55 protein-coding genes (2 of these 55 only partly in view) are annotated in these 56,585 nt (G+C 64.6%); 47 read left to right on the top strand and 8 right to left on the bottom strand.

The annotated features are described in order from the left end of the window. The 23 genes from C7A17_RS25750 to C7A17_RS25645 form a co-directional block, all read left to right on the top strand. Nucleotides 1-704: the 3' end of a TonB-dependent receptor family protein gene (locus C7A17_RS25750; protein WP_106742227.1), read on the top strand. Its footprint begins 1,357 nt before the window's first position; only the last 704 of its 2,061 coding nucleotides appear in the window; its start codon lies beyond the left edge, outside the window; the stop codon is at nt 702-704. A gap of 58 nt (nt 705-762) precedes the next feature. Continuing rightward, a complete protein-coding gene (locus C7A17_RS25745; protein ID WP_106742224.1) occupies nt 763-2,520 on the top strand; it encodes an ABC transporter substrate-binding protein in 1,758 nt (585 codons plus the stop codon). Next, on the top strand, nt 2,517-3,449 hold the full coding sequence (locus C7A17_RS25740; RefSeq protein ID WP_106742221.1) for an ABC transporter permease: 933 nt from the start codon (nt 2,517-2,519) through the stop codon (nt 3,447-3,449). Before C7A17_RS25745 ends, C7A17_RS25740 begins: the two co-directional genes overlap by 4 nt. Nucleotides 3,450-3,451: 2 nt before the next feature. Continuing rightward, nucleotides 3,452-4,846 carry an acyl-CoA dehydrogenase family protein gene (locus C7A17_RS25735; RefSeq protein WP_106742218.1) on the top strand — a complete coding sequence of 465 codons (1,395 nt, stop codon included), beginning with the start codon at nt 3,452-3,454 and terminating at the stop codon, nt 4,844-4,846. After that, nucleotides 4,843-6,189 (top strand): LLM class flavin-dependent oxidoreductase, encoded by a 1,347-nt coding sequence (locus C7A17_RS25730; protein WP_106742216.1) that lies wholly within the window; start codon nt 4,843-4,845, stop codon nt 6,187-6,189. The genes C7A17_RS25735 and C7A17_RS25730 overlap by 4 nt, the downstream gene beginning before the upstream one ends. A gap of 70 nt (nt 6,190-6,259) precedes the next feature. Next, on the top strand, nt 6,260-7,315 hold the full coding sequence (locus tag C7A17_RS25725; protein ID WP_106742214.1) for an NADP(H)-dependent aldo-keto reductase: 1,056 nt from the start codon (nt 6,260-6,262) through the stop codon (nt 7,313-7,315). Nucleotides 7,316-7,334: 19 nt separating this feature from the next. Next, entirely contained in the window at nt 7,335-8,219 is an 885-nt protein-coding gene (locus tag C7A17_RS25720; protein WP_106742211.1) for an ABC transporter permease, read from the top strand. Next, nucleotides 8,216-9,874 carry a dipeptide ABC transporter ATP-binding protein gene (locus C7A17_RS25715; protein ID WP_106742208.1) on the top strand — a complete coding sequence of 553 codons (1,659 nt, stop codon included), beginning with the start codon at nt 8,216-8,218 and terminating at the stop codon, nt 9,872-9,874. The genes C7A17_RS25720 and C7A17_RS25715 overlap by 4 nt, the downstream gene beginning before the upstream one ends. Nucleotides 9,875-10,003: 129 nt before the next feature. Next, on the top strand, nt 10,004-11,206 hold the full coding sequence (locus C7A17_RS25710; protein ID WP_106742206.1) for an acyl-CoA dehydrogenase family protein: 1,203 nt from the start codon (nt 10,004-10,006) through the stop codon (nt 11,204-11,206). A 97-nt stretch (nt 11,207-11,303) separates the two neighbouring features. Continuing rightward, nucleotides 11,304-12,635, top strand: coding sequence for an MFS transporter (locus C7A17_RS25705; RefSeq protein ID WP_106743188.1), 1,332 nt, complete (start codon nt 11,304-11,306; stop codon nt 12,633-12,635). A 297-nt stretch (nt 12,636-12,932) separates the two neighbouring features. Further along, nucleotides 12,933-13,478, top strand: coding sequence for a GNAT family N-acetyltransferase (locus tag C7A17_RS25700; protein WP_234035858.1), 546 nt, complete (start codon nt 12,933-12,935; stop codon nt 13,476-13,478). 35 nt (nt 13,479-13,513) lie between these two features. Then, nucleotides 13,514-15,346: an ABC transporter ATP-binding protein gene (locus C7A17_RS25695; RefSeq protein WP_106742203.1), complete on the top strand. Its 1,833-nt coding sequence runs from the start codon at nt 13,514-13,516 to the stop codon at nt 15,344-15,346. Nucleotides 15,347-15,378: 32 nt separating this feature from the next. Beyond that, nucleotides 15,379-16,386, top strand: a complete 1,008-nt coding sequence (locus C7A17_RS25690; protein ID WP_106742200.1) for an aldo/keto reductase — start codon at nt 15,379-15,381, stop codon at nt 16,384-16,386. A 5-nt stretch (nt 16,387-16,391) separates the two neighbouring features. Further along, complete coding sequence (locus tag C7A17_RS25685; protein ID WP_199796376.1) at nt 16,392-16,847, top strand: AAA family ATPase; 456 nt, start codon at nt 16,392-16,394, stop codon at nt 16,845-16,847. Between the two features lie 325 nt (nt 16,848-17,172). Then, entirely contained in the window at nt 17,173-18,093 is a 921-nt protein-coding gene (locus C7A17_RS25680; protein ID WP_106742195.1) for an ABC transporter substrate-binding protein, read from the top strand. Then, nucleotides 18,090-19,241: a phosphotransferase enzyme family protein gene (locus C7A17_RS25675; RefSeq protein WP_106742193.1), complete on the top strand. Its 1,152-nt coding sequence runs from the start codon at nt 18,090-18,092 to the stop codon at nt 19,239-19,241. The genes C7A17_RS25680 and C7A17_RS25675 overlap by 4 nt, the downstream gene beginning before the upstream one ends. Before the next feature lie 8 nt (nt 19,242-19,249). Beyond that, nucleotides 19,250-20,125, top strand: a complete 876-nt coding sequence (locus tag C7A17_RS25670) for a sulfurtransferase (RefSeq protein ID WP_106742191.1) — start codon at nt 19,250-19,252, stop codon at nt 20,123-20,125. 103 nt (nt 20,126-20,228) lie between these two features. Continuing rightward, nucleotides 20,229-22,376 carry a TonB-dependent siderophore receptor gene (locus tag C7A17_RS25665; RefSeq protein WP_106742188.1) on the top strand — a complete coding sequence of 716 codons (2,148 nt, stop codon included), beginning with the start codon at nt 20,229-20,231 and terminating at the stop codon, nt 22,374-22,376. A gap of 10 nt (nt 22,377-22,386) precedes the next feature. Further along, nucleotides 22,387-23,214 (top strand): 5'-nucleotidase, lipoprotein e(P4) family, encoded by an 828-nt coding sequence (locus C7A17_RS25660; RefSeq protein ID WP_106742186.1) that lies wholly within the window; start codon nt 22,387-22,389, stop codon nt 23,212-23,214. Nucleotides 23,215-23,260: 46 nt separating this feature from the next. Then, entirely contained in the window at nt 23,261-23,854 is a 594-nt protein-coding gene (pnuC, locus tag C7A17_RS25655) for a nicotinamide riboside transporter PnuC (RefSeq protein WP_106742184.1), read from the top strand. Beyond that, complete coding sequence (locus C7A17_RS27230; RefSeq protein ID WP_267895734.1) at nt 23,851-23,976, top strand: hypothetical protein; 126 nt, start codon at nt 23,851-23,853, stop codon at nt 23,974-23,976. Before pnuC ends, C7A17_RS27230 begins: the two co-directional genes overlap by 4 nt. Beyond that, entirely contained in the window at nt 23,976-24,770 is a 795-nt protein-coding gene (locus tag C7A17_RS25650) for a UTRA domain-containing protein (RefSeq protein WP_106742182.1), read from the top strand. The genes C7A17_RS27230 and C7A17_RS25650 overlap by 1 nt, the downstream gene beginning before the upstream one ends. Continuing rightward, nucleotides 24,757-25,371, top strand: coding sequence for an HAD family hydrolase (locus C7A17_RS25645; protein ID WP_106742179.1), 615 nt, complete (start codon nt 24,757-24,759; stop codon nt 25,369-25,371). The genes C7A17_RS25650 and C7A17_RS25645 overlap by 14 nt, the downstream gene beginning before the upstream one ends. Here C7A17_RS25645 and C7A17_RS25640 read toward each other — a convergent pair whose 3' ends face one another. The 6 genes from C7A17_RS25640 to msuE all read right to left on the bottom strand — a co-directional run bounded on the left by C7A17_RS25640 (nt 25,372) and on the right by msuE (nt 31,158). Further along, on the bottom strand, nt 25,372-26,115 hold the full coding sequence (locus C7A17_RS25640; protein ID WP_106742177.1) for a sulfite exporter TauE/SafE family protein: 744 nt from the start codon (nt 26,113-26,115) through the stop codon (nt 25,372-25,374). 68 nt (nt 26,116-26,183) lie between these two features. Further along, nucleotides 26,184-27,032, bottom strand: coding sequence for an amidohydrolase family protein (locus C7A17_RS25635; protein ID WP_106742174.1), 849 nt, complete (start codon nt 27,030-27,032; stop codon nt 26,184-26,186). Beyond that, complete coding sequence (ssuD, locus tag C7A17_RS25630; RefSeq protein WP_106742171.1) at nt 27,029-28,159, bottom strand: FMNH2-dependent alkanesulfonate monooxygenase; 1,131 nt, start codon at nt 28,157-28,159, stop codon at nt 27,029-27,031. The genes C7A17_RS25635 and ssuD overlap by 4 nt, the downstream gene beginning before the upstream one ends. A 76-nt stretch (nt 28,160-28,235) precedes the next feature. Beyond that, nucleotides 28,236-29,339 (bottom strand): sigma-54 interaction domain-containing protein, encoded by a 1,104-nt coding sequence (locus tag C7A17_RS25625; protein WP_106742168.1) that lies wholly within the window; start codon nt 29,337-29,339, stop codon nt 28,236-28,238. A gap of 8 nt (nt 29,340-29,347) precedes the next feature. Then, nucleotides 29,348-30,535, bottom strand: a complete 1,188-nt coding sequence (locus C7A17_RS25620; protein ID WP_106742165.1) for an acyl-CoA dehydrogenase family protein — start codon at nt 30,533-30,535, stop codon at nt 29,348-29,350. A gap of 59 nt (nt 30,536-30,594) precedes the next feature. Next, nucleotides 30,595-31,158: an FMN reductase gene (gene msuE / locus C7A17_RS25615; protein ID WP_106742162.1), complete on the bottom strand. Its 564-nt coding sequence runs from the start codon at nt 31,156-31,158 to the stop codon at nt 30,595-30,597. A 494-nt stretch (nt 31,159-31,652) separates the two neighbouring features. On the opposite strand from msuE, the gene C7A17_RS25610 reads away from it, so the two are divergent. The 15 genes from C7A17_RS25610 (at nt 31,653) to C7A17_RS26865 (ending at nt 46,619) form a co-directional block, all read left to right on the top strand. Next, a complete protein-coding gene (locus C7A17_RS25610) occupies nt 31,653-32,402 on the top strand; it encodes a GntR family transcriptional regulator (protein WP_106742159.1) in 750 nt (249 codons plus the stop codon). Then, the gene (locus C7A17_RS25605; protein ID WP_106742157.1) at nt 32,399-34,126 is read left to right on the top strand and encodes a fumarate reductase/succinate dehydrogenase flavoprotein subunit; all 1,728 of its coding nucleotides are present in this window, start codon (nt 32,399-32,401) and stop codon (nt 34,124-34,126) included. Before C7A17_RS25610 ends, C7A17_RS25605 begins: the two co-directional genes overlap by 4 nt. An 86-nt stretch (nt 34,127-34,212) precedes the next feature. Beyond that, the gene (locus C7A17_RS25600; protein ID WP_106742154.1) at nt 34,213-34,458 is read left to right on the top strand and encodes a 4Fe-4S dicluster domain-containing protein; all 246 of its coding nucleotides are present in this window, start codon (nt 34,213-34,215) and stop codon (nt 34,456-34,458) included. A 237-nt stretch (nt 34,459-34,695) separates the two neighbouring features. After that, nucleotides 34,696-36,102 (top strand): ABC transporter substrate-binding protein, encoded by a 1,407-nt coding sequence (locus tag C7A17_RS25595; RefSeq protein ID WP_106742152.1) that lies wholly within the window; start codon nt 34,696-34,698, stop codon nt 36,100-36,102. Between the two features lie 132 nt (nt 36,103-36,234). Continuing rightward, nucleotides 36,235-37,017 carry an ABC transporter permease gene (locus C7A17_RS25590; RefSeq protein ID WP_106742149.1) on the top strand — a complete coding sequence of 261 codons (783 nt, stop codon included), beginning with the start codon at nt 36,235-36,237 and terminating at the stop codon, nt 37,015-37,017. Next, nucleotides 37,014-37,871 carry an ABC transporter ATP-binding protein gene (locus tag C7A17_RS25585; RefSeq protein ID WP_106742147.1) on the top strand — a complete coding sequence of 286 codons (858 nt, stop codon included), beginning with the start codon at nt 37,014-37,016 and terminating at the stop codon, nt 37,869-37,871. Before C7A17_RS25590 ends, C7A17_RS25585 begins: the two co-directional genes overlap by 4 nt. Then, nucleotides 37,868-38,851, top strand: coding sequence for a HEAT repeat domain-containing protein (locus C7A17_RS25580; protein ID WP_106742144.1), 984 nt, complete (start codon nt 37,868-37,870; stop codon nt 38,849-38,851). The genes C7A17_RS25585 and C7A17_RS25580 overlap by 4 nt, the downstream gene beginning before the upstream one ends. Beyond that, the gene (locus tag C7A17_RS25575; RefSeq protein ID WP_106742142.1) at nt 38,848-39,117 is read left to right on the top strand and encodes a DUF971 domain-containing protein; all 270 of its coding nucleotides are present in this window, start codon (nt 38,848-38,850) and stop codon (nt 39,115-39,117) included. Before C7A17_RS25580 ends, C7A17_RS25575 begins: the two co-directional genes overlap by 4 nt. A 270-nt stretch (nt 39,118-39,387) precedes the next feature. Further along, entirely contained in the window at nt 39,388-39,909 is a 522-nt protein-coding gene (locus tag C7A17_RS25570; RefSeq protein ID WP_106742139.1) for a rhodanese-like domain-containing protein, read from the top strand. A 75-nt stretch (nt 39,910-39,984) separates the two neighbouring features. Then, the gene (gene epsC / locus C7A17_RS25565) at nt 39,985-40,962 is read left to right on the top strand and encodes a serine O-acetyltransferase EpsC (protein ID WP_106742137.1); all 978 of its coding nucleotides are present in this window, start codon (nt 39,985-39,987) and stop codon (nt 40,960-40,962) included. 104 nt (nt 40,963-41,066) lie between these two features. Next, on the top strand, nt 41,067-41,999 hold the full coding sequence (locus C7A17_RS25560; RefSeq protein WP_106742135.1) for a family 2A encapsulin nanocompartment shell protein: 933 nt from the start codon (nt 41,067-41,069) through the stop codon (nt 41,997-41,999). After that, nucleotides 41,974-43,749 carry a family 2A encapsulin nanocompartment cargo protein cysteine desulfurase gene (locus C7A17_RS25555; RefSeq protein ID WP_106742132.1) on the top strand — a complete coding sequence of 592 codons (1,776 nt, stop codon included), beginning with the start codon at nt 41,974-41,976 and terminating at the stop codon, nt 43,747-43,749. The genes C7A17_RS25560 and C7A17_RS25555 overlap by 26 nt, the downstream gene beginning before the upstream one ends. A gap of 507 nt (nt 43,750-44,256) precedes the next feature. After that, nucleotides 44,257-45,198: a bifunctional helix-turn-helix transcriptional regulator/GNAT family N-acetyltransferase gene (locus tag C7A17_RS25550; protein ID WP_106742130.1), complete on the top strand. Its 942-nt coding sequence runs from the start codon at nt 44,257-44,259 to the stop codon at nt 45,196-45,198. Between the two features lie 633 nt (nt 45,199-45,831). Beyond that, entirely contained in the window at nt 45,832-46,413 is a 582-nt protein-coding gene (locus C7A17_RS26870) for a hypothetical protein (protein WP_158704709.1), read from the top strand. Then, a complete protein-coding gene (locus C7A17_RS26865) occupies nt 46,398-46,619 on the top strand; it encodes a hypothetical protein (RefSeq protein WP_158704708.1) in 222 nt (73 codons plus the stop codon). Before C7A17_RS26870 ends, C7A17_RS26865 begins: the two co-directional genes overlap by 16 nt. Nucleotides 46,620-46,762: 143 nt before the next feature. Here C7A17_RS26865 and C7A17_RS25540 read toward each other — a convergent pair whose 3' ends face one another. Then, complete coding sequence (locus tag C7A17_RS25540) at nt 46,763-47,692, bottom strand: LysR family transcriptional regulator (protein ID WP_106742128.1); 930 nt, start codon at nt 47,690-47,692, stop codon at nt 46,763-46,765. Between the two features lie 102 nt (nt 47,693-47,794). Here C7A17_RS25540 and C7A17_RS25535 point away from each other — a divergent pair, with 102 nt between their 5' ends. Beyond that, nucleotides 47,795-48,121 carry a nuclear transport factor 2 family protein gene (locus C7A17_RS25535; RefSeq protein ID WP_106742125.1) on the top strand — a complete coding sequence of 109 codons (327 nt, stop codon included), beginning with the start codon at nt 47,795-47,797 and terminating at the stop codon, nt 48,119-48,121. Then, nucleotides 48,118-48,900, top strand: a complete 783-nt coding sequence (locus C7A17_RS25530) for an SDR family oxidoreductase (RefSeq protein WP_106742122.1) — start codon at nt 48,118-48,120, stop codon at nt 48,898-48,900. The genes C7A17_RS25535 and C7A17_RS25530 overlap by 4 nt, the downstream gene beginning before the upstream one ends. A gap of 182 nt (nt 48,901-49,082) precedes the next feature. Here C7A17_RS25530 and C7A17_RS25525 read toward each other — a convergent pair whose 3' ends face one another. After that, complete coding sequence (locus tag C7A17_RS25525) at nt 49,083-49,988, bottom strand: AraC family transcriptional regulator (protein WP_106742119.1); 906 nt, start codon at nt 49,986-49,988, stop codon at nt 49,083-49,085. Nucleotides 49,989-50,091: 103 nt separating this feature from the next. On the opposite strand from C7A17_RS25525, the gene C7A17_RS25520 reads away from it, so the two are divergent. The 7 genes from C7A17_RS25520 to C7A17_RS25490 all read left to right on the top strand — a co-directional run. Continuing rightward, on the top strand, nt 50,092-50,652 hold the full coding sequence (locus C7A17_RS25520; RefSeq protein ID WP_106742116.1) for a carboxymuconolactone decarboxylase family protein: 561 nt from the start codon (nt 50,092-50,094) through the stop codon (nt 50,650-50,652). A 27-nt stretch (nt 50,653-50,679) separates the two neighbouring features. After that, nucleotides 50,680-51,744 (top strand): acyl-CoA dehydrogenase family protein, encoded by a 1,065-nt coding sequence (locus C7A17_RS25515; RefSeq protein WP_106742114.1) that lies wholly within the window; start codon nt 50,680-50,682, stop codon nt 51,742-51,744. Then, nucleotides 51,741-52,559 (top strand): ABC transporter ATP-binding protein, encoded by an 819-nt coding sequence (locus C7A17_RS25510; RefSeq protein WP_106742112.1) that lies wholly within the window; start codon nt 51,741-51,743, stop codon nt 52,557-52,559. Before C7A17_RS25515 ends, C7A17_RS25510 begins: the two co-directional genes overlap by 4 nt. Continuing rightward, on the top strand, nt 52,525-53,724 hold the full coding sequence (locus C7A17_RS25505) for an ABC transporter substrate-binding protein (RefSeq protein ID WP_106742110.1): 1,200 nt from the start codon (nt 52,525-52,527) through the stop codon (nt 53,722-53,724). The genes C7A17_RS25510 and C7A17_RS25505 overlap by 35 nt, the downstream gene beginning before the upstream one ends. Beyond that, nucleotides 53,721-54,485 (top strand): ABC transporter permease, encoded by a 765-nt coding sequence (locus C7A17_RS25500; RefSeq protein ID WP_106742107.1) that lies wholly within the window; start codon nt 53,721-53,723, stop codon nt 54,483-54,485. The genes C7A17_RS25505 and C7A17_RS25500 overlap by 4 nt, the downstream gene beginning before the upstream one ends. 168 nt (nt 54,486-54,653) lie before the next feature. Beyond that, nucleotides 54,654-55,544, top strand: coding sequence for a TauD/TfdA dioxygenase family protein (locus tag C7A17_RS25495; RefSeq protein WP_106742105.1), 891 nt, complete (start codon nt 54,654-54,656; stop codon nt 55,542-55,544). 54 nt (nt 55,545-55,598) lie between these two features. Then, nucleotides 55,599-56,585, top strand: partial view of an ABC transporter substrate-binding protein gene (locus C7A17_RS25490; protein ID WP_106742102.1) — the 5' portion only. It continues 57 nt past the right edge of the window; the window shows 987 of its 1,044 coding nt (coding positions 1-987); its start codon is at nt 55,599-55,601; its stop codon lies off the right edge, out of view.

Here is a 56,585-nt window from a genome sequence, read left to right as displayed (position 1 = left end):
ATCCGCCCAGCGCCTGGTCGATCTCACCGTCCGGCCCGACCAACAACTACACCAAGACCCTGGTGGAGCAGAAGGCCAATACCTTCGAGGTGGGTATCCGTGGTTCACAGGGCATCTTCTCCGGCAGCCTGGCGCTTTACCGCTCGTGGGTTCACAACGAGCTGCTCAACGTCGAGGTGATTCCGGCGACCGGCCTGACCCCGGCGGTGACGTCCACCAACAACGCCAGCCCGACTATCCACCAGGGCATCGAAGCGGGGCTGGATACCGAGCTCTGGCAGGGCTCGCGTGGCGACAGCCTGGTGCTGCGTCAGGCCTACACCCTGAACGACTTCTACTACCGCAACGATGACACCTTCCGGGCCAACGAGCTGCCGGGCTTGCCCAAGCACATCTACCAGGCCGAGCTGAAGTATCAGCACCCCAGCGGCTTCTATGCCGGGGTGGACGTACGCACGGCATCGAGCACGCCAGTGGATTACGCCAACAGCTTCTACGCCCCGTCCTACACCGTCTGGGGCGCGAAGTTCGGCTACGAGGAGCCGGGCCAGCGTTGGCAGGTGTTCCTCGACCTGCGCAACCTCACCGACGAGGACTACGCCACCGCCGTCCTTCCGACCTACAACGCCCGTGGCAACGATGCGGCAGCGCTGTACGTCGGCGATGGCTTCGGCGCCTTCACCGGCGTGGCCTTCCGCTTCTGATCATGCGGCGGCGGGGAACCTCCGCCGCCGTTCACCGGTTTCATCAGGAAATTGCGTCATGCAACGAAACACACGCGAAGTTCCAGGCAAGCGGGCTGTCAGCGTCAGGGCCTGGCTCGCCATCGTGCTGGGCAGCTTGTGGCTGCTGGCCGGCTGCTCGCCCAGCGAGGAGCCGCCGAGTGCCTCCGCCACGGCCGAGCCTGCACCAGCAGCACAGGTGGTCGATGGTGTGCTCAGCTACCCGGCCAGCGATTATCACGAGCAGGTGCCCGGCAAACCGGGCGGCACCCTGCGTGCCTCGGTGGCGCTGGATACCGGCACCTTCGACGTGCATTCCATCGCCCATGGCAACGTGCAGTGGCTGGGGCGCATCCTCTACGATGCCCTGGTCTATCAGGACGAGCAGGGTGCCATTTCGCCCTGGCTGGCCAAGTCCTGGGACATCTCCGCGGACGGCACCGTCTACACCTTCCACCTGCGTGATGACGTCACCTTCAGCGACGGCACGAAATTCAATGCCGAAGCAGTGCGGGTCAACCTCGAACACATGCGCGACCCGGCCACCAAGTCGCCGCTGGCGGCGGCCTATATCGCGCCTTACGTGCAGGGCAGGGTGGTCGACGAGTACACCTTCGAAGCGACGTTGCGCGAACCCTATTCGGCCTTTCTCGACGTGCTGGCGCAGTCCTGGTTGAGCATGATTTCGCCGAAGCAGATTCTCGAAGACCCGAAATCCATCGCCGAGAAACCGATCGGCACCGGCCCCTTCGTGCTGCAGAGCTACACCCGTGAGCAGGGCGCCAGCTTCGCGCGTCGCGAGGACTACAACTGGGCGCCACCCGTCACCCGTCACCAGGGGCCGGCCTACCTCGTGGGCATCGAGTTGACCTTCGTGCCTGAGTCGATGATTCGCTACAGCTCGCTGCTGGCCGGTCAGCATGATTTCACCCTGGATGCGCCAACGCAGAATGCTGCGGCGATCCGCGCCAATCCCGAACTGGTGCTGCACAGCCGCATTCGCAAGGGCAATCCGTTTCGCAGTGTGACCTTCAATACCGAGCGCTTCCCGTTCGATGACGTGCGGGTACGCAAGGCGCTGACCCAGGCCATCGACCGCGAAGGCCTGGCCTGGGTGATCGGTTTCGGCGAGTACCAGACCAAGAGCGATTATCTGGCGATCAATACGCGTTTCTACGATCCCTCGTTCACCGACGCCTTGAAGTACGACCCACAGGCTGCAGCCCGCTTGCTCGACGAAGCCGGCTGGAGCGAGCGCGATGCCGATGGCATCCGTATTAAGGATGGCCAGCGCTTTAGTGTGAAGCTGCTGATGAGCGAGAACCCGGCTTTCCCCAGCAGCGTGGCCGTGGCGATCCAGTCCGATGCGCGCAAGGCCGGCGTGGAGATCGAGCTGGACGTGCTGCCGCTGGTGCAGACCACCGAGCGTCGTTACGCCGGTGACTATCAACTGCTGGGGGGCGGTTACTGGCACAGCAATACCCCGGACGGGCTGTTCATGCTCTACCACAGCGCATCGATTCCCACCGACAAGCTGCTCGGGCAGAACGTCGGCCGTCTGCGTGACGAGACTCTCGACCGCCTGCTCAGCGAAGCGCGGCGCAGCATCGACCCCGAACGCCTGCAGCAGCTCTACTCGCAGGCGCAGCAGCGCCTGACCGAACTGGTGCCCGCCGCGCCCTCCTATGAAAGCCACCACATCGTCGCGCATCAGGCCTATGTCAAAGGGCTGATCTTCGATACCTCGCACAACACGCCGTTCTTCACCAGTGTCTGGCTGGACAAGGAGCGGCCATGAGTATCCTGCGGCGAGTCATCTGGCGCCTGCTGGCCGGCGTGCTGGTGCTGTGGGGCGCGGCGACGCTGACGTTCATCGGCCTGAATCTGACCGGTGGCGATCCGGCGCTGGCGATTCTCGGTGGGCCGGAAGCCATGCCGACGCCGGAGGTGCTGGCGCAGGTGCGCCAGGAGTACGGCCTCGATCAACCCTTGATCGTGCAGTACGGCCAGTACCTGGGGCGCCTGGCTCAGGGTGATCTGGGCGAGTCCTATCGCCTGCGTATTCCGGTCACCCGCGCCATCGGTGAACACCTCGGCGCCACCCTGCAACTGGCCTTCCTCGCGGCCCTGGTGGCCGTGCTGCTGGCTATCGTCGTCGCCGTGCTGACGGCGCGCCGCAAGCCCTGGGTCGCTTCGCTGTCGTCGGGTACCGAGCTGGTGCTGTCGTCGATGCCGTCGTTCGTGCTCGGCATCCTCCTGTTGCTGGTGTTCTCCTTCCAGCTGCGCCTGCTGCCGCCGACCGGCTCCAGCGGCTGGCGCACCCTGGTACTGCCGACCCTGACCCTGGCACTGCCGGTGGCCGCAGTGCTGATCCAGGTGCTGCGCCAGGAGCTGGAGGACATCCTCGAACAGCCTTTCATCATGATGGCCCGCGCGCGCGGCCTGTCCGAGGCCGGCGTGCGCCTCGGTCACGCCCTGCGCCATGCGCTGATCCCGCTGGTGACCCTGTCCGGCTTCATCCTTGCCAGCCTGCTCGGCGGTGCGGTGATCACCGAGACCCTGTTCGCCCGCCAGGGCGTCGGCCGGCTGATGCTCGATGCCGCCAACGGCAAGGACGTGCCCATGGTGTTGGGCATCACCCTGCTGGCGGCGCTGATTTATGTGGTGGTCAACCTGGTCGTCGACCTGTTGCTGCCACTGATAGACCCCAGGGTAAACGCGCGATGAGCATGAACAGCGTGACCGCCCTGAGCCACTTGCGTGCCTTGTTTGACGAGTCGTCATCACTGCAACTTTCCGCTATTAGCAAGGACTCCGAGATGATCTTCAGCGAAGCCGATACGTCCCACGCGGCGCTCGACGAGCAGGCTGCATCGCCCAGCGATGCGCATCTGCTGAGTATTTTCCAACCTGTCTTCGAGCGCATCGCCGAAGGCGCCATCGCCCGTGAGCAGCATCGCGAGCTGCCTTACGACGCGGTGGACTGGCTGCGCGATGCCGGCTTTGGCCGTCTGCGCGTACCGCAGCGTCACGGCGGCTTCGGCGCCAGCCTGGAGCAGCTGTTCCGCCTGGTCAGCCGCCTGGCCGAGGCCGATTCCAACCTGCCGCAGATCTTCCGCGCACACTTCGGTTTCGTCGAGGGGCGCCTCAATGACGAGGACGAGCAGGGCAACGCGCGCTGGTTCCAGCGCGTGGTTGCGGGTGAGCTGTTCGGCGCGGCAATGGCCGAGCGCACCGAAACCACCGGCAACAGCGTCAATCTGACCGAAGACGGCGGGCGCTGGCTGCTCGACGGCGAGAAGTACTACTGTACCGGTACCCTGTATGCCGACTGGATCGCCGTGTCGGCCAACCAGGGCGACGAGCACGTGGCCATTGCCGTGCCGACCACGGCGCCCGGCGTCACCCGGCTGGACGACTGGGACGGGTTCGGCCAGCGTCTGACCGCCAGCGGCACCACCCGTTTCGAGCGGGTCGAGGTCAGGGATGAGCAGATCTTCCGCCGCTTCAAGCTGGGTGAGGGCAGAACCGACTCCTACATCAGCGCCTTCTACCAGCAGGTACACCTGGCCACCCTGGCCGGCATCGCCCGCGCCGTGCAGCGCGACGCCATCGCTTTCGTCCAGGGGCGCACGCGCACCTTCGGCATTCCCGGGCAGTCCAGCCCGCGGCAGGACCCGCTGGTGCAGCGGGTGGTCGGCCGCCTGTCGAGCCTGGCCTTCGCCAGCGAGGCGGTGGTGGAGAAGGTGTCGCGCAGCCTGGACGAGCTGTGGCACGCCTACCTGGCTGGCCAGGCCACGGCCGAGCAGTACGCCGAGGCCGATATACGCACGTACCAGGCGCAGCAGGTGGTGATCGGCCAGGTGCTGGAGGCCACCACGCTGTTGTTCGAAGTCGGTGGTGCCTCCGCTGCAAGCAGCGAGCGGCGCCTCGATCGGCACTGGCGCAATGCGCGCACCCTGGCGTCGCACAACCCGGCGATCCTGCGCGAGGCCTACCTGGGCGATTACTACCTCAACGGCACCGTGCCGAGCAAAGCCTGGGCCGAGCGCTTCGCCGAAGCCAAGGCGAAGGACAAGGAGCAGCCAGTACAACCGGCAGTCAACGAGGGGGATCTGGCATGAGCAGCAGCAAGCGGCAGATGAGCATCGGCATGAACATCCTCGGCTTCGGCGCCCACTCGGCTGCCTGGCGCGAGGCCGAGGCACCGGCCGGTGCCTTGACCGATCTCGACTATTTCACCCATATCGCCCGGGTTTCCGAGCGCGGCACCCTGGATGCGATCTTCCTCGCCGATGGCCCGGCGCTGGCCGGTGACGTGTCACGCCAGCCTTCCGGTCGGCTGGAGCCGACCGTACTGCTGACGGCCATCGCCCTGGCTACGCGGCATATCGGCGTGATCGCCACCGCATCGAGCACCTTCAACGACCCCTACAACCTGGCCCGTCGCCTGGCCTCGGTGGATCACCTCAGCGGTGGACGTGCGGCCTGGAACGTGGTCACCACCTACAACGACGCTGCTGCGCAGAACTTCGGCCAGGCCGGTTCCGCATTGCATGCCGAGCGCTACGGGCGGGCCGAGGAGTTCGTCGAGGTGGTGCAGAAGCTCTGGGACAGCTGGGAAGACGATGCCATCGTCGGCGATGCCGCCCGTGGCGTGTTCGCCGACCCGGCCAAGGTTCACACCATCGACCACGTCGGCCAGCACTTCTCGGTGCGCGGGCCGTTGAATGTCTCGCGTTCGCCGCAGGGCCGCCCGGTGATCGTCCAGGCCGGCTCGTCCGAAGGCGGCAAGACGCTCGGTTCGCGCTACGCCGACGCCATTTTCACCACCCAGACCACCCTGGCCGACGGTCTGGCGTTCTACCAGGAGATGAAGAATCGTGCCCGGGCCTGGGGGCGTAACCCCGAGCACCTGAAGATCATGCCGGGGTTGTCCACCGTTATCGGTAGCACCGAGGCCGAGGCCCAGGCGCGGTTCGACCGCCTCAACGCTTACCTGGGCGAGAGCACCTTGGCCCAGCAGATTGCCTTTCGCATCGGCATTCCACTGGACGAACTCGACCTGGACGCCGAGCTGCCCTGGCAGCGCATCGGCCCGGTCAGCGAGTTCAAGGGCTCGCACGGTTTCCTCGAAGCGCAACTGAACCTGGCGCGACGCGAGAAGCTCAGCGTGCGTGAGCTGTCACGGCGCATTCTGGTCGGCCACCGGCTGATCGTCGGTACCCCTGAGCAGGTCGCCGACAGCCTCGAGCAGTGGTTCCTGGCCGGCGCCGCCGACGGCTTCAACATCATGCCGGACATGTTCCCCTCCGGCGTCGAGGTGTTCGTCGACGAAGTGGTGCCGTTGCTGCGCAAACGCGGCGTTTTCCGCCACGAGTACGCCGGCAGCACCTTGCGTGACCACCTGGGCTTGCCACACCCGCGTAGCCAGTACGAGCGCACCAACCAGGCCGTTTCGGCCTGAACGATTACGAACTCGTAGGGCGGGTTGCACCCGCCCTACACAAACAACCGCCATTGCGTGAGACACATCCATGAAATACCGCCCACTCGGCAACAGTGGCATCCAGGTCAGCGTCATCGGTCTCGGCACCATGACCTGGGGTCACCAGAACAGTGAAGCCGACGCCCACCAGCAACTCGACTATGCGCTGTCCCAGGGCGTCAACCTGGTGGACACCGCCGAGATGTACCCCACGCCGACCCGTGCCGACACCTGGGGCAGCACCGAGCGTTTCATCGGCTCCTGGCTGGCCAGGAGCAAGCGCCGCCAGGACATCGTGCTGGCCAGCAAGGCGGTCGGCCCGGCGCGTACGCCATCGCAGAACCACATTCGTGACGGCAAGTCGCACCACGATGCGAAGAACCTGCGCGCTGCATTGCAAGGCAGCCTCGACCGCCTGCAGACCGATTACCTCGACCTCTACCAGCTGCACTGGCCGGATCGCAGCACCAACTTCTTCGGCCTGCGTGACTATCCCTGGGTCGATGACGAAGAAAGCGTGGCCATCGAAGAGACGCTGGCGGCGCTCGCCGAGCTGGTGAAGGAGGGGTTGATCCGCCATATCGGCGTGTCCAACGAGACGCCCTGGGGTGTGGGGCAGTTTCTCAAGGCTGCCGAACGCCTGGGCTTGCCACGCATCGTCAGCATCCAGAATCCGTACAGTCTGCTCAACCGCCTGTACGAGGTCGGTCTGGCCGAGTACAGCCATCGCGAAGGCGTCGGGTTGCTGGCCTATTCGCCGATCGCTTTCGGCGTGCTCAGCGGCAAGTACCTCGACGGCGCGCAGCCAGTGGGGGCGCGATTGTCAGAGGGTTCTCCCTATGGACGTTTCGCCCGCTACGCCAGTGCAGAGGCGCAGCGTGCGGTGCGTGCATACGTCGAGCTGGCGCGCAGCCGCGATCTGTCGCCGGCACAGCTGGCGCTGGCCTTCGTCACCAGTCGGCCATTCGTTACCAGCGCACTGAGCGGCGCCACCAGCCTGGCGCAGTTGCAGGAGAACCTGGACAGCCTGGCGTTGCCGCTCGATGACGAATTGCTGACGGCGCTCAGTGCCATCCATGCCCGCCTGCCCAACCCGGCGCCCTGAGACCGTGGAGAAGCCTGTCATGAGTCTTTCCTCTTCCGATGTGTTCGGCGCCGAGCGTCCGAGTGCGCGCCTGCGCTTGCCAGCCTGGTCGCTGCCGGCGCTGCGTCGCCCTGGATTGCTGCTGGCCGGGTTGTTCGTGACATTGCTGGTGCTGGCCAGCATCGAGCCGAGCTGGCTGGTGCACAGCGACCCGCTGGCTGCCAGCGCCCGCGATGCCTTCCGTGCACCGAGCGCGGCGCACTGGCTGGGTACCGACGAGAACGGCCGCGATGTGCTTGCGCGCCTGGTGCACGGCGCCCGTGCGTCGCTGCTGATGGGCGTGGCGGCCACCGTCATCGCTCTGGTCGGCGGCGTGCTGCTGGGCCTGGCTGCCGGGCTTGGCCACCGCTGGCTGGACGCGGCGATCATGCGGTTCATCGACGTGCTGCTGGCCTTTCCCGATCTGCTGCTGGCGCTGCTGATCATCACCTTCTGGGGGCAGGGCATGCTCAACGCGGTGATCGCCATCGGTATCGCCGGCATTCCGCGTTTCGCCCGCATGGTGCGTGCGCAGACCCTGGTGGTGCGCCGCGCGCCCTATGTCGAGGCGGCGCTGACGCTCGGTCTGTCGCGCCTGCTGGTGATCCTGCGGCATGTGCTGCCCAATGCGATCAAGCCGATCCTGATCCTCGCCACCATCAGCGTTGGCGGCAACATCGCCGCCGGCGCCTCGCTGAGCTTCCTCGGCTTCGGTGCGCCGCCACCCGCGCCGGAGTGGGGGGCGATGCTCTCCGTGGGGCGCAACTTCCTGGCCAACGCCTGGTGGCTGGTGGCCGCGCCCGGCATCGCCGTGACCCTGACCGTGGTGGCGATCACCGCACTGGGCCGCGCGCTGTTGCGCCACAGCGAGGGCAAGGCGCTATGACCACGCTGATTTCTCCCATCGCCCCGCTGATCGACGTCAGCGACCTGCGTGTTGGTTTTGCCGGCGCGGCGCCGGTGGTCAAGGGCGTGTCCTTCCAGCTCTACCGGGGCGAGTGTCTGGCGTTGGTCGGCGAGTCCGGCTCGGGCAAGAGCGTTACCTCGCGTACCCTGGTCGGCCTGGCCGGGCAGGGCGCACGGATACAGGCGGCGCGCCTGCGTTTCGACGAGCAGGATCTGCTCACTTGCCGTGGACGTGATTGGCAGAGTATCCGCGGTGGGCGCATCGGCTTCGTCATGCAGGATGCCCTCGGTTCGCTCGACCCGCTGCGTCCGATTGGCCGTGAGATCGACGAGGCGCTGCGTTTGCATACTGAGCTGACCCGTGAGCAGCGCGAGGAGCGGATCATCGAGCTGTTGCGTGCGGTTGGCGTGCCGCAGCCGGAGCTGCGTGCCCGCCAGTACCCGCACCAGCTATCCGGTGGTTTGCGCCAGCGCGCGCTGATCGCTTCGGCCATCGCCTGCGAGCCGGATCTGCTGATCGCCGACGAGCCAACCACTGCGCTCGATGCCACGGTGCAGGCGCAGGTGATGGATCTGCTGATCTCGCTGCGCAGTCAGGAACGGGCGATGCTGGTGGTCAGCCACGACATGGCCGTGGTGTCGCGCCTGGCCGACCGCGTGGCGGTGATGCGCCATGGCGAGATCATCGAGCAGGGGCCGGTCGAACAGGTGCTCTACGCGCCGCGCGAGGCTTATACCAAGAGTCTGCTGCGCGCAGCGGCGGCGGTGCACGTGCGGCGCGACCCAGCACTGACCAGCGACAACGCCGACGCCTTCGCCGAGCGGCAGACGGTGGTCGAGGCGCGCGAGTTGAGCAAGCGCTTCGTCGGCCCCGACGGACAGTCGCGCACGGTGGTGATGCCGACCTCATTCACCCTGCGCGCCGGTGAGACCTTGGGCATCGTCGGCGAGTCCGGCTCGGGCAAGACCACCCTGACGCGCATGCTGCTGGCGCTGGAAAAACCCGATGGCGGCCAGGTCTTGCTGCGCGGCCGCCCCTGGCGCGAGCTGTCGTCCGGGCAGCAGCGCGAGGAGCGCAAGCGCATCCAGGTGGTGTTCCAGGATCCGCTGAGCTCGTTCGACCCGCGCTACACCGTGCAACGGGTGCTGGACGAAGCGCTGGCGGTGGCCGGTGTGCCGCGTGGCGAGCCGCGTCGCCAGCGCGCCGAGGAATTGCTGCGTCTGGTGCAGCTCGACCCGGCGCTGTTGGCGAGACGGCCTATCGAACTCTCCGGCGGCATGCGTCAGCGCATCGCCATCGCCCGCGCCCTGGCTGCCGAGCCGGACGTACTGGTGTGTGACGAGCCGGTATCGGCGCTGGACGTGTCGGTGCAGGCGCAGATTCTCCAGTTGCTCGCCGACCTCAAGCAGCGCCTGGGCCTGGCCTGCCTGTTCATCTCCCACGACCTGGGCGTGGTGCAGCAGGTCAGCGACCGCGTGCTGGTGATGAAGGACGGTGTGGTGGTGGAGAGCGGCCCGGTGCGCGAGGTGTTCGCCCGGCCCCGGCATGCCTACACGCGCACGCTGCTGGCAGCGATTCCCTTCCTGTACATCCATGAGGAGCGCGGCGTTCGTGTCGAAGCGATTGCTCATTGAGCCGCTCGGGATGTTCGCCATCGCTCAGGCACTGGCCGGAGCCAGGGTATGAGCACGAGAAAGAAACTACGTCCGGGGACACAGCGCACCGTCGCGTCGCTGCAGTCCCCCCGCATCGGGATATTCGATATGAGCCTTCAGGCCAGCAGCATCAGCGTCAACAAAACCCTCGACGTCGCCGACCTGCGACGTCGTGCCGAGAGCCATCTGAGCAAGATTGCCGAGGGCGTTGCCGAACGCGAACGCCAGCGCCTCCTGCCGCAACAGCAGATCCGTGAGCTGGCCGCCGATGGCCTGCTGACCTGGCGCATTCCCCAGGCCTACGGTGGCAGTGGCGCCAGCGTGCGCGAGGTGGTGCAGTTCGTCGTCGACCTGGCCGCCGTGGATTCCAATATCGCCCAGGCACTGCGTCCGAGCTTTTCCTTCATCGAGGGGTTGCTGGTACGTGGCAGTGAGGCGGAGCGCGAGCGCTGGTTCCCGCGTTACCTGGCCGGCGAAGTGTTCGGCAACGCCGGCTGGGAGATCGGCGGCGCCAATGGCGCGATCAGCGCGCGCATCGTGCGCGAAGGCGAGCACTACCGCGCCAATGGCAGCAAGTACTACAGCACCGGCTCGCTGTACGCCGACTGGGTCAGTGCCGTGGCGCTGGACGAGAACGAGCAGCCGGTGTCGTTCATCCTGCCGCGTGATCGCGAGGGGCTGGAGCTGGTCGACGATTTCGACGCCATGGGCCAGCGCCTCACCGCCAGCGGCACCACCCACCTGCACAACGTGCTCGTGCATCCGCATGAGATACGCCAGCGCCTGGGCGAAGAGGGCCAGCGTTCCATCGTCACGCCGTTCCTGCAGCTGTTCCTGGCGGCGGTAGAGGCGGGTATCGCTCGCAATGCGCTGAACGATGCGGTGCATTTTGCCCGTGAGCACGCACGACCGATCAAGCACAGCACGGCCACGCGCTCGGTGGACGATCCCTACGTGGAGTACTCGGTGGGGGAAATCTCCGCCCGTGCCTTCGCTGCCGAGGCGCTGGTGCTGCGCGCCGCGGAAAGCATCGACGCGGCCTGGGCCGAAGGGCTGAGTCAGGAGGCGATCACGCGTGCCTCGATTGACGTGGCACAGGCGCAGTACCTGGCGGTGGAGTCGGCGCTGAAGGCTGGCGAGCTGCTGTTCGACGTCGGCGGCGCCTCGACCACCGGGCGCGCGCACAACCTCGACCGGCACTGGCGCAACGCACGCACCGTGGCCAACCACAACCCGCGCCACTGGAAGGCGGCAGTGGTCGGCGCCTGGCAGCTCAAGGGTACCCAGCCGCCGGCTTCCGGGTTGTTCTGAGGTGGGTTGCAGAGAACCTCTGGAGGTCAACCAGGCCGAACCCATCTCGACGCCATTCAGGCGCACCGTCCCGCTGATCATCGGCTGTGCGCTGTTCATGGAGCTGCTCGACGCCACTGCTGTGCTCACCGCCTTGCCGCAGATGGCGGTGGAGTTCGGCGAGCCGACGGTGCGCATGAATCTGGTGGTGTCGCTGTATCTGCTTGCGGTGGCGCTGTTCGTTCCGGTCAGCGGTTGGGCGGCGGATCGCTTCGGGCCACGACGGGTGTTCGTCGCCGCCATCGTGCTGTTCATGCTCAGCTCGCTGGCCTGCGCGACTTCCACTTCGTTGCTGCAGCTCTCGCTGTCACGCCTGCTGCAGGGGGCGTCCGGGGCGATGATGGTACCGGTGGGGCAGGTGATCCTGCTGCGCTGGTCGCGCCGGGAGCATCTGTTGCAGGCCATGGCGTTCCTGTCGATTCCCGCGTTGATCGGGCCGGTACTCGGCCCGCCGTTGGGTGGTCTATTGGTCAGCGTGCTGTCGTGGCACTGGATCTTCCTGATCAACCTGCCCATTGGTGTGCTCGGTATCGCGATGATCCTGCGGCACCTTCCCGATTACCCTGCGCAACCCGAGGCGCAACTCGATGGCCGCGGTTTCCTGCTCAGCGGCATTGGCCTGGCCAGCCTGGTATTCGCCTTCGAGGCCATTGGTCACGGTCTGCTGCCGAGCCGCTGGATCATCGTGCTGCTGGTGCTGGGTAGCGTCAGCGCGGCGCTTTACGTGCGTCATGCGAGGCGTGTGGCGCACCCGCTGATCGACCTGCGCCTGCTGCGCGTGCCGACCTTCGCCACGGCGATCTGGGCTGGCAACCTGTTTCGTCTGGGCAGTGCGTCGCAGCCGTTTCTGCTGGTGCTGCTGTTCCAGGTCGGCTTCGGCCTCAGCCCTCTGGTGGCTGGTCTGCTGACCTTGGCGGGTGGAGCGGGGGCGCTGACCATCAAGTTTCTCTCGGTGCGCATCGTCAAACGCTTCGGCTTCCGTCGCACGCTGATGGGGAACTCGCTACTGGCCGGTTTCTCCATCGCTCTGTGCGCGATCTTCGAGGCGCAGACACCGTACTGGCTGATCGTCCTGCTGCTTTACGTCGGCGGCATCATCCGTTCGCTGCAGTTCAGCACCCTGGGGGCGTTGACCTTCTCCGACGTACCAGTCGAGTTGACCAGCCGCGCCAGCAGCCTGTCGGCGATGTCCATGCAACTGAGCATGAGCCTGGCCGTGGGGCTGGCGGCGGTGTTGCTCAGCGCGATCATGAACCTGCGCGGTCACGCGGAAATCCAGGCCTCCGACCTGAGCCTGACCATGCTGCTGTGCGGCGTTCTATGTGCCTGCTCCTGGGTGTTGTTTCGCCGGCTGGGGCGCCAGGCGGGGAGTGCGGTGACAGGCGGATGAAGCCCGGTAGGGTGCGCCGTGCGCACCAGCGTTTGAGGTGGTGCCGAAGGCGGTGCGCACGGCGCACCCTACGGTCACCGGCGTCTGGTATCCGTGCGGATGAGCAGGGCGAATGCTGTCCGTGCACGGCACTGTCCTACGGCGAACAGCGATTCAGCAAAGTGTCTTCTGGCCGTCGCTCGTCAATCTTCGTGGCACCTCGCAACGCCCCGGTTTTCCTGCGTTTGCAAGTTGGCATACAGCCTGCTTTGGCAGTAGGCCACGGTTGTTCGACCGTAAAAGACAAGGCCTGCCCACATGACTGCCGTTCCTGACCAGGTTCTGATCCGCCTCGCCACGCAGGAGGATGCCCGCGCCATCGCCGAGGTGAATATCCGCAGCTGGCAGGAGGCCTACCGCACGCTGCTGTCGGCCGAGTTTCTCGCCGGACTGGAACAGAACCGGGAGCGCCGTACCGTCTATTTCGAACAGGCCATCGCCACCGGCGAGCCAGGAATTCGGGTGGCTGAGCAGGGCGGCCGCGTGTTGGGCTTCTGCTGTTTCGGTGCCAGCCGTGACCAGAACGTAGCGACCGGCACCGGTGAGCTGATGGCCATCTACCTGTTGCAGGAGGCCTGGGGGCAGGGCATCGGCTCGCGCCTCTGGAATACCGCGCGCCAAGGGCTGGAGGCGGCGGGCTATCGCGCTGCCAGCGCCTGGGTGCTGGACGGTAATGTCCGTGCGATTCGTTTCTATGAGCGCGCCGGTTTCAACGCCGATGCCACCAGCCAACGCACCTTCGAGGAGAACGGCGAACCCCTGCCGCTGACCCGTTTCACGCTGCCACTCACCCTTCGCGCGTAACTGCGCCCTCCATCTGCCGCAAGGACACCCGCGCCATGAGCGTTTTCCGCTTCAACCCTCGCCCTCCGAGCGCCTTGCTCGACTGGAACATTCGCAGCCTGCCGGATACGCCGCTGCAGTTCGTGCTGTTTTTCGTCAGGCACTACCAGCCCTGGTACCTGGCCATCCTGCTGCTGCAGATTGCCGCGGTGATCTGTACGATCCTGGTGCCCTGGGGGCTGGGGCAGATCACCCGGCTGGTCAGCGAGGGATTGAGCGCCGAGCAGGCGTTGGTGGTGTTGCAATGGCCGGTGCTGGTGTTCGCCGGGGTGGTGCTGCTGGAGGTGTTGTTCACCCGCGGCGCCACCGGCGTGCATATCCGCGTGTTGCCGCAGCAGCGTCGCACCGTGACCCATGCAGTGTTCGCCTACCTGCAGCAGCATTCCCATCGCTTCGTCAGCAGCGAGTTTGCCGGTGCGCTGGCGCATCGGGTGTCCGAGGTGGCGCTGGGGGTCAACCAGACCCTGAGCATCCTGTTGTTCGACCTGATCCCGCTGGTGGTGACGCTGAGTCTGGCCACCTTGCTGCTGTGGACAGCTTCTTCGCTGCTGGCCGCGTTCATGTTCGGCTGGTCGGTACTGTTCATCCTGATCTGCTATCACCTGGCCAAGCGCAGCCACCCGCTGGCGCAGCAGTACTCGTCGGCGCGCAGCACCAGCACCGGCAAGGTGGTGGATGCGGTGACCAACCTGACCAACATTCGCCTGTTCGCCCGTCACTCCTACGAGCACGGCTACCTGGGGGATTTTCTCGAGCGCGAGGTGGGCGCGGCCTATCGCTCGTTCGGCTACATGGAGAAGATTCGTTGGTTCCAGTCGCTGTCGGGCATGTCGCTGAAGATCGGCGTGCTGTTGTTGTCGCTGTATCTGTGGCGCAGCGGACAGATCAGTATCGCCACTTTTGTCATGTCCACCAGCCTGTCGCTGCTGATCATCAATGATGTGGCCAGCCTGTCGCGGCGCTTTCTGGAGTTCTTCGAGGCCACCGGCAACATCGCCAACGGCGTGCGCACGCTGATCCGCCCGCATGAAGTGGTGGACAAGCCAGGTGCCGGAAAGCTGGAAGTGAGTCAGGGGCGGGTGGAGTTTCGCAACGTGACGTTCGGCTATGCGCCGGACAAGCCGATTTTCGAGCAACTCGACCTGGTCATCCCGGCCGGACAGCGGGTTGGGCTGGTCGGCTCGTCCGGTTCCGGCAAGTCGACGCTGCTCAACCTGTTGTTGCGTCTGTATGACGTGAACGGCGGCCAGGTGCTGATCGATGGCACCGATGTGCGTGAGGTCACCCAACATTCATTGCACCAGCAGATCGGCCTGATCCCGCAGGAGCCGGGGCTGTTCCACCGCAGCATCCGCGAGAACATCCACTACGGTCGGCTGGATGCCTCCCAGGACGAACTGGCGGCGGCAATTCATCGCGCCGGTGCCAGCGCCTTCATCGAGTCGATGGACAAGGGCTACGATTCGCTGGTCGGCGAGCGTGGGGTGAAGCTGTCCGGCGGCCAGCGGCAGCGCATCGCCATTGCCCGCGTGCTGCTGAAGAACGCGCCGATCCTGGTGATGGACGAGGCTACCTCGAGTCTGGATTCGATCACCGAGCGCTTCATCCAGGACAAGCTGGACGAGATCATGGAGGGCAAGACGGTGATCGTCGTGGCTCACCGCTTGTCCACCGTTGCTCACCTCGACCGTATCCTGGTGTTCGACAAGGGCCGGGTCGTCGAGGATGGCAGCCATCGGGAGTTGCTGAAGAAGCGCGGTTACTACTACCGCCTATGGAGCCGCCAGTCGGACGGCATGTTCAACGAAGAGGCCGCCGAGGCGGTCTGAGTTTCTCCCCCACCTTTCTACAGGAGACAGCCATGAGTCACCGTTCCCTGGGCCGTAGCGGCCTGCAGGTTTCACCCCTGACCCTGGGCAGCATGATGTTCGGTGGGCAGACCGACGCCGAGGTGTCGCGGCGGATCATCGATACCGCCTTCGATCAGGGCATCAACTTCATCGACACCGCCGACGTCTACAACGCCGGGCGCTCCGAGGAGATCGTCGGCCAGGCCATTGCTGCCCGCCGCGACGACTGGGTGCTGGCCTCCAAGGTCGGCATGGGGCAGGCCGATGGCCGCGCCAACCGCAATGGCCTGAGCCGCAAGCACATCCTGCGCTCCATCGATGCCAGCCTGCGCCGCCTGGGCACCGATTACCTGGACATCTACTACCTGCACCGCGAGGATCAGCTAACCCCGCTGGAGGAAAGCGTGTCGGCCATCGGCGACTTGCTGCGCCAGGGCAAGATCCGCTACTGGGGCGTATCCAACTACAGGGGGTGGCGCATCGCCGAGATCGCCAACGTCGCCGAGCGACTGGGCGTGGCCAAACCCATCGTCAGCCAGCCGCTGTACAACCTGGTCAACCGCCAGGCCGAGGTTGAGCAGATCACCGCCGCCGCCTTCCACGGCCTCGGCGTGGTGCCCTACAGCCCGCTGGCGCGTGGTGTACTCAGCGGCAAGTACCAGCCGGGCGTGACCCCAGACGGCGACAGCCGGGCAGGGCGCAATGACAAGCGCATTCTCGAGACCGAGTGGCGTGACGAGTCGCTGCAGATCGCCCAGCAGGTCAAGCAGTACGCCGAGCAGCGTGGTGTCGGCGTGGTGGAGTTCGCCATCGCCTGGGTGCTGAACAACGCAGCGGTTCCCTCGGCCATCGTCGGGCCGCGCACCGAGGCACATTGGGCCACCTACATCAAGGCGCTGGACGTTCGCATCACCGCCGAGGACGAAGCCTTCGTCGACTCGCTGGTGACGCCGGGGCATGCCTCCACACCGGGCTACAACGACCCGACGCACTTCGTTTCCGGCCGACCGTTGCGATGAGGCGCGTGGTCAATCCCGACGACTATCTGGAAACGCCTGAAGGGCGGGTGTTTACCACCGAGCGCAACCGCCAGGCCTGGGAGCAGGCCTATGCGGCAATCGACACGCTGTTGACGGCTGCCAGCACGCTCTACCTGGTAATGGGCGTACAGGGTGCGGGCAAGTCGAGCTGGATCGCCCGCCATATTGGTGAACTGGAGCACGACGCGGTGTTCTTCGATGCGGCATTGCCGGCCCGACAGCACCGCCAGCGCCTGCTGGCGATGGCCCAGGCGAAGGGCGTGTCGGTGATCGCCGTATTCGTCCAGGCGAGCCTGGAGCAGGCACTTGCCCGCAACGCCTTGCGCACACCGGACAAGGTGGTACCGGAGGTCGCGTTGCGCAGTGTCTTCACCCTGTTGGAGCCACCTCATGTGGAAGAGGGCTTCGCGTCTGTCGTGCAGGTTGCGGCGCAGGCATGAGCCTGGGCACATGCTCCGGCTGGCAGGGGCCAATACGGCAGGTAGCTTTACTGCTGAGGGATCATCGACGGCTACTACCCTGCCGGTGCGCTGAACGCCTGTGACAGCTGGATGCGTTGTGCTCGCGCCCTTCAGGGCGGCTGTCAAGGCACGTGGCGCACTTACAGCGCCACTCTTTGTCCTTCATGCTCGTTACTTCTAATCGAGCTTAGAGTCGCTCTGAATATTTTCATTTGGAATAACAATATCCGGAAAGGATATTGGTATATACCAGGAGTCGTCTCGTCTAATCGCGTCCAGTTTCACCTGTTGACTGGAGCATTCGATGAGCGCGGTACGGGTTGTCCTGGAGTACTTCCACCCTTGGCCCAATTCGGCTGGTTTTTACCTGGCGCGCGAGCGTGGCTGGTATGAGGAGGCGGGGATCGAGCTTCACCTTCGTGTGCCCGATCCCTTTCACGGCGACAGCCTCGAACACCTCCTGCGAGGTGATGTGCAGTTCGCCGTATTTCCCAGCAACCGCCTGTTGGTGCGGCGTGCCAAGGGGCAGCCGCTGATCGGCGTGGCGGCGATCAATCATCGCGGCCTTGAGTCGATCCAGACCCTCACCGACTTCAATATCCACCGGCCGCGTGACTTGCAAGGCAAGCGCCTGGCGCTCAATCCGACGCCGCGCGGCCTGGCCATGGTGCGCCACCTGATCGCGGCGGATGGCGGCGACCCTGACGCGGTGATCCTGGTCGACAGCGGCGTGCGCGAACTGCGCCCCGAGCAGCTGGCCAGTGGTATCGCCGATGCCAGCTTCGGCGGCTACTGGGCCTGGGAAGCCTTGATGGACAGCCCCATTGCCGCCGAGCGCCGGGTGGTCTGGCCGGTCGACGAAATCGGAGCGCCGGCCTACCACAGCTACCTGCTGGGTGCGCACCAGCACTGGGTGGACAACAACCCGCAGCAGGTACGGGATTTTCTCGCGGTGACCGAGCGCGGCTTCCTCGCTGCCGCGGCCGACCCGCAAAGTGCGCTGCAAGCCTATGAGGCCAGCACGCCGTATTTTCCCAGCGAACTGCTCAGCAACTCGCTGCGTACCATCGCCCCGAGCTGGTTGCACGAAGGCCGCTGGGGCGAGCAACGCGAAGCGCTGATCGCCCCTTATGCCCGCTGGCTGCACGAGCACGGTGTGCTCGACGACGGCGAAGCCTGGCGCGGCGCGACCAGCAACGCTTACCTGTCCGGGGCGCGGCCATGAGCGCTGCCGCCCATATCGGCCATGGCCTCGGGCTGGAGCCGGTGAGCAGCGATTGGCCAGCGTTGCAGCAGGCGGATGTCGAACAGGTGCTCGCGTACTTCCCGCAACTGTTGGGCGCATCGTCCATCGACTGGCACAGCCCGCGACCTTTCGCAGCCGCGGCGCGGGTCGTTTGCGCGCAGGGCGCATTCTTTATCAAGCGCCATCATCGGCGGGTGCGTGAGGCCAGCTGGTTGCTGGAAGAGCATCGCTTCGTCGAGCACCTGGCTGAGCGCGGTGCATCGGTGGTGAAGCCGCTGCGCGGCAGCACCGGTTCGACCGTCCTGACACTTGGTGACTGGACTTATGAGGTGCTACCGGCAGCGCCTGGCCACGACCTCTACCGCGACGCCCTGTCCTGGACGCCATTTCTCAGCACCGGCCACGCGCACTCTGCCGGCCAGGCGCTGGCCGCTCTGCACCGCGCAGCCGAGGGATTCGAGGTGCCGCGGCGCGCCACGCCCGTGCTGCTGGCCAACCTGCACCTGTTCGCCCAGCACGATCCGCTGGCCGCCATCAGCGGGGCGGTGCGCGCGCAACCGGCGCTGGCCGATTACCTGGCGGCGCAGGACTGGCAGCGCACCCTGCAGGAATTGCATCTGCCGTTCCATCGCGAATTGCTGCCGCGCCTGGCGCAGCAACAGGCGCTGTGGACGCACAACGACTGGCACGCTTCCAACCTGTTGTGGCGCGACGACAGCGCCACGGCCGAGGTGGCCAGCGTGCTCGACTTCGGTCTCAGCGATCGTACCTTCGCGCTGTTCGACCTGGCCACGGCATTGGAGCGCAACTGTGTGCCCTGGCTGGAACTCGACCATGGCGGTCGTGCCGCCGCCGATCTCGATGGCGTGGATGCCCTGCTGGCAGGCTACGCCAGCGTGCGCCCGCTGAGCCGCGACGACCTGCTCACCCTGGTCGCCTTGTTGCCGGTGCTGCATGTGGATTTCGCCCTGAGCGAGATCGCCTACTTCCACGGCATCGTCGGCTCGCGTGCCAGCGCCGATGTCGCCTACCACGCGTTTCTGATCGGCCATACCGAGTGGTTCCGCCGCGCCGAAGGCGTGCGCCTGCTCGATCACCTGCGGGCGCTGGCCCGGCAACGCGCGTAGGAGGCGGCATGGCTCATCCCCTTATCAGCGCAGCAGAACTGGCCGGGCTTCTCGGCAGCCAGGGGCTGTTGATCCTCGACGCCAGCGTCGAGCTGCATGCCGCCCGACACGATGGCGATTACCGCGTCGAGAGTGGCTATCGGCCCTGGCTCGCCCAGCATCTGCCGGCGTCACGCCACGCCGATCTGCTGGACGAGCTGAGCGACCCGGAGGCTGCGTTCAGCTTCGCGCTGGCTGCACCTGAACGGCTGGGGCCGTCCCTGGCTTGCCTGGGCCTGTTCGGTGCGCAGCATGTCGTGGTCTATGACCGTCACGATGGATTCTGGGCCGCACGCCTGTGGTGGCTGCTGCGCAGCCTGGGTATCACCGCGCGCGTGCTCGATGGCGGCCTCAAGGCCTGGCTGGCCGCCGGGCTGCCCGTCGAAAGTGGAGACGTGGCGCCGCTGCCTTCGTCGCCAGTGCCCGAGCTGCAGCTCGATAGTCACTTATGGGTCGACCGCGAACAGGTGCTTGCCGTGGTCGAGGGCAGGGCGCCGGGCCTGCTGGTCTGTGCGCTGTCGCAGGCGTTGTTCGACGGCCAGGCGGTGACGCGCTATGCCCGCCGCGGGCATATCCCCGGCAGCCTATGCCGGCCGGCCCGCAGTCTGTTCGATGCAGGCGGCCGGTACCTGCCGCCAGCGCAATTGGCCGAGGTATTGGGGGCTGTGCTGCTGGACGATCCGCGGCCACTGATTCTGTATTGCGGTGGGGGCATTTCTGCCGCCGCCACCGCATTGGCGCTGACCCTGTTGGGGCGTGTGCCGGTCGCGATCTATGACGGTTCGTTGCAGGAATGGGCTGCCGACCACTGTTTACCAATGACCACCGGAGCAGCTCCGGCCTGAGGCCTCTGGCCAATTAGCCTTTTAGTCGCAGGCTCGTCCAGCACAGGTGCGGTCGCCCCATGTCCGGCCGCCCTGGCGCATGTAGCCATCAAGGAGTTCGCTCATGCAGTACCGCAACCGTTTCACCTTCAGCCTGCTGGCCCTGGCGCTGAGTCCTTCGCTGGTCTGGGCCAATGAGGCTACCCAGCTCGATGCCGTCACTGTCACGGGCGAGCGAGCCGATAGTTACCAGGCCAAGCACGCCGCCGTCGGCGGCGATGACGCGCCGCTGCGCGATACGCCCGCCTCGATCTCGGTGGTCACTCAGCAGATGCTGGAAGACCAGCAGGCCAAGCTGCTCAGCGAGGTGCTGAAGAATGACGCCTCGGTAGGCGACAGCTACGCACCCGTCGGCTACTACGAGAACTTCGTGGTTCGTGGTTTCTCACTCAATGCCGCGAGCAGCTACAAGATCAATGGCCGCACCATCACCGGCGAGCAGAACGTGGCGCTGGAGAACAAGCAGCAGGTCGAGCTGCTCAAAGGCCTGGCCGGCCTGCAGAGCGGGGTTTCCGAGCCTGGTGGGCTGGTCAACTACGTGACCAAACGCCCTGATGATGTGCGCTCGGTGACGGTCTCCACCAACGAGCAGGGCGAGCGCTATATCGCCACCGACGTCGGCGGCTGGTTCGGCAGCGAGCGGCAGTTCGGCCTGCGCGCCAACCTGGCCCACGAGGACATTCGCTCCTACGTCGATCATTCCGATGGCAAGCGCGACTTCCTCTCCCTGGCATTCGACTGGAACATCAGCCCCAATGCCCTGCTGCAGCTAGATGTGGAATATCAGCAGCGCGAGCAGACCTCGGTGCCCGGCTACCAGCTGCTGGGCGGCAGCAAGATACCGCGTGGCATCGACCCTAAGGACAAGCTCGCCCATCAGAGCTGGGCCAAGCCGGTAACCATCGACTCGCTCAACGCCAACGGCCGCTTCGAGTACCGCTTCAGCGATGCCTGGGTCGGCTCGGTAAGCGCAGCCCGCAGTCACGTGGTGATCGACGACTACAGCACCTTCGCCTGGGGTTGCTACGGCGCCGCCAGCTGCGCTGGTCAGGACGTGGCGAACTACTTCAGCGCCGAGGGTGACTACGACGTTTCCGACTACCGCAGCCCTGACGACACGCGCTGGAATGACGAGCTGGAGGTCGCTCTTAGCGGCCGCTTCCAGACCGGCACCCTGCAGCACCAGATGACAGTTGGCAGCAGCGCCCTGCGCCGTATCGTCGAACGACGCAGCTCGGTCAACGAATGGATCGGTACTGGCAACATCTATCAGCCGGCGGTCGACTTCGAGCCGACCAGCGTGCCGCTGGGTGACAAGTACCGGCGTCTCGACAGTCGCCAGTACGGCCTGTTCTTCAACGATCGGATCAGCTTCAACGAACAGTGGCAAACCGTGCTCGGCGGGCGCCTGGTACGCCTGGACGAAGAAACCTACGACGACCAAGGCGCGGTGACGCGCCATACCCAGCGCACCGAGTTCCTACCCAACGTGGCGCTGATCTACAAGCCCCGCGAGGACATCTCCCTCTACACCCGCTACAGCAAGGGCCTGTCGCTGGGTGGCGAGGCGTCCTGGTTCGCCAGCAACGCCGACCAGATCCTGCCACCGACCGAGTCGCGCCAGCTGGAACTGGGCATCAAGCGCGACTGGCAGCGCGCCAGCGCCAGCGTTGCGCTGTTCCGCATCGAGCGAGACCACCAGTACACGCGGCCGAACGACGATGGCACCTTCACCTTTGTGGCACAGGGCGAACAGCAGAACACCGGCCTGGAAGTGTCGGCCAGCGGTTGGTTGACCGATCGCCTGCAGCTCTCGGCCAGCGCTGCGGCGATTCGCGCACGGGTCACCGGCAGCGGCACCGAAGCGTACGAGGGGCATCAGGCGATCAACGTGCCGAAGCTGCGCGGCAGCCTGTCCTTCGACTACCGCGTACCTGGCGTTGACGGCCTGGCGCTGCTCGGCGGCGTGCAGTACAGCGGCAGCAAGTACGCCAATCACGCTGGCCAGGTGAAGGTCGAGGACTATGCCGTGTTCGATCTGGGTGGCCGCTACACCATGCGCTTCGAAGGCTACGAGACGGTATTCCGGCTCAGCGTGGACAACCTCTTCGATAAGCGTTACTGGCGCGATGTCGGCGAGTTCATGGGCGACGGCTACCTGTTCCAGGGGGCTCCGCGTACCGCTCGCCTGGCTGCCACCGTGAACTTCTGAGGAGCGCGCGATGCGTATTCCAAGTGTGATTTTTCTGAGCGTGCTGTTGGCGGCCTGCCAGCAGCACCCGCCGGCCAACGACCAGCTCGACGCCGTGCTGTGGAGCCAAACCGCCATCGAGCACGACCTGATCTATCAACAGGTATTCGCTAGCGCCACGCGGCAGTTACCGACGGCGCTAGCCGATCCGCAGTGGGATGCTCTACCGCAGCCCCCGCGTGATTTGCAGGGTTTGCCGCCAGCGCTGATTGTCGATATCGACGAGACGTTGCTGGACAACACCTCGCTCAACGCCCGGATGGTCGTGGCCAATGCGCCTTACGACTACCCGGCCTGGATGCGTTGGGTGGAACGTGGCGAGGCGCCGGCCTTGCCGGGCGCCCAGGCGTTCCTGGCGCGGGCGGATGCGCTTGGCGTGACGGTTTACTACCTGACTAACCGTGAGCCAGGGCAGGAGCAGGCGACCCTGGCCAACCTGCGGCGCGAGGGCTTTCCGATTGCCAACGTCGAGCAGATTCTCACCGCGGGCACTGCGGTGGGCGGCTGCCAGGCCGAGGGTTCGGACAAGACCTGCCGGCGCCAGTGGGTTGGTCAGCGCGCTCGCGTGCTGATGCTGGTAGGTGACAGTTTCGGCGACCTGGTCGCAGCCAGTGCCAATCAGCGCGCAGCGCAGGATCAGGCGGCGGCACCCTACCTGAGCTGGCTGGGAGAGCGCTGGTTCCTGCTGCCCAACCCTACCTACGGGGCCTGGTACAGCGCGCCATACGAGGATCGTGAAGAGCTGCCACCGGCTCGCAAGCGGGCACTCAAACATCAGGTTCTGGAGCCGCGACAATGACCCCGAACGCAACTATCCACGGCCATTTGCAAAGGGGCACACACTGATGTCGTCACTGGAAATCATCGCCGTGCTGATCAATATCCTCGGCGTCTGGCTGACCGCCCAGCGCATCCGCTGGTGCTGGCCGGTCAGCGTCGTCGCCGTACTGTTGTACGCCTGGATTTTCTTTGGCGTGAAGCTGTATTCGGACATGCTCCTGCAACTGATTTTCGCCGTGCTGCAAGGCTATGGCTGGTGGCGCTGGAGCACCGGCCGCAGCGAGGCTGGCAAGGTTCGCGTCGGGCGCCTGCCACGCCACGAGGCGTTGCTCGGCGCGCTCGTCGCAGGGCTGGTCGCGCTGCTGCTCGGTGCCGTGATGCACCATTACACCGATGCTTCGGTGCCCTGGCTGGATGCACTGCTGACGGCCTTCAGCCTGCTGGCGAGCATCTGGGCGGCGCGCAAGTACGTCGCCAGCTGGTGGCTGTGGATCGTGCTGGATATCGCCTATGTCGGCCTGTTCACCTACAAAGACCTGCAGCTCACGGCGGCCTTGTACGCGGGCTTCGTGATCCTCGCCTGCTATGGCTTGCATGCCTGGCGCAAGGATCTGCTCGCCCAGGAAGGCAGCCAGGCCGTTGCGGAGCCAGCCTTATGAGCCTACCCAAGCGCATTCGCCTCAACGGTCTGCGCCAGAACACGGTCAGCCACACGGCTGCCGGGCTGTGGCGGCATCCGCACAGCCAGGCGCACCGCATGAACCTGAGGGGGCACCCGTGATGAGCGCGTCGCCCACAGGTTTCATCTGCGAGAACCAGCCGCCCATTCAGGTGCGTGCCATCCAGCCGCACTATCTGCGCATCCGCGATCAGCTGGTCAGCGACCTGGCCCAGGGCGTCCTGCCTGGCGAAAGCCAGTTGCCGCCCGAGCGGGAGATGGCCGAGCGTTTCGGCTGTACCCGGGTCACCCTGCGCCAGGCCCTGCAACTGCTGGAGACCGATGGCCTGATCTACCGACAGAACCGCCGTGGCTGGTATGTCAGTCCGCCACGGATTCGTTACGACCCCACGCGCATCACCGGTTTTATGGACTATGTCCGCGCCCAGGGGCGCGTACCGCGCACCGAATGCCTGCATGCCGAGCTGCGTTCGGCCGGCGCCTGGCTGGCCAAGCGCATGGGCCTGGATCATCCGGAGGAGCCGGTGTTCTACCTGCTGCGCCGGCGTTGGGTCGATCAGCGACCGGTACTGCTGGAACGCAACTATTTGCGGGCCAGCTGGTGCCCGCAACTGTTGTCGGCGGATCTCGATGGATCCCTCACCAGTCAGCTGCGCGAGCGTTTCGGCCGCGTGCAATCGCGCTGCGAGTTGTTGATGCGCCCGGAACCGCTGGATGAGCAGCAGGCCGAGCTGCTGCAGTACTCGTCCGCTTCCAGCAGTTTTTGCATCGAGCGGCTTTGCTATGGCGAGCAGGGGCAGGCGGTCGAGTTCGACCAGGAGTTCTGGCGGCCCGATGCGTTGGCTGTCGTGGTGGCAACCCAGTACCAGGAGGATGGGTTGGATGTTGGCACTTGAGGCGCTGCTGGCCGAGGCCGAGGGCATTGTCTTCGATTGCGACGGCACCCTGCTGGACAATGTCGAACTGTACCGGCAGGCCTGGGTGGAGGGCTTTGCGTCACCGGGCATCGACCTCGACAGACACTGGCACGCGCAGCGCAGCGGCCTGTCCGAGAACGTGCTGATCGATGCCTTCGAACGTGAGTACGGGGTGACGGTGGATCGCCAGAACGTCGTCCGGCGAATGCGGCAAGCCTATCTGGAGGGCCTGGATCAGCTGCGCGAACTGACCCCGGTCACCGCCATCGTGCGCCGGTTCTACGGCAGCAAGCCGCTGGCGGTGGCTTCCGGCGGCTCGCGGCAGATCGTCCTGGCCTCCCTGCGTAGATTGGGTCTGCACGACCTATTCGATGGCGTGGTGACCTTCGACGATGTCGGCGTCGCCAAACCCCGGCCCGAGCTCTTCCTGCAAGCGGCCAGGTGCCTGGCGCTACCAGCCCCGCGATGCCTGGTGTTCGAGGACAGTCCGCAAGGTATCGAGGCGGGCAGGCGAGCGGGGATGACGGTGGTCGATGTTGCGCACGTGCTTAGCGTGGCGTCAGATATGGATCACGGTTGATCATGCGAAAGCAATCAACTTGAGGCCGGCCACGATCAGTATCACGCCCAGCACCAGTCGGATCTGGCTGGGCGTGAGCACCCGGCTACTCAGGCGGGCGCCGAGCAGGCCGCCGGCAACCGCCATCACGGCGAGCACGCCAATGCCCTCGGGCAGGTAAAAGGAAGTCGCACTCCAGTGGCCAATCAGGGCGACGACTGAGTTGAGCAGGATAAACAGTGCAGAGACAGACGCTGCGGTTCGCACCCCCGACCAGTTGAAGAACAGCAGTAGTGGCGTAATCAGTACGCCACCGCCTACGCCAGTCAGGCCAGACATCAGGCCGATCAGCGCGCCCCAGGCATAGGCAACGCTCCGGCGCGGCGGTTGCGGCTGGATTTCGGTGCTGGGCTTGCGCAGAAAAGACAGGCCGCCCGCGATCAGCAGAAGCATGCCCAGTAGATATTCGAACCACTGTTGCGGCAGGGTCAGGTAGCCGCCAAGCAACGCCAGGGGCAGGGCGCCAAGTGCGAAGGGCCAGAATAGCGGCCAGTCGAAGTGCTTGTCCTTGACGAAGCGCCAGCTCACCACCAGGGAAACCAGGGTGTTGAGGATAAGTGCCGTGGGTTTGATGCTCTCGGGTGCATAGCCCAACAGGGCCATGACCGCGATGTAACCGGAGGCACCTGCCTGGCCCGCGCAGGCATAGAGCAGGGCGATGGCGAGAAACAGCAGGCAGGTCAGCAGTGTGGGAGGGTCGGTCATAGGCTCGGCAGTTTACCCAGGCGCTGGCGGTGCTGCGGATAATTCCTTGCCCGCCAACGCCCACTTTCTCAAGCGAACCCGAACAAGCGCTCGGCATTGCCACTGAAGAACTTCTCCACCACCTCGTCCTTGAGCCCCAGGCGCTGGGCATCCTCGATGCTCTGGCGGATCGGGCGGAAGGTGTAGGACGAGCCGAACAGCAACTGTTCGGCGAGGAAGCCATTGGCGGCTTGCACGTAGCCTTCGCTGCCGGGCAGGAACAGGTACATGTCCGGCACCAGGTGGATGTTCTCGTAGCGGAAGGCCACGCCAATGGCCTGCTGCACGTTGGGCCAGTAGCCGTGGTAGACCACGATCTTGAGCGTTGGAAACGCACGGGCGACGGCGGCCAGGCGCGCGGGGTCGTTGTAGCTCGGATCCGGCGTGGTCGGGCCGCTCATCAGAAACAGCGGTATGCCGCGCTTCTGCAGATGCTCGTAGATCGGCCAGTACAGCGCATCGTCCGGGTGCCGCGCCGGGTCGCCGAAGCCGGGTTCCAGGTCGATGCCGGCCAGGCCGAGCACGTCGATGGCGCGGTCGATTTCCTTCAGTGCGCCTTCGATACCCTGCAATGCCGGCTCCACGGCGGCGATACCGAGCAGTTCGTCGTGGCCATGGACGATGCCGTGGATCGTATCGTTGGGCAGGTGCTGGCTCGGCGTGTGCCGGCCAACCACCACGGCCTTGTGCAGGCCAGCCTCGCGTACTTCGGCGAGAAAGCCTTCGGGCGTCAGCGAGCGCTCGAAGTGGTTGTCCGCCCCTCGGGTGCCGACGCGGCGATTGAGCCAGCGGGCGACGTCATGTTCAGGCGAGCCGGGTACGCCACCGAAGAAGGGGTGCAGGTAGGCCGGGCGGCAGCGCAGGTCGATGACCTTCATGCGACTTTCTCCTGGCCGGCACGCACGTCGAACGCACCACCGGTGAACGCGCCTTCGACGGTGACCTTGCCCTTGCCGGGCAGCAGCGGGAACACCAGTTCGGCGAAGCGGTAGGCTTCTTCCAGGTGCGGGTAGCCGGACAGCACGAAGCTGTCGACGCCCAGATCCGCGTATTCCAGCAGGCGTGCAGCGACCGTTTCCGGGTCTCCCACGAGCGCGGTGCCAGCGCCGCCGCGCACCAGGCCGACACCGGCCCAGAGGTTGGGTGCGACTTCCAGTTTGTTGCGGTCGCCACCGTGCAGCGCGGCCATGCGCCGTTGGCCTTCTGAGTCCATCTTGGCGTAGTTGGCCTGGGCAGCGGCGATGGTGGCGTCGTCCAGATGACTGATCAGCTCGTCGGCGGCGGCCCAGGCCTTCTCGTTGGTTTCGCGCACGATCACGTGCAGGCGCACGCCGAAGCGTACGCTGCGACCATGCTTGGCGGCGCGAGCGCGAACATCGGCGATCTTCTCGGCCACGGCGGCCGGTGGTTCGCCCCAGGTCAGGTAGGCGTCGACGTGCTTGGCCGCCAGTTCGTGGGCGGCAGGGGAGGAGCCGCCGAAGTACAGTGGCGGATAGGGTTTCTGCACCGGCTCGAAGAAGTTCTGCGCGCCGCGCACCTTGAGGTGCTTGCCGTCGAAGTCGACCTTCTCGCCCTGTAGCAGGCGGCGCCAGATGCTGAGGAATTCATCGGATGCTTCGTAGCGCTCGTCGTGGGCGAGGAATACGCCGTCGGCTTCCAGTTCGGTGGCATCGCCGCCGGGCACCACGTTGAGCAGCAGGCGACCGCCGCTGGCCTGATCCAGGCTGGCGGCCTGGCGGGCCGAAGCGGTGGGGTTGCCCAGGGAGGTGCGCAGCGCCACCAGCAGCTTGATGCGCTGGGTGACCGGCACCAGGCTGGCAGCGGTGACCCAGGGATCGAGGCAACTGGCGCCGGTGGGGATCAGCAAGCCATCGTAGCCGAGCTGGTCGGCGGCCACGGCGATCTGCCGCATGTAGGCGTTGGTGGCCGGGCGACCACTGCCGGAGTGACCGAGGTAGCGGGTGTCGCCGGAGGTGGGCAGGAACCAGAAGATGTCGAGACTCATGATGTTTTCCTCGTTGCTGTGGTTGGGGCAACGCAAGGTAGGTAGTGAGCCGATGGCGCGCGTGCGTGCCGGCCTCTTATATCGATAGCTGTACCGCCCGATTGGGCCGTGTGGGGGTGTCCGGCCTGCGCCGGTTGACCACCAGTTCGCCGATGGCGATCAGCCGTGCGCGGGTGACGTTGCGGCTCAGGCCCAGCAGGCTGGCGGTGTGCACCTGGTTGCAGTGGCAGAAGCGGTAGGCGGCACGCAGCAGGCTGTCCTCGACCTTTTCGTGCAGGCCGCCGGCCTGTTCTTCGAACAGACGGTGAAAGGCGCGCAGCAACTGCTCGTCGGCGCTTTCGAGGGCGGCGACCTGTGGCTGATCCTGGCGCTCGATGCGCATGTGCGACAGGCGCAGATCGTCGTCCTGCACCAGGCCGTTGCGGCACACCAGCAGGGTGTGGTGGATGACGTTCTCCAGCTCGCGGATGTTGCCCGGCCAGTCGTAGCTCACCAGTTTGCGCTCGGCCTCGGTGGACAGGCGCACTTCGCCGTAGCCCAGGCGGCTGCAGTAGGTTTTGATGAAGTGCCGGGTCAGCGGCAGGATGTCGCCAGGGCGCTCACGCAGCGGGTAGAGCTGCAGGCTGACGACGTTGAGGCGGTAGTACAGATCCTCGCGGAAGTTACCGGCGCCGATGGCCTTGTCCAACTGTACGTTGGTGGCGGCGACCACGCGCACGTTGATCGGGATGCTCTTGCGCGAGCCCAGGCGCACCACCTCGCGCTCCTGCAATACGCGCAGCAGCTTGACCTGGATGGCCATGGGCAGGTCGCCGATCTCGTCGAGGAACAGCGTGCCGCCGTTGGCTTCTTCGAACCAGCCGGCCTTGGCTGCCAGGGCACCGGTGAAGGCGCCTTTCTCATGGCCGAACAGTTCCGCCTCCACCAACGACTCGGAGAAGGCACCGCAGTTGACGGCGACGAAGGGGCCGTCGCGGCGGCCGCTGAGATTGTGTATGTGACGCGCGACCAGCTCCTTGCCCGTGCCGGTTTCGCCGATGATCAGGACGCTGGCCTCGCTGGGTGCGACCTGTTGCAAGTGGGCGAGAAGCGCCTGCGATCTAGGGTCTTCGAAGACCTGTGCGGTCGCCCGGATCGAGGTAGCCAGTGTCGGCGAGGGAGGAAGGGTCAGCAGTTGCATGGGCATCCCTATGAGTAGAAAGAGGGTGTAGGGCGCGTCTGGTTCAGTGCCCACTCACCCAGTTCGTGGAGCTTGTAGTCCACCGGGTCGTGCAGGCTCTGGGTACGCAGGTTGCGCCAGTAGCGGTCGAGGCGTAGCGAGGCGTGGGTGGCGCGAGCGCCGGTCACCTCGAACAGACGGTTGCAGATATCCAGGCCGGTGCGGGCAGCCGCCACCTTGGCCGTGGCGATGGACAGCGCCAGTTGCGCGCGCTCCTCGGCACCGAGGGCGTGTTCCTTGTGCCAGGCGTCGTCGAGTTGCGCGGCGGCGCGTTCAACCAGCAGGCGCACGCCTTCCAGGCCGACCCAGAACTCGCCGTAATGGCGCAGCACATAAGGGTCTTCGCTGACGTGCTGAGCCTTGGAGCGAAACCAGGGCCGGCCTTCCTTGAGGGTGTACTGACGGGCCTCCTCCAGGGCGCCTTCGGCGATGCCGAGGAAGATATGGGCGAAGTGCAGTTGGGCGATCAGCGGGCGCAGGCAGGCGAAGGGCGTGCTCAGCGGGCCGGGGTCGAGCAGCAGTTCGTTCTCTTCCACGCGCACGCGCTCGAAGGTGGCGCTGCCACTGTCGGTCTGGCGCTGGCCCATGTTGTTCCAGTCGCCGTGCAGGGTGATGCCGGTGCGGCCGCTGGGAATGGCGGCGATCAGCAGTTTGCCGCCGGCGCTTTCGTCGACCGCAGAGGCAATCAGCATTTCCGAGTCGCTGGCGCCGGAACAGAAGCTCTTTTTGCCGGAAAACTCACGCCAGCCATCGAAGGTCTTGACCACGGTGCGGGTATCCAGCGGATTGAGTGCATTGCCCCAGAACCAGTTCTTGCGCGCGGTCTGCTCGAACCAGGGCTGCCACTGATCGGGGCGGGAGAACAGGCGCACGGTGGCCAGCATCAGGTGCTGGAAGCCGAAGACGTGGGCAATGGAGCTGTCGACCTTGGCGAACTCGCGCACCACGCCCAGGGTTTCGCTCCAGCTGGCGCCAAGGCCGCCGAACTGGGTCGGGATGCTCAGCGACAACAGGCCGCTCTGACGGATCGCATCGCGCTGCTGCTTGGGGGTGCCGCCGGCCTCGTCGCGTTCGACGGCGGTCTCGGCGAAATCCGCAGCCAGCCGGCGAGCGGTCTGCAAGGGGCTGAGCACGGTGGGTTGTTGATTGGTTCTCACGCGATATCCCTCGCTGATTGGCCTTCCAGGCAAATGGGGTGCTGGCTCATGCGAACTCCTCAGGCGATCTTGCGCAGGGCATGCGCCTGGCCACGCAGCAGAGCGGCGGCGCGCTCGGCAGCCAGTTCGATACGCGCCTGCAGGGCATTGCTGGCGACGCGGTAGTCGGCGAAGTCGGACTCGCTGGCGTACACGCCGATGGGCAGGGTCAGCGACTGGAAGAAACTGAACAGCGGGCGCAACTGGTGATCGAGCACCAGCGCATGGCGTTCACTGCCACCGGTGGCGGCGAGCAGCACCGGGGTGTCGATCAGCGCATCCTGGCCGATCAGGTCGAACAGGTGCTTGAACAGCCCCGGATAGGTGCCACGATAGACCGGCGCGGCGACCACCAGCAGATCGGCTGACTCGATCTGGCGCAGTTCGTGTTCGACGGTTTCCGGCAGCTCCTTGCGCCACAGCGCACCGCCGAGCGGACGGGCGATGTTGCCCAGTTCGATCAGGTGGGTGTCGATGACCAGATGCTTGCCGACTTCACTGACGATGGCTTCGGTCAGTGCCAGAGTGCGCGAGGGACGGGAGGTGCCACCGGAAACGGCGACGACTTTAAGGGGAGTGCTCATCCGAGATATTCCTGTAGGGCTGTGGCTCGAGGTGAGGCACCTGGAGCAATCGCCATACCAGCAGCACGCACCCCGGAAACACTGGCCTGGCCGGCAATCAGAGGGCTCGGTGCTGTTGATGTGCCAGACGAATTGTTGAATCGCTGTTGCTGGATCAACAGTTGTCCTGCTGTTGCTGTGGCAACAGTTCGTAGGGTGTGAGCGGAGGCAGGTACTGGTTCAGGCATCAGCATTTCCGAGTCTTCGAGCATTGGCGGTACGGGTTGCTACGGCCTTGATCCCTCGTCTTATAACGGTTAAGAGTTATCTCTAAAAATAATATAAATAAATATTTATATTATTTTTAGAGATAAGAGGTGCAGTCGTATACCGGCAATCCGAACCTGCTCCTGGCGCCATAACCTTATGCAATAAAAGTATTTCCACCTTCATGCTTATGCTCGCTATCGTCTTGCTACAACTTGTTATGACAAGTGGAAATGACGAGACGGAACATGGCCCAACTGCTACCGCTTTCACCCGTACCGCTGTACAGCCAGCTCAAGGAATTGCTGCGCACGCGCATCCTCGATGGCACCTACCCGCCGCACAGCCGCATGCCCTCGGAAAGCGAGCTGGGCAAGGCGTTCGACGTCAGCCGTATCACCGTGCGCCAGGCCCTCGGCGACCTGCAGAAGGAAGGGCTGATCTTCAAGATCCACGGCAAGGGCACCTTCGTCGCCAAGCCCAAGGCGTTCCAGAACGTCAGCACCCTGCAGGGCCTGGCCGAGTCCATGTCGCAGATGGGCTACGAGGTGCTCAACCGCCTCACCAGCCTCAAGCATCTGCCGGCCAGCGCCCGTGTGGCCGAGCGCCTGCAACTGGAGGAGGGCGCGCCGGTGACCGAGATCAAGCGTGTGCGCCTGGTCAATCGCGAGCCGGTCTCGCTGGAAGTCACCTACGTGCCCCGTGCCATCGGCGAGAAGCTGGAGAAGGCCGACCTGGTGGCGCGCGACATCTTCCTGATCATCGAGAACGACTGCGGTATCGCCCTCGGCCATGCCGACCTGGCCATCGACGCGGTACTCGCCGAGGACGACCTGACCCACGCGCTGGACGTGGAGGAGGGCGCGCCGATCATGCGTATCGAGCGCCTGACCCACGGCGCCGACGGCACGCCGCTGGACTTCGAATACCTCTACTACCGTGGCGATGCCTTCCAGTACCGCCTGCGCATCGACCGCAACAAGGAGCGCCCGGCATGAACACCCTCGAACGCGAATATGATCTGGTGGTGATCGGCGGCGGTACCGCCGGGCCGATGGCGGCGATCAAGGCCAAGGAGGCCAACCGCGACTTGCGCGTGTTGCTGCTGGACAAGGCCAACGTCAAGCGCAGCGGTGCCATCAGCATGGGCATGGATGGCCTCAACAACGCGGTGATTCCCGGTCATGCCACGCCGGAGCAGTACACCAAGGAAATCACCATCGCCAACGACGGCATCGTCAATCAGGCGGCGGTCTACGCCTATGCCAGCAAGAGTTTCGAGACCATCGAGCAGCTCGACCGCTGGGGCGTGAAGTTCGAGAAGGACGAGACCGGCGACTACGCGGTGAAGAAGGTGCACCACATGGGCGCCTACGTGCTGCCGATGCCGGAAGGGCACGACATCAAGAAGGTACTGTACCGCCAGCTCAAGCGGGCGCGGGTGGAGATCACCAACCGCGTCATCGCCACCCGTCTGCTGACCGACGCCGACGGTGCGGTCAACGGTGTGATGGGCTTCGACTGCCGCACGGCGGACTTCCATGTGATCCGCGCCAAGGCGGTGATCCTCGCCTGCGGCGCCGCCGGGCGCCTGGGCCTGCCGGCCTCGGGCTACCTGATGGGTACGTACGAGAACCCGACCAATGCCGGCGACGGCTATGCCATGGCCTATCACGCTGGGGCTGAGCTGGCGAACCTCGAATGCTTCCAGATCAACCCGTTGATCAAGGACTACAACGGCCCGGCCTGCGCCTACGTCACCGGCCCGCTGGGCGGCTACACCGCGAATAACAAAGGGGAGCGCTTCATCGAGTGCGACTACTGGAGCGGGCAGATGATGTGGGAGTTCCACCAGGAACTCGAAGGCGGGAATGGCCCGGTGTTCCTCAAACTCGACCACCTGGCCGAGGAAACCATCCAGACCATCGAAGAAATCCTGCACAGCAACGAGCGGCCGAGTCGCGGCCAGTTCCATGCCGGGCGCGGCACCGACTACCGCACCGGCATGGTCGAGATGCATATCTCCGAGATCGGTTTCTGCTCCGGTCACAGCGCCTCGGGCGTATGGGTCAACGAGAAGGCCGAGACCTCGGTCAAGGGGTTGTACGCCGCTGGCGATATGGCCGCGGTGCCGCACAACTACATGCTCGGCGCCTTCACCTACGGCTGGTTCGCCGGTAGCAACGCCGCCGCCTACATCGCCGGGCGCGACTTCACCCCGGTGGATGCTGCGCAGGTCGAGCGCGAGCGGGCGCGGGTGTATGCCCCGCTCAAGCGTGAGCATGGCCTGCCGCCGGCGCAGGTGGAGTACAAGCTGCGGCGCATGGTCAACGACTACCTGCAGCCACCCAAGGTGACCAAGAAGATGGAGATCGGCCTGACCCGCTTCGCCGAGATCGAGCGCGACCTGGATCAGCTCAAGGCCAACAACCCGCACGAGCTGATGCGTGCGCTGGAGGTCAGCGTGATTCGCGACTGCGCCGAGATGGCCGCGCGCGCTTCGTTGTTCCGTACCGAGAGCCGCTGGGGGCTGTACCACCACCGCGTCGACCACCCGCAGCGCAATGACGCCGAGTGGTTCTGCCATGCCCATCTGAAGAAGAACGAGCAGGGCGAGATGACCAGCTTCAAGAAACCGGTCGAGCCTTACCTGATCGACCTGGCGGCGGATGAGCAGAGCGCCTACGACCGACTGCGGGTGAAGACCGAGGCGGCGGCGTGACTTCGTAGGGTGGGCCGGGCGGTGATCCGCTTCAGCCCACCGAACAGCCTGGTGGGCTGAAGCCCACCCTACATGGATAACGTGACATGGCCTATCAACCCCAGGAAATCTTCTTTCGCAGCAGCGCACCGGTGATCGTCGATGAAGACAAGTGCATCGCCGACAAGGGCTGCACCGTCTGCGTCGAGGTGTGCCCGATGGATCTGCTGGCGATCAACCCGGCCACGCAGAAGGCCTACATGGCCTTCGACGAATGCTGGTACTGCATGCCCTGCGAGAAGGACTGCCCGACCGGTGCGGTGAAGGTGGAGATTCCTTACCTGCTGCGTTGAGCCGGTGCGCGCGGCGCACCCTAGGAAATATCACGGCCCCTGCGCGTAGCCCGGATGCAATCCGGGAATGCTCTGGCCACCTTGATCCACCGGTCCCGGATTTCATCCGGGCTACGACAAGCAAAACCCGCCATCCGGCCAACCACCGGACGCCTGATGCAACACCCCTCGTTTCCCACCGGCCCACCTGCTGGCGGAGACGATTCCAACACTCAATGATTCGAGGGGAGAACACCCATGCTCTTGCGTAGCACCCTGGCCGGCCTTGCGCTGGCACTCGCCGCCATCCAGGCGTCGGCCGAAACCATCCGGGTCGCCATCGGCACCCAGGACACCACCATCAACTGCGCCGCTGGCGGCCTGCTCATCCGCGAGTTGGGCCTGCTCGACAAGTACCTGCCGAAGGACGGCAAGTACAAGGACGCCAAATACGTCGTCGAATGGAAGAACTTCACCAGTGGCGCACCGCTGACCAACGAGATGGTTGCCGGCAAGCTGGATTTCGGCGCCATGGCTGAATTCCCCGCCGCCTTCAATGGCGTCGCGCATGAGGAAGCCGGTAAACGCAGCCTACTGATCAACGTGCTATCCGGCAGCATCAAGGGCAGCGGCAATGGCATCGTGGTGCCAGCTGCCTCGCCAGTGCAGTCGCTGGCCGACCTGAAAGGCAAGACCATTTCCGTGCCTTTCGCCTCCACGGCCCATGGCGTCCTGCTGCGTGCGATCCAGGCCCAGGGCTGGGATCCGGAAAAGGACGTGCGGATCATCGCCCAGGCTCCGGAAATCGCCGGTTCGGCGCTGCGCAGCAACCGTATCGATGCCCATGCCGACTTCGTGCCCTTCGCCGACCTGTTCCCCAACCGCGGCTTCGCCCGCAAGATCTTCGATGGCTCGCAGACCCAGGCGCCGACCTTCCACGGTGGTCTGGTCAACGCCGAGTACGCCGAGAAGTACCCGGAAGTGGTGGTCGCCTATCTGCGTGCCGGTATCGAAGCCAACCAACTGCTGGCCAGCGATCCCGAGAAGTACAGCCTGCTGATCGAGAAGGTCACCGGCATCGAAGCCGAGGTGAACTACCTGTTCCATGGCCCGTTGGGCCTGCAGACCCGTGACCTGACCTGGAAGCCGGAGTACCGCAAGGCCGTTGCTGGCGCGCTGGAAACCCTCAAGACGCTCAAACGCACCAACCGCGATCTCGACCTGAATACCTTCATCGACGACCGCTATGTGCGTCAGGCCTTTGCCGCGTCCGGCGTGGACTACGACAAGGCATTGGCCAACTACGCGCCGGTCGCCCTGAAGGCCAACGATGCCGTCACCGGCAAGCCGATCACCGACTTCAAGCGCGTTGCGCAGATCTGGGTACGTGGCGAAGACAAGGTACGCAGCTACGCCTCGCCGGAGGCCGCGCTCCAGGCCCTGGCTGCGCTGGAAGAAGAGGGCAAGGACATCCGCGCCATCTACGCTCACGCCGCCGACAGCGGGCTCAAGCTGTTGGCCAACCAGGCCTGGTTCGTGCGCAACGGCAAGGGTGAGCTGAGCGCCTTCCTGCTCAAGGAACAAGCCCAGTCCTACGCCCAGGCCAACGGCGGCGAAGCGCTGGACTTCGTCGGCGTCAACCAGAAGCTGGTGGCCAGCCGCTAAGACCTGGCCCTCTGTCCACCGCCTTCCGATCCTGCGAAAGGGCGCTGGCAGAGGGCCTGACGTAGCCCGGATGAAATCCGGGACAACGCAGCACGGTTCTTCCCGGATTTCATCCGGGCTACGGAGATTGCCATGACCTCGCTCTATCGCTGGCCCCTGCGCCTGGCCTCGCTGGCCGCCTGCCTGCTGTTCTGGCAGGTGGCCGCCAACCAGCGCCTGGATCTGGGGCTGATCGCTTTCACCTACGTGCCGACCCCGGCCGCTGTACTGGATGCCGCCTGGCACCTGTTGCAATCGAGCAAGCTCGCCGACCACCTCGGCAGCAGCCTGGGGCGGGTGTTCACCGGTTATCTGGCTGCCGCCGTTGCAGGCGTGCTGCTGGGCCTGGCCATCGGCCGCTCGAAGTGGGCCGAAGACAGCCTGTTGCCGCCACTGGAAGTGCTGCGGCCGATTCCCGCCGTGGCCTGGATTCCCCTGGCGATCCTGATGTTCCCGTCGTCCGAGGCGTCGATGATCTTCATCACCTTCACCGGCGCGCTGTTTCCCATCCTGCTTAACACCGTGCATGGCGTCGAAGGTGTCGACCCGCGCTTGGTGGCCTCGGCGCGCAGCCTCGGGGCAGGGCGGCTGGCCATCCTGCGCGAAGTGGTGCTGCCCGGCGCCGCGCCGAGCATCGTTACCGGCCTGGCCATCGGCATGGGCACCTCCTGGTTCTGCCTGGTTACCGCCGAGATGATCTCCGGCCAGTTCGGCATCGGCTACTACACCTGGGAGTCCTACACCCTGCAGAACTACCCGGACATCGTCGTCGGCATGCTGCTGATCGGCGTGCTTGGCATGGTCAGCAGCACGCTGGTGCGGCGCCTCGGCGCCTTCGCCACACCCTGGTACCAGAGCGGAGGCAAGCGCACATGAGTGTCTACCAACAGGCTCCAACGCCGGGGCGTATCGATGGCCGACAACTGTCCATTCGCCTTGGTCAGGGTCGCGAGGCCTTCGAGGCGGTGCAACGTCTGGACTTCGCCATCGAACCCGGCGAGTTCGTCTGCATTCTCGGGCCTTCCGGCTGCGGCAAGTCGACGTTGCTCGGCGCCCTGGCCGGGCACCTGCAGCTCAGCGGCGGCAGCCTGCTGGTCGATGGCAATGCCGTAGCAGGGCCATCGCCGCAGCGCGGCATGGTCTTCCAGCACCACACCCTGTTGCCCTGGCGCAGCGTGCTGGACAACGTCGCTTTCGGCCTGAAGATGCAGGGCATCGGCAAGATGCAAAGGCGCGAGCAGGCGCTGGAGATGCTGCGCCTGGTCGGCCTGCAGGATTTCGCCCAGCGCTGGCCCAATCAACTGTCTGGCGGCATGCAGCAACGCGCCGAGATCGCCCGCGTTCTGATCAACCGGCCGCGCCTGCTGCTGATGGATGAACCCTTCGGCGCCCTGGATGCGCAGACTCGTGCACGCATGCAGGAACTGCTGCTGGATATCTGGACGCGCATCCGCACCACCGTGGTGTTCGTTACCCATGATATCGACGAGGCGCTGTTTCTCGCCGACCGCATCCTGGTGATGAGCCCGCGTCCCGGCCGCTTCATCGAAGACCTGCGCCTGGAATTCCCACGCCCGCGCAATGCCAGCCTGCTCACCAGCCCCGGCTTCACCCACCTCAAGCGCCACTGCCTGGAGCTGCTGCGCCATGAGGACGGCCGTGAACTGCCGCGCCTGACGCCGCTGGGCCTGCCGACCACCGATCATCCGACATTGCGAATCGCCCTATGACCGACCTTAACCTTGCTGACCTGACCACCGAAAACCCCGACATTCTCGACCTGCTGCCGCGTCTGGCCGCTGACGATGCCGGCATCCGCCGTATCGCACTGATCGACCTGGCCGATCTGGAAGATCCGGACGCCTTGCCCTGGCTTGCCCGCGCCTTGCGTGAGGATGCCGACGCTGCTGTACGCGCCGAGGCGGCGCGCCTGCTCGAGGCCTGGGAGGAGCCCGAGGTGGTTGCAGCCTTGTGCGCCGCGCTGGCCGATGCCGATGAGCGTGTACGCAGCGCCGCCGCGCAGAGCCTGAGCGAGCTGAAAAGCGCCGAAGCCGGGCGGGTGATCCTGCCCTGGGCCAGGCATGCCGATGCCTTCGTTCGCGCCAGCGCCCTGCGTGCGTTGCGCGAGTTGCGCCTGGCCGACGCCGCACCGCAGGCGCTCGAGGCGCTGGACGACAGCGACGCCTTCGTCCGTCGCGAGGCGGTCGGCATTCTCGGCTGGCTCAAGCAGCATGAGGCGCTGCCGGCCCTGGCGCGCCTGGCCAGTGACGACGCCGATACCGAAGTGCGCCGAGCGGCTACCGGTGCCTTGGGCCTGGCCCGTGATGCCAGCGTCCTGCCCGCACTACGCGCAGCCCTGCACGACCGTGAGTGGCAGGTGCGCGAGGAGGCCGCCACCACCCTTGGCAAGGTCGGCCTGAACGAAGCCGGTGCAGCGCTGATCGAGGCTCTTGGCGATGGCTACTGGCAGGTACGCCTGCGCGCCGCCCGAGCGCTGGGCAAGTTGCGCCATGCCGCTGCCTTGCCGGCACTGGTGGAATTGCTCGGCCACAGCATCAGCAACCTGCGCAAGGAGGCGGCCCTGGCCCTGGGCGAGCTGGCCGACAAAAGCGCGGTACCGGCTCTGCAGGCTGCGGAAAACGACGGCGACCCGGAAGTGCGCAAGGCCGTGCGTATCGCCCTCGCGCAGTTACAGGGTACAGACCGGTGATAGCGCCAACCTCCCTGCGCAGCGCCGCTGGGCAGCTTCTGCTGGACTGGCCGGACGGCAGCCGCAGCGAGCTTGCCCACGCGCGTTTGCGCGCGGCCTGCCCCTGCTCGCAGTGCCGCGCGGCGCGCCTGCACGGGCGTATCGATCTGGCACCAATCGACATCCGCGTGCAGGCCATCAACGCTCAGGGATATGGCGTGCAACTGATCTTCAGCGACGGCCACGACCGCGGTATCTACCCCTGGGACTACCTGCGCGGACTGTAGCCCGGATGCAATCCGGGATTTCACCGATGTTCTCCCCGGATTTCATCCGGGCTACGGCTCTACGCTTTCCCGTAGGGTGCGCCGTGCGCACCGGGAATGCCGATCTTTTGGTGCGCATGGTGCCTCCTACGCTTTATTTGATATTCCTTTTTGTTTGGCAAATAAAATAATTAATTATTTTTTGGATATATGCGCTAGGCATAGAGTAGGACTCAACGCGGCGCCGCAGACCGACTGCCTGCCCCGACTAGCCAACTAGAGGATCTGTTAATGCCGTCCGCAGACATCGCTTCTCAGCCTGCCGTTTCCATCCAGCGTCCCACCGACCTGCGCAGCGTGCTGGCCGTATCCAGCGACGAGTTGTTCGAACGGGCTCGCATTCGTGGCCATGAACAAGGCGTCATCTATGCCGGCAGCCTCTATCCGCCGGAGGCCTGGGCACTGGTCGAGGCGGGCGAGGCGACCCTGGTCGATGTGCGCACTTTCGAGGAGCTGAAATTCGTCGGCCATGTGCCGAACAGCCTGCATGTGCCCTGGCAGAACGGCCCGGCACTGATCAAGAACCCGCGCTTTCTGCGTGAGCTGGAAACCAAGGTGCCCCGCGACAAGCCGGTGGTACTGCTGTGCCGCAGCGGCAAGCGCTCGGCAGCGGCAGCGACTGCGGCCACGGCGGCTGGTTTCTCCGAGGTATTCAATGTGCTCGAGGGTTTCGAAGGCGATCTGGATGCCCAGCGCCAGCGGGGCGAGAGCGGTGGCTGGCGGCACTGGAACCTGCCCTGGGTACAGGATTGAGCCATTGACCGCCAACGGGAGGCGCGAGCGGTGCTCGCGGCCTCAGGCATCGCAGCGTTTTTCTGAGTAATCGAAATGCCCCACCAGCACATTGCAGACCTGGAATACCTCAACCCGCATCTGGCTGACAGCCGAGCGCCGCGCGTCAACTGGCAACTCGAGCAGATCGTCGAGCAATTGCGTGAGGCGCGTAGCGACTGGCGCAGCCGCACTGGCCGTAACCGTGAACTGGGCAGCCGCGAGTTGCCCTCGCGACAGGCGCTGGAGGCGATCTTCGAAGGCCTCTGCGGAGCACTGTTCCCCATGCGCCTCGGGCCCAGCGACCTGCGCCAGGAAAGCGAGGACTTCTACGTCGGCCACACCCTCGACAGTGCGCTCAACAGCCTGCTGTCGCAGGTGCGCCTGGAGTTGCGCTATGCCGCGCGTCAGCAGGGCGACGTGGAGAAAGACAGCGAGGCCGAGGCCATCGCTATCGTGCGCGATTTCGCCGCTGCGCTGCCGGGCCTGCGCCGCCTGCTCGACAGCGACGTGCTGGCCGCCTATGCCGGCGACCCGGCGGCGCGTAGCGTCGACGAAGTGCTGCTGTGTTACCCGGGTATCCTCGCCGTCATCCACCATCGCCTGGCCCACCACCTGTACCGCGCCGGCCTGCCATTGCTGGCACGTATCGGTGCGGAAATCGCTCATTCCTCCACCGGTATCGACATCCATCCCGGCGCGCAGATCGGCCACAGCTTCTTCATCGACCACGGCACTGGGGTGGTGATCGGCGAGACCGCGATCATCGGCAACCATGTGCGCATCTACCAGGCCGTGACCCTTGGCGCCAAGCGCTTCACGGCTGACGAGAGCGGGCAGTTGCTCAAGGGTGAGCCGCGTCACCCGATCGTCGAGGATGACGTGGTGATCTACGCCGGCGCCACCATCCTGGGACGCATCACCATCGGCAAGGGCTCCAGCATCGGCGGCAACGTCTGGCTGACGCGCAGTGTGCCGCCCGGCAGCAACGTGACCCAGGCCAGCCTGCAGCACCAGGCCAGCAACACCGGTTAATCCGCGGCGTTCGCCGCAACCCCTGCACAGCATCCACACGACGGTCGTGCGATCACGACCGTGCGGGATTCTGCGCGCCTTGAAAACCGCAACAGGAGTGTTCCATGGCTGACAATCAGGATGTACGCCTTGCCCTCGGCGACAGTGCCGCCCGGCAACTGGCGAACGCGACCAAGACCGTACCGCAACTTTCCACCATCACCCCGCGCTGGCTGGTACACCTGCTGCAGTGGACGCCGGTGGAGGCCGGCATCTTCCGCCTGAACAAGGTGAAGAACCCGCTCAACGTGCAGGTCGCCTGTTCCCAGCGCGACGAGGCGGTGTTGCCGCAGACCTTCGTCGACTACGAAGACGCGCCGCGCGAGTATTTCCTCAACGCGGTGACCACCATCCTCGACGTGCACACCCGTGTCTCCGACCTCTACAGCAGCCCGCACGACCAGATTCGCGAGCAACTGCGCCTGACCATCGAGACCATCAAGGAGCGTCAGGAAAACGAGCTGATCAACAACCCCGAGTATGGCCTGCTGTCCAGCGTCGACCCGGCCCAGCGCATCTCCACCCTGGGCGGCCCACCCACCCCGGACGACCTCGATGAGCTGATCGCCAAGGTCTGGAAGGAGCCGGCGTTCTTCCTCGCCCACCCGCTGGCCATCGCCGCCTTCGGTCGCGAGTGCACCCGTCGCGGCGTGCCGCCACCCACCGTCAGCCTGTTCGGTTCGCAGTTCCTCACCTGGCGCGGCCTGCCGTTGATCCCATCGGACAAGGTGCCGTTCGATGACGACGGCAAGACCAAGATCCTGCTGCTGCGCGTCGGCGACAAGCGCCAGGGCGTGATCGGCCTGTACCAGCCGGGCGTGGCCGGCGAGCAGAGCCCGGGGCTGTCGGTGCGCTTCATGGGGATCAACCGCAACGCCATCGCTTCCTACCTGATCTCGCTGTACTGCTCGCTGGCGGTGCTGACCGAAGATGCCCTGGCCGTACTCGATGACGTAGAGGTCGACAAATACCATGACTACCCAGTTGCTTACCGCTGAGCCCCAGGCTGACGGCCTGCCGGATCTCGCCAGCCTGGCGCGTCTGGCCAATGAGCTGTTCGCCGCCAAACCGGGCGAGGTGCCGCGTGCCGGCGGTGAGGCGCCCAGCCTGACCGCCCATGAAGCGCCGCAGACCGCGACCGCACCGGCCGGCACCCTCGATGGTCTGGATCTGGGTTCGCCGCAGGCCTATACGGCGGCCATTCCCCAGGTCTATCCGGGTGCTGCGATCGTGCAGCCACCGGGTGCCGGTGGTGCGGCTGCCCCCTCTGGCTATTACTTCAGTGACCTGCCGGCACCCGGCGTCAGTGATTCTGCAACGCGCGAGGATCGCGTCGCTGCGCGCAGCGATGGCCTGCCGGGTGGCGACGAGCTGGCCCAGGTGCTGCAATCGCTGCTGGGCGAGTCACGCAGCACGACATCGACACCTGCGCAAGTGCAGAGCGGAGCGGGGCAGTTCTACTTCCTCGACCAGGGATCGGCACCGCGTCTGGAGAAGGCGCCGCAGGCATCCGGCCAGCCACAGACTACCGGCAGCTTCGATGTCAACGCCGTGCGTCGTGACTTTCCCATCCTCCAGGAGCGGGCCAATGGCAAGCCGTTGGTGTGGTTCGACAATGCCGCCACCACGCAGAAGCCACGCCAGGTGATCGAGCGCATCAGCTACTTCTACGAGCACGAGAACTCCAACATCCACCGCGCCGCGCACGAACTGGCGGCGCGTGCCACGGATGCCTACGAAGGTGCCAGGAGCACGGTGCGACGCTTTCTCGGTGCACGTTCGGAGGAGGAGATCATCTTCGTGCGTGGCGCCACCGAAGGCATCAACCTGATCGCCAACACCTTCGGCCGCAAGTTCATCGGTGCGGGGGACGAAATCATCGTTTCCCACCTGGAGCACCACGCCAACATCGTCCCCTGGCAACAGCTGGCGGCCGAAGTGGGCGCGAAGATCCGGGTGATTCCGGTGGACGACACGGGGCAGATCATTCTTGAGGAATACGCCAAGCTGCTCTGCCCGCGCACCAAGCTGGTCTCCATCACTCAGGTCTCCAACGCCCTGGGTACGGTGACGCCGGTAGCCGAGATCATTGGCCTGGCGCATGCGGTGGGTGCCAAGGTATTGGTGGATGGCGCACAGTCGGTCTCGCACCTGCGGGTCAACGTGCAGGCGCTGGATGCCGATTTTCTGGTGTTCTCCGGACACAAGATCTTCGGCCCCACCGGTATCGGCGTGGTCTACGGCAAGCGCGATCTGCTCGAGCAACTGCCACCCTGGCAGGGCGGCGGCAACATGATCGCCGACGTCACCTTCGAGAAGACGGTGTACCAGGGGCCGCCTGCGCGTTTCGAGGCCGGCACCGGCAACATCGCCGATGCGGTGGGGCTGGGGGCGGCGTTGCAATACGTCGAGCGTCTGGGGCTGGAGAACATCCAGCGCTACGAGCATGACCTGCTGGTGTACGCCACCCGTGGTCTGTCGGCCATCCCTGGCCTGCGCCTGATCGGCACCGCGGCGCACAAGGCCAGCGTGCTGTCCTTCGTGCTCGACGGCTACCGCACCGAGGAAGTCGGCGCCGCCCTCAACCGCGAGGGCATCGCCGTACGCTCCGGCCACCACTGCGCGCAGCCGATCCTGCGCCGCTTCGGGGTCGAGGCCACGGTGCGACCGTCGTTGGCGTTCTACAACACCATTGGTGAAGTGGATCTGCTGGTCGATACCGTGCAGCGTCTGGCGCGCAGACGCTGAACCCTCAGCCATGAACGAGCCCCCGGTCGCGAGGCCGGGGGCTTTCGTTTGTGCATGGGCACCGTCAGAAGCCTGGCGGCTATCGGCTACAAGCTGCCACGCCATGGGCGTGCATTTCGACCTGTAGCGGACGCGCGCACCGAGAGATGATCCGCGCTGTGAAGTGCAGAGCAGTACCCCGAGGACGCCCAGGAGTAGGGCGCTCAGGTTAATGCCAGTCACTTAAGCGTCAGGATAAGGTTACGTAGGGTGCGCTGTGCGCACCAATGGTCGTGGCGCCAGCATCTCGGTGCACACGGTCTGGGCGGCCCCGCGACACCCTACAAAGGCTATGCGTGCCAGACACTACGTTTATCTGATCGGCATCAGGCGCTCAGGTGGTTTTTCTTTCAGCCCTTCCTTGCAGCGAGTCTGTGCCCAGGCCTCAGCGAAGGCACATGTCTGAATTTTGTTGTACTAAGCAACTTATTGGTTGTAACGTGCATCCATTATTGCGGAGGCCTTGGGATGCACGCTGATAAGTACCTGGTTGAAGAAATTCGCGCGATCTCTCGAACAATGGTTCGCGAGCTTGGATTCATGGGGGGCGACTTTGCAGGAACCGACCTCTCGCCGTCTGCCGTGCATGCCCTGATCGAGATCGAACAAGGAGAGATCACGGCGCGTGATCTCGGTGCTCGGCTTCGACTCGAAAAGTCCAGCGTGAGCCGTATGCTGCGCAAGTTGGTGGCGTCCGGTGAGCTGCAGGAGACGCCTGGGAAGGACGATGGCCGCGTCAAGATGCTCTCTCTGACCGCTGCGGGTAAGCAGCGTGTGGCTGCAATCCACGACTTCGCCCGCGCTCAGGTCATTGCCGCTCTGGAGCGGTTGAAACCTGGCGAGGGCCAGCTTGTACTCGCGGGCATGCGGCTTTATACCCAGGCGCTCGATATCACGTCGGGCACCCCTGATCGTTCACTCAATATCGAGATCGTGCGGGGATACCGACCAGGCATCATCGCCCGTATCACGGACATGCATGCGCTGTATTACTCACGCGAGTCAGGTTTCGGCCAGCGCTTCGAGTCCGTAGTGGCGAGCGGGCTCGCCGAGTTTTGCAATCGCCTGGAAAACCCAGGAAATGCCATCTGGACGGCGTGTCTCGATGGCCAGATCGTAGGTTCCGTGGCCATCGATGGCCAGGACATGGGCGAGAACGTAGCGCATTTGCGCTGGTTCATTCTCTCCGATGAGGCCCGTGGCGGTGGGGTGGGGAAAAAGCTGCTGGACGCGGCCCTGTCGTTCGTCGATGAACGGAATTTCACTGAAACGCACCTATGGACCTTCTCTGGACTGCACGCCGCACGCCATCTCTATGAAGCACGCAACTTCGTATTGGCAGAGGAGCGGCCAGGCGCGCAATGGGGCAAGGAAGTCCTGGAGCAGCGTTTTGTCAGGCCTCGACCATGAATGCTGGGCTCCATTGGCCAGGGTTGTCGCTGCCTGAGCATTCCCCGCAAGCTGGCTAACGGTGTTCGTGATTGGCGGTTTTTTACTGAGTTACTGGTGCTAGCTACGGTGGTTCGATGGTACTCAGCGACGGCTCCGAGAAACTGATCCTCGGCATCAACTTGGGACTTTTCGCCTACACCCTCGTCATCCTCATGGCTATTGTCGCGGTGGCCATGGATCGTCGGAGTCGGTTGGTAGGAGCGTCTTGTTAGGGCAGGCAGTGAGTGGTTAGCAATCCGCTTTCGGAAAAAGCAGTGCCGCCTTCATACCCGGTTGTGACTGTGAGCAGTTTGTGTGACTAGGCAGTGCCCTGCCAGAGGCCGCGTGTGACAACGGCCGGCTGGCCGCTATCGACCAATCCCCCCGCATGGATCGGTACAACGGCACTGCTTTAGCATAGACAGCCCTTTTGTATCTGTCTTTCATAGTTGACCGTGCTGTTGTTGAGTGCAGTTGCAGGGCTTAAAAAATGGGCTATCTTAATTCGTGCGCTTGAGTTTTTTCCGTGCCGCAGCGACACACAATTTAAGAGCAATGTATCTAGAGAAATTATATAACTGCTTCCCACATCCATTCTTCAGGGAGAGAAGCATGAGGAGGTTTTCAATACTCTTGCTGTCTACTTCATTGGCAGTCCCAGTAGTTGCTTTTGGTGGAACAGATATTACTGGCAAGGGGACGACAGTAGCTAAAGCTTGTTGGTTTTATAATCTACAGGCAAATAAGCACGCGCGCACGAATAATTCATGCTGGGCTAAGTGCGTGTCGAAAAATGTTGTGAGAGCTAATGGTGAGTATAGCTATACATTCAACAACCCCAATCAGCAGGGAAGCTGCGAATCTAAGTACGATGGTGGGAGTGGGTTGAGTGAAGAAGATTTTTATACTGCCTATCCTCCCCCCGAGGGCGTCGACAATCCATATTCGCCCCCTACTGGCCCAACTTCAGCAGTGGTTAAGAATAAAGATTCATTTGCGAATATCGGAGTGCTGCTGATTAAAAACCAGAGCAATCGACCGGTACGCTATGAATGTCGGGTTTTTAAAGAGCAATTTGAGCGTCGCCAATTACATTCTGTCGAGATTGCAACTGTTCAACCGAATAGCAACTACAGCAAGGAATTCCACAGCTTTGACCCTGCAAGGTGGAGTGGTGAATGTATAAAAACATGAAGCCATCAGCTATTTTTTTTGCAATACTCATTGCTGGCTGTGCAGTAGGCATGAATAAGCAAGCTAATTTCACCGATGAAGCAGCAGAAAATAGCTGCCAGCAACACTGCAACCTTAATTATGGGGCCTGCATGAATACAGCTAACAGCCCAGAAGCCAGACAGGAATGTATTGATACGCGCAACATCTGTTTCGAAGGGTGCTAGTTAATGGCCGATTTCTGCCTATCTCGACCGGACGCTATCGGCTAACAACAGTCCATGGCCAGGAATTAAGTTCGGCCGCGTTACGGTGTCGACAGTAAAACCAGCGCTCAAAAGCTACCGCCGCGCCCTTTGCCTTGCGCTTATCATCGAGGGGACGCGGAGCAGGGCTGATCGAACAGGTTGCGATCCAATAGACAGTCGATGAATGCACCGAGGGCGGCTGGCCGGTGTTGTCTATTCGGGTAATAGAGGAACAGCCCTGGACGCGAGATCGACCAGTCAGCAAGGACCTGGATCAGTCGTCCCTGGGCCAGAAGCTCACCCACGGCTTCTCTCTCGAAATGATAGGCAATGCCGAGCCCTTGTAGAGCGGCAGCGATGCCTATGTCGGGGTGATTGGTGACGACGGGGCCATCGACCGCCACTTCCAGCGGCTGTCCCCGTTCCTGGAACTCCCAGCGATAGGGCCTGCCGTCCATCTGCAGTCGCCAGTTGATACAGGCATGATCCTGCAACTCGGCAGGTGACTGGGGTGTGCCTCGATGTGCGAGGTAATCCGGAGATGCCACGGCGACCATGTTCAGATCCGGGGTGAGGCGGACGGCCACCATGTCCTTCTCCAGCCGGCCACCCATACGGATGCCCGCATCAAAACGGCCAAGCACGATATCGGCCAGTGCATCGTCGACCACGATGTCGAGCAGCACATCAGGGTATGCCTGGTGGAAGCGTGCCAGCCGGGGGGCGATGAGGGTTCTGGCGGCGATCCCTGGCGTATTGATACGAAGCGTTCCGCTTATCTGCCCTGTTGCCTCACTGGCTTCAGCGACGGCAACAGCCATCTCTCGAAACAAGGGAGCAATGCGGTTGTAGAGCTGTTCGCCACTCGTCGAGGGCGCGACGCTGCGGGTGGTGCGATTGAGCAGGCGTGTGCCAAGGCGAGTTTCGAGTTGCCGAATGGTCTGGCTGAGCGCGGAGGGCGAGAGACCCAGATGCTCTGCTGCGCGGGCGAAGCTTTGGCGTTCGACGATGGCCACGAAGGCTTTTAGCTCAGCAAATTCGGATCCGCGCATTGTGCATTTTTCTCTACATAGCCAATGCCGATTCTAGGTGATTCAGTTAATTCTGTCCGGTACGCATCCTAGGGCTGTCACCGACCCTATGGAGCTGACAACATGCCTAGCTTGACCCTGCCCGAGCCCATCGCTGTGTACTTCGCCGCCGAACACAATCCTGAAGCCCTGGTGCATTGCTTCACGGCGCAAGCCGTGATGAAGGACGACGGTCACACCTACACGGGTATCAACGCCATCAAGGCCTTTATGGCCGAGGCGTCGGCCAAGTACAGCGCGACGAGCGTGCCCTTTGCCATTGAGCAAGAGGACGGATTGCAACTCGTCCGCGCCAACGTCAGCGGCAACTTCCCTGGTAGCCCGATCGTTCTGTCGTACCGCTTTCGTCTTGAGCGCGGCCTGATCGCATCGCTGGAGATCACGGCATGAGCTTCGACTTGCAACTCAATGGCCTGCGCGCTGTGGTCACCGGCGGCACGATGGGGCTTGGCGCTGCTGTCGTGCAGATCCTCGTGGAGGCTGGCGCCCGGGTGGCGACATCGGCGCGCGACGTGTCAGTACCATCTGTGGACGGCGTCACCTATATCGCTGCCGATCTGACGACGGCACAAGGTGTCGCTCGCCTCGCGCAGACTGTCCTCGAGAGCTGGGGCGGTGTCGATATCGTGATAAACGTGGTCGGTGGTTCAAGCGCTCCAGGTGGTGGCTTTGCCGCCCTCAGTGATGAGCATTGGCTGGCAGAGCTGAACTTGAATCTGATGCCTGCCGTACGCCTGGATCGCGCGCTGCTGCCATCCATGCTGACGCAGGGGGCGGGCGTCATCATCCATGTAAGTTCGATCCAGCGCATGATGCCTCTCCCCGAGTCCACTACAGCCTACGCCGCCGCCAAGGCAGCGCTCACCACCTACAGCAAGTCCCTTGCGAGAGAGGTAACGCCTAAAGGGGTTCGTGTGCTGAGCGTCGCACCTGGGTGGATAGAGACCGAGGCGTCCGTAAGGTTTGCAGAGCGGCTCGCTGAGCAAGCGGGAACCGACTACGAAGGAGGGAAACGAATCGTTATGGAGGCGATAGGCGGAATCCCCCTGGGTAGGCCGGCCAAGCCTCAGGAGGTGGCTGATCTGATCGTCTTCCTGGCGTCCCCCCGAGCCGCCTCGATCTCTGGCTCCGAGCACCGTATCGACGGCGGCACGATATCGACGCTGTAAGCGACGATGGCAATCAACTGAATGACGGCGAGCCCAGGGTTCGCCGCTTCCCTGGCTCTCTCGGGATGTTCCCGATGCCGTTGCATGCTTCGGGATATCCGATCGTCCAAACCTTCAAGCCTGCAGCACCGCCTTTGCTCCTGTGCCTGGAGCGACGTCTGTCTATTGCCTTGAGCTGCCGCTCACCCAAATTGCTTCCGATACGCCCCCGGCAACACCCCGACCACCTTGCTGAATGCCCGTGTAAAGGCGGCTACCGACTGGTAGCCGCAGGCGTCGGCTGCCTCGGCGACCGGTTGGCCTTGTTGCAGCAGGCGGCAGGCCTGGCGCATGCGCAGGCTCAGCAGCACATGGCCGGGCGAGGTGCCGGCCAGCTCCTGGAAGCGCTTGCAGAAGGCCGAGCGCGACAGCCCGGTCAATTCGGCCATCTGTTCCAGCGGCCAGACCTGCTGGGGTTGGGCGATCAGGCGTTCGAGCAGGGCGGCGAATTGCGGGTGGCGGGCCAGGCCCAGCAGCCCGCCGAGGTCGGCCACGGCCTGGCTCTGTTCGCGCAGCACATAGAGAAACAGCAGGTGGCTGAGGCGCTCCAGCAGGGCGCCGGCCGGGCCTTCGTTGCGTGAGCATTCCTCCATGATCAGTTCGAACAGCCGCCGTGCAGCGCTGGAACCTGGCTCTCCTGCGCGCAGGATCAGGTGATCGGGCAGGGCGTCGATGATCAGGCTGCTCAGCCCTGGACGGAAATGGAAGAAGCCGCAGACCAGGCTCACGCCATCACGCGCGCTGGCGTCCAGTGCCTGCATGGCGATGCGTGGGTTGCACTGCGCCTGTTCGGGCGAGGCCGCGTCGGATAGCCGGTAGGGCAGGTCGCGCAGCAGGAACACGGCGTCGCCGCTGTGCAGGGCGATGCTCTGTTCGCGTTCGTGCAGGTGCAGCCAGCACTCGCCCTGAACCAGCAGGTGGAAGCTGGCGCGCGCCAGGCCGTGAGTGCTGGCCTGCCAACTGCCGCAGTAACGGCCGACATGGAACAGGCTGGCGTCCAGTTCCAGACTGTCTAATAACCATTCAAAAGGGGCAGTGGAAGAATTCATCTAATGGAAAGACTCAGGAGCAAGTGAACGCGACTTTAGAATATGGCTCACGATTTTTATAACCAAGACAATAGTGCCACACCTCTTGGTTAGGAGATGAACCATGTCTCGCGTCACCCTACAGACTCTTGAATCGGCCCCGCAAGAAGCCCGTCCGTTCCTGCAGAACGCCCTGAACAACTCGGGTTTCATTCCCAATCTGTTGGCTGTTCTGGCCAATGCGCCGGCTGCCCTGGAAACCTATGTCACCGTCTCCGCACTCAATGGCAAGGCCAGTCTCGGCCTGGCCGAGCGCGAGGTGATTCAGCTGATTGCTGCCACCACCCATGGCTGCAGTTTCTGCGTGGCAGGCCATACGGCGGTGGCCCAGAACAAGGCCAGGTTACCGGCCGAGGTGGTCGAGGCGCTGCGTGCCCGTGGCGAGTTGCCCAATGCCCGTTACGAGGCCCTGGCCGCCTTCACCCGAGCGGTGATCGCCACTCGTGGCAACGTCAGCGATGCCGAGTACCAGGCGTTCAAGGAGGCGGGATTCGAAGAGGGCCAGGCGCTGGAGGTGATCCTCGGCGTGAGCCTGGCGACCCTGTGCAACTTTGCCAACAGTTTTGCCCACACGCCGCTCAACCCCGAGCTTGCGCGCTATCGCTGGGAACAGGCCGAGGCCTGAGAACCGGCCTTGAAGGAGACCGACCGCATGCTCGATCACTCGTTGCGCCAATGGCTGGACGCTCAGGCCGATGCACTCGACCGGGGCCAGCTCGACGGCGAAACCCTGCTCGACCAACTGGCCGCCGCCGATGTACTGCGCCACGGTATCGCACCCGAGCTGGGCGGTGCCGGTGGCGACGTGACCGATGGCGTCGAAGCCATCGCCCAGGTCGCCAGCCACTCGCTGACCGCCGCGTTCGTCCTCTGGGGCCAGCGCGCCTTTATCGAGTACTTGCTGCAGAGCGACAACGTCGGTCTGCGCGAACGCCTGCTGGGTGATCTGCTCGGCGGGCGCAAGGCCGGCGCCACCGGCCTGTCCAACGCCATGAAGTTTCTTTCCGGTATCGAGCAACTGGGCGTGGTGGCCCAGGCGCAAGGCGATGGCTGGCGACTGGGCGGCCAATTGCCGTGGGTCACCAACCTGCGCAAGAGTGGTTTCACGGTGGCCGCCGCCATCGACCTGCCGGGCGCGCAGCCCTTCGTGGCGGCGCTGCCGGATGACTTGCCGGGACTGGTGCGCAGCGACGACCTGCAACTGCTGGGCCTGCAATCGAGCAACACCGCTGCGATTCGTATCGAAGGTGCAACACTCGGCCGAGATTGGCTGATCGCCGCCGATGCGCGCAGTTACCTGCCGCGTGTGCGCCCGGCCTTCCTCGGGTTGCAGTGTGGGCTGTCGATTGGCCTGGCGCGGCGCTCCCTGGCGGAAGCCAAGGCGCGGCTGGGCGATGGCCGCTCGGTGCTGGAAGGCGAGTGGCAGGTGCTCGAAGGCGAACTGAAAGGGCTTGAGCGCGCGCTACGCGATGGTTTGAAACACGGCCATTTCGCCGCCGGCCCGGTGCCGCTGTTCAAGATCCGTATCGGTCTGGCCCAGGTGGCGGCCGAGGCGGTGCAACTGGAGCTGCAGGCCAGCGGCGGCAAGGCCTACCTGCAGGTGCATGGCAGCGGTTTTGCCCGGCGTCTGCGTGAGTCGGCCTTCGTGCCGGTGGTCACGCCGAGCCTGGTGCAGTTGCGCAGTGAACTGCGCAAGCACGGCGAGCTGGCGGCATGAGCGTCCTGCACGCGCGTGACATCAGCCTGGGCTACGCCCAGCGCAGCGTGCTGGAAGGTTTCCAGCTGGAGCTGCGTGCCGGCGAGCTGGTCAGCATTCTTGGCCCCAGCGGGGTGGGCAAGTCCAGCCTGCTGCGCGTGCTGGCAGGCTTGCAGGCGGCGCAGCAGGGCAGGGTGGAGTTGTTCGGCGAGGCGCTGAACGGGCCGCACCCACGGGTGGCGGTGGCCTTTCAGGATCCGTCGCTGCTGCCCTGGTTGAGCCTGGAGCAGAACGTCGGCTTCGGCCTGGATTTCGCCCGTCAACCGAGCCGCACCGGTGCACAGCGTCAGGCGCTGATCGACCAGGCGATTGCTGCAGTGGATCTTTCCCACGCCCGCGAGCGCTACCCCAGCGAACTCTCCGGCGGCATGGCCCAGCGCACCGCGCTAGCCCGCTGCCTGGCCCGCGAGCCGCACGTACTGCTGCTCGACGAACCCTTCGGCGCACTGGACGAAGTGACCCGCGCCGACATGCAACAGCTACTGTTGAACCTGATCCGCGAGCGGCAGACCGCTGCCGTGCTGATCACCCATGACATCGATGAAGCGCTGCTGCTGTCCGATCGTATCCTGCTACTGGGTGGCACCCCGGCGCACACGCTCGATCAGTGGCACATCGACCTGCCGCAGCCACGCGCTGACCTGGTCGATGAGCTTGGCGCCCTGCGCGTCGACATCCTCAAAACCCTACGGCGGGCGAGCCGCAACAACGGACATTCAATCGAACCGCTGGAGCCCTGCCATGTGCCTGGACGATCCCACTCATACTCGTCGTGACTTCATCAAACTGACTGGCCTGCTCACCGCAGCCGGTGCCTTCCCACTATTGACCAGCCTGCAGGCGCGTGCCGTCAGCGAGCCGGACGCGCCTGTGCGCATCGGCTACCTGCCGATCACCGACGCCACGCCCTTGCTGGTGGCACATAACAACGGCCTGTTCGAGGCCGAGGGCATCCAGTCCGAGCGTCCGGTATTGCTGCGCAGCTGGGCGCAGGTAATCGAGGCGTTCATCTCCGGCCAGGTCAACGTCATCCACCTGCTGTCGCCGATGACCGTTTGGGCGCGCTACGGCAGCAAGGTGCCGGCCAAGGTGGTGGCATGGAACCACGTCGGTGGTTCGGGTCTGACCGTGGCGCCGGGCATCGAGGATGTGAAGCAGCTCGGCGGGCAATCCATCGCCATTCCGTTCTGGTACTCGATCCACAACGTGGTGGTGCAACAACTGCTGCGCGACAGCGGTCTGACCCCGGTGAGCAAGGCGGCCAACGCCAGCATCGCCGCCAACGAGGTCAACCTGGTGGTGCTGCCGCCCTCGGACATGCCGCCGGCCCTGGCCAGCAAGCGCATCGCCGGCTACATCGTCGCCGAACCGTTCAATGCCCTGGCCGAGAACCTCAAGGTCGGGCGCATCCAGCGTTTTACCGGCGATGTGTGGCGCAACCATGCCTGCTGCGTGGTGTTCATGCACGAGCACGACCTGAACAACCGCCCCGAGTGGTCGCAAAAGGTGGTCAACGCCATCGTCAAGGCGCAACTGTGGACGCGCGACAACCGCGCGGAGGCGGCTCAGCTGCTGTCCAAGGACGGTGCCAATCGCTACACGCCCCATACACCGGACGTGCTCGGCCGGGTGCTGGCGCCGGCTGCCAGCGAACGTGACGCCTACCTGGCCAGCGGCGCGATCCAGCATGGGGACTGGGCCGACAAGCGTATTGACTTCCAGCCGTATCCCTTTCCCAGCTACACCGAGGAACTGGTCAAGCGCCTGAAGAACACCCTGATCGAAGGCAACAGCCGCTTCCTCGCCGATCTCGACCCGGCTGCCACGGCGCGCGATCTGGTGGACGATCGCTTCGTACGCACCGCCATCGAAGCCGTCGGCGGGCTCAAGGCCTTCGGTGCGCCTTCGAGCTTCGAGCGCGTCGAGGAGATCGCGGTGTGAGCACCTCGCTGAAAAGCTGGGGGCTCGGCCTGGCCGGGCTGCTCGGTCTGTTCCTGCTGTGGTGGTTGCTGCTGGCGCTGTTCAGCAGTGGCGAAGGCCTGGTGGCGTTGTTCACGCCCCAGGCCACGCTGGCCAGCCTGGTCGAACTGCTGCAGCGGCCGGAGCTGTTCGAGCACGTGCTGGTCAGCCTCAAGCGCATCTTCATCGGCCTTGGCCTGGCGCTGCTGATCGGCGTGCCGCTGGGGTTGCTGGTGGGCAGTTGGCGCAACCTGGAGTGGGCGACCACGCCGGCCTTCCAGTTCCTGCGCATGATTTCGCCGCTGTCGTGGATGCCGATTGCCGTGATGGTGATGGGCGTTGGCGACCAGCCGATCTACTTCCTGCTGGCCTTCGCCGCCGTGTGGCCGATCCTGCTCAACACCGCCGCCGGGGTGAAGGCGCTGGATGCGCGCTGGCTGCAGCTGGCACGCAGCCTAAGCGCCACGCGTTGGGAAACCCTGCGTCGAGTGATCGTGCCCGGTGTGCTCGGTCATGTGCTCACCGGCGTGCGCCTGGCCATCGGCATTCTATGGATCGTGCTGGTGCCGTGCGAGATGCTCGGTGTCAGCGCCGGTCTTGGCTACTACATCCTCGATACCCGTGACCGCCTGGCCTATTCGGAGCTGATGGCCATGGTGTTGCTGATCGGCGTGCTGGGTTTCTGCCTCGACACCGCGGCACGTTCGCTGTATGCGCGCTGGAGTCATGGCGCGAGTCGCTGATGGGTCATATGAATATGACTAATCGGTATTTAAATTAATTTTCTTATACCTATAAAGTTCAAATCCATGCGTACCTGCCGACCAATCGGCGCGCCGCACTGAACACATGGCCGAACCCTCGGCCGGTCAAAGTGATGCGCCGATTGGCGCCTTTGCATGGAGTTTTCTATGTCGGCAGTAGCCCATACCACCACCGCGGCGTCGGCACAGTCATTCGAAGTTCGCCCCTTCGATGCGCCCGTTGGCGCCGAGATCATCGGTCTGGATCTGACCCGGCCGCTCGGCGATGAAGACTTCGCCCGTGTCCATCGCGCCCATCTGGATCATGGCCTGCTGGTGTTTCGTGACCAGCGCATCACCCCCGAGCAGCAGATTGCTTTCAGCCGCCGCTTCGGCCCGCTGCAGATCCATGTGCTCAAGCAGTTCCTGCTGGCCGATCACCCGGAAATCTTCATCATCTCCAACATCGTCGAGAACGGTCAGCCCATCGGCCTGGGTGATGCCGGCAAGTTCTGGCACTCGGACCTGTCCTACAAGGAGTTCCCCAGCCTCGGCTCCATGCTGCTGGCCCAGGAGCTGCCGGAAGAGGGCGGCGACACGCTGTTCGCCAGCCAGCAACTGGCCTATGAAACCCTGCCAGCCGAATTGCGCCAGGCCATCGAAGGCAAGCGCGCCGCGCATTCCTACACCGCGCGCTATGCCGATGAGGTATTCGCCGGCATTCGCCGCCCGACCCTGACCGAGGCGCAGCTGGCCGAGGTCAAGTCGGTCGTTCACCCGGTGGTGCGCACCCACCCGGAAACCGGGCGCAAGGGCCTGTTCGTCAACGAGAACTTCACCACCCACATTCTCGATATTCCCGAGGATGAAAGCCGGCAGATTCTCGCCGAACTCTATGCCCACAGCGCCAGACCCGAGTTCATCTACCGCCACCAGTGGCAACCACACGACATGGTGTTCTGGGACAACCGTGCGCTGATCCACCTGGCCACTGGTTGCCCGAGTCACCTGCGCCGACGCATGCACCGCACGACCATCCAGGGCGACGTGCCGTTCTGAAAGGCCGCAACACCGTTATGTCCCTTTCCGCCTGCATCCGAATGGAGTCACACCATGTCTCTAGGCAAACGTTTTTCCTTCATTCCGCGTTTTGGCCGGCTGGCCAGCGCTACCGGGCTTTCTCTGAGCCTGCTGGCAGGCTCGCTGGCGGCGCCTCAGGCCGCCCATGCCGAGGGGCAGATTCGCATCGCCGAACAGTTCGGCATCGTCTACCTGTTGCTCAACGTCGTACGTGATCAGCAGTTGATCGAGAAGCACGGCAAGGCCGATGGCCTGGACATCAAGGTCGATTGGCAGCAGCTCTCTGGCGGCGCGGCGATCAACGATGCGCTGCTGTCCGGCGCCATCGACATTGCCGGTGCCGGCATTGGTCCATTGCTCACCGTCTGGGATCGCACCCACGGCAAGCAGAACGTCAAGGGCGTGGCTTCGCTGGGCAACTTCCCGTACTACCTGCTGAGCAACAATCCCAAGGTCAAGACCATCGCCGACTTCACCGAGAAGGATCGTATCGCCGTACCGGCGGTGGGCGTTTCGGTGCAATCGCGCTTCCTCCAGTACGCCGCCGCCAAGCAGTGGGGCGACAAGGCGTTCGACCGCCTCGACAAGTACACCGTGGCGTTGCCGCACCCGGATGCCACCGCCTCGCTGTTGTCCGGCGGTACCGAGTTGACCGGGCATTTCTCCAACCCGCCGTTCCAGAACCAGGCCTTGGAGAACCCCAACGTGCACGTGGTGCTCGATACCTACGAGTTGCTCGGTCCGAACTCGCCGACCGTGCTTTATGCCACCGAGAAATTCCGCAACGACAACCCCAAGACCTACAAGGCCTTCGTCGCCGCGCTGGCCGAAGCAGCCCAGTTCGCCCAGAACGACAAGGGTGCGGCAGCAGACACCTACATCCGCGTCACCGGCGCCAAGATCAGTCGCGAGGATCTGCTGAAGATCATCGACAACGAGCAATTCCAGTTCACCGTCACCCCCACCAACACCTACCCACTGGCGGAGTTCCTGCAGCGCGTCGGTGCCATCAAAAACAAA

Source organism: Pseudomonas mendocina (assembly GCF_003008615.1).
GTDB lineage: Bacteria > Pseudomonadota > Gammaproteobacteria > Pseudomonadales > Pseudomonadaceae > Aquipseudomonas > Aquipseudomonas mendocina_C.
Note: the sequence above shows the minus strand (reverse complement) of the source record. Positions and strands in the feature narration are given on the sequence as shown.

Bases quoted from the DNA above. Each gene is read 5' to 3' on its own strand.
- C7A17_RS25705 (WP_106743188.1), top strand. From the start codon at position 11,304: ATGGAGCTGCTCGACGCCACTGCTGTGCTCACCGCCTTGCCGCAGATG.
- C7A17_RS25540 (WP_106742128.1), bottom strand. From the start codon at position 47,692: ATGCGCGGATCCGAATTTGCTGAGCTAAAAGCCTTCGTGGCCATCGTC.
- C7A17_RS25585 (WP_106742147.1), top strand. From the start codon at position 37,014: ATGAGTGTCTACCAACAGGCTCCAACGCCGGGGCGTATCGATGGCCGA.
- C7A17_RS25595 (WP_106742152.1), top strand. From the start codon at position 34,696: ATGCTCTTGCGTAGCACCCTGGCCGGCCTTGCGCTGGCACTCGCCGCC.
- C7A17_RS25590 (WP_106742149.1), top strand. From the start codon at position 36,235: ATGACCTCGCTCTATCGCTGGCCCCTGCGCCTGGCCTCGCTGGCCGCC.
- C7A17_RS25530 (WP_106742122.1), top strand. From the start codon at position 48,118: ATGAGCTTCGACTTGCAACTCAATGGCCTGCGCGCTGTGGTCACCGGC.
- ssuD (WP_106742171.1), bottom strand. From the start codon at position 28,159: ATGAGTCTCGACATCTTCTGGTTCCTGCCCACCTCCGGCGACACCCGC.
- C7A17_RS27230 (WP_267895734.1), top strand. From the start codon at position 23,851: ATGAGCCTACCCAAGCGCATTCGCCTCAACGGTCTGCGCCAGAACACG.
- C7A17_RS25640 (WP_106742177.1), bottom strand. From the start codon at position 26,115: ATGACCGACCCTCCCACACTGCTGACCTGCCTGCTGTTTCTCGCCATC.
- C7A17_RS25520 (WP_106742116.1), top strand. From the start codon at position 50,092: ATGTCTCGCGTCACCCTACAGACTCTTGAATCGGCCCCGCAAGAAGCC.
- C7A17_RS25720 (WP_106742211.1), top strand. From the start codon at position 7,335: ATGAGTCTTTCCTCTTCCGATGTGTTCGGCGCCGAGCGTCCGAGTGCG.
- C7A17_RS25555 (WP_106742132.1), top strand. From the start codon at position 41,974: ATGACTACCCAGTTGCTTACCGCTGAGCCCCAGGCTGACGGCCTGCCG.
- C7A17_RS25600 (WP_106742154.1), top strand. From the start codon at position 34,213: ATGGCCTATCAACCCCAGGAAATCTTCTTTCGCAGCAGCGCACCGGTG.
- C7A17_RS25625 (WP_106742168.1), bottom strand. From the start codon at position 29,339: ATGCAACTGCTGACCCTTCCTCCCTCGCCGACACTGGCTACCTCGATC.
- C7A17_RS25510 (WP_106742112.1), top strand. From the start codon at position 51,741: ATGAGCGTCCTGCACGCGCGTGACATCAGCCTGGGCTACGCCCAGCGC.
- C7A17_RS25550 (WP_106742130.1), top strand. From the start codon at position 44,257: ATGCACGCTGATAAGTACCTGGTTGAAGAAATTCGCGCGATCTCTCGA.
- C7A17_RS25535 (WP_106742125.1), top strand. From the start codon at position 47,795: ATGCCTAGCTTGACCCTGCCCGAGCCCATCGCTGTGTACTTCGCCGCC.
- C7A17_RS25525 (WP_106742119.1), bottom strand. From the start codon at position 49,988: ATGAATTCTTCCACTGCCCCTTTTGAATGGTTATTAGACAGTCTGGAA.
- C7A17_RS25635 (WP_106742174.1), bottom strand. From the start codon at position 27,032: ATGAAGGTCATCGACCTGCGCTGCCGCCCGGCCTACCTGCACCCCTTC.
- C7A17_RS25690 (WP_106742200.1), top strand. From the start codon at position 15,379: ATGAGTCACCGTTCCCTGGGCCGTAGCGGCCTGCAGGTTTCACCCCTG.
- C7A17_RS25730 (WP_106742216.1), top strand. From the start codon at position 4,843: ATGAGCAGCAGCAAGCGGCAGATGAGCATCGGCATGAACATCCTCGGC.
- C7A17_RS26870 (WP_158704709.1), top strand. From the start codon at position 45,832: ATGAGGAGGTTTTCAATACTCTTGCTGTCTACTTCATTGGCAGTCCCA.
- C7A17_RS25610 (WP_106742159.1), top strand. From the start codon at position 31,653: ATGGCCCAACTGCTACCGCTTTCACCCGTACCGCTGTACAGCCAGCTC.
- C7A17_RS25740 (WP_106742221.1), top strand. From the start codon at position 2,517: ATGAGTATCCTGCGGCGAGTCATCTGGCGCCTGCTGGCCGGCGTGCTG.
- C7A17_RS25700 (WP_234035858.1), top strand. From the start codon at position 12,933: ATGACTGCCGTTCCTGACCAGGTTCTGATCCGCCTCGCCACGCAGGAG.
- C7A17_RS25605 (WP_106742157.1), top strand. From the start codon at position 32,399: ATGAACACCCTCGAACGCGAATATGATCTGGTGGTGATCGGCGGCGGT.
- C7A17_RS25745 (WP_106742224.1), top strand. From the start codon at position 763: ATGCAACGAAACACACGCGAAGTTCCAGGCAAGCGGGCTGTCAGCGTC.
- C7A17_RS25695 (WP_106742203.1), top strand. From the start codon at position 13,514: ATGAGCGTTTTCCGCTTCAACCCTCGCCCTCCGAGCGCCTTGCTCGAC.
- C7A17_RS25495 (WP_106742105.1), top strand. From the start codon at position 54,654: ATGTCGGCAGTAGCCCATACCACCACCGCGGCGTCGGCACAGTCATTC.
- C7A17_RS25670 (WP_106742191.1), top strand. From the start codon at position 19,250: ATGGCTCATCCCCTTATCAGCGCAGCAGAACTGGCCGGGCTTCTCGGC.
- C7A17_RS25660 (WP_106742186.1), top strand. From the start codon at position 22,387: ATGCGTATTCCAAGTGTGATTTTTCTGAGCGTGCTGTTGGCGGCCTGC.
- msuE (WP_106742162.1), bottom strand. From the start codon at position 31,158: ATGAGCACTCCCCTTAAAGTCGTCGCCGTTTCCGGTGGCACCTCCCGT.
- C7A17_RS26865 (WP_158704708.1), top strand. From the start codon at position 46,398: ATGTATAAAAACATGAAGCCATCAGCTATTTTTTTTGCAATACTCATT.
- C7A17_RS25675 (WP_106742193.1), top strand. From the start codon at position 18,090: ATGAGCGCTGCCGCCCATATCGGCCATGGCCTCGGGCTGGAGCCGGTG.
- C7A17_RS25650 (WP_106742182.1), top strand. From the start codon at position 23,976: ATGAGCGCGTCGCCCACAGGTTTCATCTGCGAGAACCAGCCGCCCATT.
- C7A17_RS25580 (WP_106742144.1), top strand. From the start codon at position 37,868: ATGACCGACCTTAACCTTGCTGACCTGACCACCGAAAACCCCGACATT.
- C7A17_RS25505 (WP_106742110.1), top strand. From the start codon at position 52,525: ATGTGCCTGGACGATCCCACTCATACTCGTCGTGACTTCATCAAACTG.
- C7A17_RS25515 (WP_106742114.1), top strand. From the start codon at position 50,680: ATGCTCGATCACTCGTTGCGCCAATGGCTGGACGCTCAGGCCGATGCA.
- C7A17_RS25645 (WP_106742179.1), top strand. From the start codon at position 24,757: ATGTTGGCACTTGAGGCGCTGCTGGCCGAGGCCGAGGGCATTGTCTTC.
- C7A17_RS25560 (WP_106742135.1), top strand. From the start codon at position 41,067: ATGGCTGACAATCAGGATGTACGCCTTGCCCTCGGCGACAGTGCCGCC.
- pnuC (WP_106742184.1), top strand. From the start codon at position 23,261: ATGTCGTCACTGGAAATCATCGCCGTGCTGATCAATATCCTCGGCGTC.
- C7A17_RS25735 (WP_106742218.1), top strand. From the start codon at position 3,452: ATGAACAGCGTGACCGCCCTGAGCCACTTGCGTGCCTTGTTTGACGAG.
- C7A17_RS25725 (WP_106742214.1), top strand. From the start codon at position 6,260: ATGAAATACCGCCCACTCGGCAACAGTGGCATCCAGGTCAGCGTCATC.
- C7A17_RS25665 (WP_106742188.1), top strand. From the start codon at position 20,229: ATGCAGTACCGCAACCGTTTCACCTTCAGCCTGCTGGCCCTGGCGCTG.
- C7A17_RS25570 (WP_106742139.1), top strand. From the start codon at position 39,388: ATGCCGTCCGCAGACATCGCTTCTCAGCCTGCCGTTTCCATCCAGCGT.
- C7A17_RS25710 (WP_106742206.1), top strand. From the start codon at position 10,004: ATGAGCCTTCAGGCCAGCAGCATCAGCGTCAACAAAACCCTCGACGTC.
- epsC (WP_106742137.1), top strand. From the start codon at position 39,985: ATGCCCCACCAGCACATTGCAGACCTGGAATACCTCAACCCGCATCTG.
- C7A17_RS25680 (WP_106742195.1), top strand. From the start codon at position 17,173: ATGAGCGCGGTACGGGTTGTCCTGGAGTACTTCCACCCTTGGCCCAAT.
- C7A17_RS25715 (WP_106742208.1), top strand. From the start codon at position 8,216: ATGACCACGCTGATTTCTCCCATCGCCCCGCTGATCGACGTCAGCGAC.